A 55,409-nucleotide genomic window follows, 5' to 3' on the forward strand; every position below is an offset into this window, starting at 1 on the left:
TTGCGAATGGCGGTCATGGCTTCATCGAGGCATCCGTTGCCCATGATGTTCACGGCGGGAATGAAAAATGTGCTGGTCATGGCAATTCCTCTTCGATGGGCCGACCGCAGCGGGTCAGCGAATAGCCCCAGCTTCGCCCCATCCCCAGGCGTGCATCTTGATCTGGCTCAATGGCCGGTCGTGATAAAGTCTGCGCCCAGTTCCCACCGGCTTGAGATGAGTGACGCAATGAGCGATTTCCAGGATGTTGATGCCCACCTTGAAGACTGGACCGCGTTGCGCGCCACCACTGACTTCAGCGCCTTGCTGGTGGGCAACGGCGCCAGTCGCGCCGTATGGAACGACTTTGCCTACGACTCCTTGTTCGAAAACGCCCGCACTGTCGAAGAAAAGCCCTTGAGCCCGTCCGAATTGAGTGTGTTCGACGCTCTCGGCACCCGCAGTTTCGAGCAGGTGCTCAGCGCGCTGAAAACCACCAGCCGGGTCAACAAGGCCCTGGCCGTCAGCTCCGCGGCGCCACGCAATCGCTACTACGCGATCAAGGAAGCGCTGATCAACACGGTGCATGCCGTACACATTCCGTGGCGTCTGGTGCAACCCTCGAGTCTGCAGGCCATCAGCGCCGAACTGAGCCGCTACCCGACGGTGTTCACCACCAACTACGACCTGCTCAACTACTGGGCGATCCAGCAGGCCCCGGCGACCGTCGACGACCTGTTCCAGGGCAGCGAGCCGCGTTTCGAGCTAAGCCTTTCAGCCACCGACAAGACGCGCCTGCTGTACCTGCACGGCGGCCTGCACCTGGTGCGCAGCCAGGACGGCACGGCGCGCAAGCTGACCTCGACCGAAGGCACGCTGCTGGGCAACTTTGCGATCAACAATACGATCAAGACCCTGGACGACGTGCCGCTGTTCATCAACGAAACCAGCAGCGAAGACAAGCTCAAGACCATCCGCAGCTCGGACTATCTGTCGTTCTGCTACGACCAGTTGCTGCAACAGCACGACGCGCTGTGCATCTTCGGGCACAACCTCGGCAAGCAGGACGCGCACATCGTCCAGGCGTTGCTCCAGGCCCGACCGAAAACCGTGGCGATCTCGATCTACCCGCGCAGTGCGGCGTTCATCCAGAGCCAGAAGCGTCACTATGGGCAGGTGTTCGCCGAAAGCGGCATCGAGTTGCGCTTCTTCGATTCCAAGACCCATGCCCTGGGCCATCCGCAACTGTCGGTGCCGGTCGAGGTCTGAGCCACCGGCTCACTCCTCGCGGCTGTTGACCACCACCAGCAGCTGCGCCTGTACCTCGCCGACCGAGCGCAGGCGATGGGGTTTCTGGGCGTTGAAATACAGTGCATCGCCGCGCTCGAGAATCACTCGCTCACTCATGAAATCGACTTCGACCCGGCCTTCGTGGACGAATAGAAACTCCTCACCGACGTGCTCCTTGAAGCTCTTGTCGGTGAACTCGGTGGGCGGATAGATGATGAACGGCAACAGGCTGCGCTCGCTGACCTGGTGGGCCAGCACCGCGTAACCGGGAGCCTGGTCGTTGGCTGCCAGCGACTGGCGCTCATGGGCGCGGACCAGGCTGTAGCTGTCCAGATGGACGTTGTCCTCGGAAAACAGCTCCTCGACCTTGACGTTCAATGCCTTGGCCAGCTTCAGCGCCGCAGCGATCGACGGGGTGTTCAGCCCACGCTCGATTTTCGACAAATAGCTCTTGGTCATGCCCGACTTTTCGGCCAGCGCCTCAAGCGTCACGCCCAATTTTTTTCGCAGTAATTTCAAACGGATAGACATGCGCAGCGATTAATCCATCAAGGAGGCAACGATTATCTCTTGCCAATGACACAAAGTGTCATATAGCCTCTTAAGTGTCATGTGTAACCCCAACGACCTTGCGAGCAGCGGGAGAACCACATTCGACGTCCACTGGTTTCTGCATAGGACCGCCGATATGGCCAAGACATTAGCACTACCCAAAGAGCAACTCATCCAGCAGGCGCTGACGCAGATGCAAAGCAGCCTGGCGGATAATACGTGGACCGACCGGCAAAAGCTGGCGCTGACCTGTCGCATCCTCTTCGAAAACGGCCACGACTCCGGCCTCGCCGGACAGATCACCGCCCGTGGCCCACAACCCGGCACCTACTACACCCAGCAATTGGGCCTGGGTTTCGATGAAATCAGCGCGAGCAACCTGCTGCTGGTCAATGAAGACCTGGAAGTGCTGGAGGGTCACGGCATGCCCAACCCGGCCAACCGTTTTCACTCCTGGGTGTACCGCGCCCGTCCGGATGTGAACTGCATCATTCACACCCACCCGACTCACATCGCCGCGCTGTCGATGCTCGAAGTGCCACTGGAAATATCCCACATGGACCTCTGCCCGCTGTACGAGGACTGCGCGTTTCTTCAGGCCTGGCCAGGGGTGCCGGTGGGCAACGAAGAAGGTGAAATCATCGCTGGCGCGCTGGGCGACAAGCGGGCGATTCTGCTGTCCCACCATGGCCAGCTATCGACCGGGCGCACCATCGAGGAAGCCTGCGTGATCGCGCAACTGATCGAGCGCGCAGCCAGACTGCAATTGCTGGCCATGTCAGCCGGCACTGTAAAACCGATCCTCCCGGCCCTGGGGCGGGAAGCCCATGACTGGATCTCCAGACCCAAGCGCCACGGCGCTGCGTTCAACTACTACGCCCGGCAAAATCTGCGTCGACACGCCGATTGCCTGAACTGATCCCACTGACTGGCTTTCTGGAGAGATAACATGTCCACCCCGAACATCCACGGCATCATCGGCTACACCATCACCCCGTTCACCGCGAATGGCGAAGGCATCGACCTGGACGCCCTGGGCCGCTCCATTGATCGCCTGATCGACGGTGGTGTCCACGCCATCGCCCCGCTCGGCAGCACCGGCGAAGGCGCCTACCTGAGCGACGCAGAGTGGGATCTGGTCAGCGAATTCAGCCTGCGCCATGTCGGCAGGCGCGTACCGACCATTGTCAGCGTCTCCGACCTGACCACCGCCAAGGCCGTGCGTCGCGCACGCTTTGCCGAGGCCCATGGCGCCGACGCGGTAATGGTGTTGCCGACGTCCTACTGGAAGCTCAGCGAGGCGGAAATCCTCGCCCACTACCAGACCATCGGCGCCAGCATTGGCGTGCCGATCATGCTCTATAACAACCCGGCCACCAGCGGTACCGACATGTCGGTGGAGCTGATCCTGCGGATTTTCAATGCCGTGGACAACGTAACCATGGTCAAGGAGAGCACCGGCGATATCCAGCGCATGCACAAACTGCAAGTGCTCGGCGAAGGGCGGGTGCCGTTCTACAACGGCTGCAATCCACTGGCGCTGGAAGCCTTTTGCGCCGGTGCCGCCGGCTGGTGCACCGCGGCACCGAACCTGATCCCGCAGCTCAATGGCGATCTGTACCAGGCCGTGCTGGCCAACGACCTGGACGCGGCGCGGGCGCTGTTCTATCGCCAGTTGCCATTGCTGGATTTCATCCTCAAAGGTGGGTTGCCAGCCACCATCAAGGCCGGCTTGCGCATGACCGGCCTGGAGGCCGGTGACCCGCGCCTGCCGGTATTCCCCCTGGGCGAAGCCGGATGCAGCCAGCTGCAAGGCCTGCTCGACAGCCTGCGCTGATCCGGCTTGCCTAGAGGACGGGCAGGGTCTTGTCCTTGACCACCGAAGTCGCGCCATTGCTCTTGACACTGGCAATGCCTTTTTCCAGGGCTGCCTCCGACGAGTAGGCCTCGCTGCTGCCGATGATCTGATGATTGGCGGCCTTGAGGTTGAAGTAGGGATGGCCGTCCTTGGTGGACTTTCTCTCGTAGCGCTCATCGACCGTACAATTGCTGCGCACCGAGGCGATACCGCCCTCGGCCGCAGCCCGGGTGGTGTACAGCTCGCTGTGGAGAATGGTTTCGGCGTTGGCGGCTTTCAGCACGAAGCGAAATTGGCCGTTGCTGCTTTTACTCAACTCGTACCATCCAGACATGGGGGTTGCTCCATTGAATGAAGGAAAACGACGCCCCCTTGTAGGAGCGAGCTTGCTCGCGAAGAACGTCAGAACGTCAGAACGCCGCGATCATTCAGGGTTTCCGCGTCATCGTTGACGTTTTTCGCGAGCAGGCTCGCTCCTACATTGGCAGCATCGCGTGTTCAGTAAAGCCCTCCCCAGCCATTTAGCCACTTCAAACTCATTTGCGCGCCGAATGCACCACCGTCAACTCGGCCGTCGCACCCCGGCGTTGGCTCAGGTAGCGGGTGCAACTGACCCGCAGGAACGAGGCGAAGTTGACCACTTCGCCGCGATAATCCATCACCTCTTCATAGAGTTTGGCAATCAACTGGTTGGTGGTCATGCCATCGACCTCGGCGATTTCGCTGAGGATGTCCCAGAACTGGTTCTCCAGGCGCAGCGTGGTCACCACCCCGCAGATACGCAGCGAGCGCGAGCGTGACTCGTAGAGGATCGGGTCGGCTTTGACATACAGCTCGCACATGCGCAGGTCTCCGTTTACAAGGTGATCTTGGTGCCCAGCAGGCCGAGGAAACCGGCCAGCCAGCTTGGGTGCGCGGGCCAGGCCGGCGCGGTGGCCAGATTGCCCTGAACGTGGCCTTCGGTCACGGGAATATCAATGTAGGTGCCACCCGCCAGGCGCACTTCCGGGGCACAGGCCGGGTAGGCGCTGCATTCACGGCCTTCGAGAATGCCCGCCGCCGCCAGCAGTTGTGCGCCGTGACAGACCGCCGCAATCGGCTTGCCCGCCTTGTCGAAGGCTTGCACCAATTGCAGGACTTTTTCATTCAGGCGCAGGTACTCCGGCGCACGCCCACCTGGCACCAGCAAAGCGTCGTAATCGGCGGCATCGACCTTGGCGAAGTCGAAGTTCAGGGCGAACAGGTGACCGGGCTTTTCGCTGTAGGTCTGATCACCCTCGAAGTCGTGGATGGCGGTGCGTACGGTCTGCCCGGCGGTCTTGTCCGGACACACCGCATGCACGCTGTGACCGACCATCAGCAGGGCCTGGAACGGCACCATCACTTCGTAGTCTTCGACGTAATCGCCAACCAGCATCAGGATCTTTTTCGCGGCCATGGGCAGGACTCCTCTGGGTAGTACATGGGCAGGAAGAGTATTCAAGGTAGTCCGAATCCGCGCGGCAGGGTAACAACCCGCTACTACGCCGATCCGTCGCTCAAACTGTACGGATAACTCTGTGCCTAGCTGTAACAGCGTCTGACCTTGGGTTTGTGGCTAGATGACGACACTTACCGCCCTATTCGACTCGGGTTACCGATATGTCCTCGCGCGAAAACACCGGCATGGCTCTGGGCCTGCTCGGCGTCATCATCTTCAGCCTGACCCTGCCCTTCACCCGCATCGTGGTGCAGGAACTCCACCCCTTGCTCAACGGCCTGGGCCGCGCCTTGTTCGCGGCGATTCCGGCGGCGGTACTGCTGCTGTGGCGTCGCGAGAAATGGCCAAGCTGGCAACAGATCAAGGGCCTGAGCCTGGTGATTGCCGGGGTGATTCTCGGGTTTCCGGTGCTGTCTGCCTGGGCCATGCAAACCTTGCCCGCGTCCCATGGCGCGCTGGTCAATGGCTTGCAACCTTTGTGTGTCGCGCTCTATGCCGCGTGGCTGTCCCATGAACGGCCATCGAAAGCCTTCTGGGCCTGCGCCGCACTGGGCAGTGGGCTGGTCCTGGGTTATGCGCTGATCAGTGGCGCGGGCAGCATCCAGGCTGGCGATCTGCTGATGCTCGGGGCGATTGCCGTCGGCGGCCTGGGGTACGCCGAAGGCGGACGCCTGGCCAAGGAAATGGGCGGCTGGCAGGTGATCTGCTGGGCGCTTGTGCTGTCGACGCCGCTGTTGATCGGCCCGGTGCTGTACCTCGCCGCCCAGCATCAGGGCGCGATCTCGGCCAAGACCTGGTGGGCCTTCGGCTACGTGTCGCTGTTCTCGCAGTTCATCGGCTTCTTTGCCTGGTACGCCGGGCTGGCCATGGGTGGCATCGCCCGGGTCAGTCAGATCCAGTTGCTGCAGATCTTCTTCACCATCGCGTTTTCGGCGGTGTTCTTCGGTGAGCACGTCGAACCGATCACCTGGCTGTTTGCCGCCGGGGTGATCGTCACGGTGATCATGGGGCGCAAGACGGCGGTGCAGCCGGCGCGCCCCGCCACGGCCTAACCCAGCAAACCATCTGCGCGCAGCAGGGTTTCCAGGCAGTGCTCGCTGATCTGGTAGAAGGCCTTGAGTTCCTCGATTTTCAACAGCAGCTGGGCTGGGTCCACCGGCTCGGCACGCTTGACCGCAAGAATCATCTTGTTCTTGTTGGTGTGGTCCAGGGAGATGAATTCGAAGACCTTGGTCTCGTAACCACAGGCTTCGAGGAACAGTGCACGCAGGCTGTCGGTGACCATCTCCGCCTGCTGCCCCAGGTGCAGGCCATATTGCAGCATCGGCTTGAGCAACGCCGGGCTCTGGATCTGCAGGCGAATCTGTTTGTGGCAGCACGGCGAGCACATGATGATCGACGCGCCGGAACGGATGCCGGTGTGGATCGCGTAATCCGTGGCGATGTCGCAGGCATGCAGGGCGATCATCACGTCCAGTTCGCTGGGCGCTACGCTGCGCACGTCCCCGCACTTGAATACCAGGCCCGGGTGTTCGAGGCGTGCGGCGGCGGCGTTGCACAACGTGACCATGTCCTCGCGCAGCTCGACACCGGTCACCACACCCTCGGCCTTCAAGGTATTGCGCAGATAGTCGTGGATGGCAAAGGTCAGGTAGCCCTTGCCGGAGCCGAAGTCTGCCACCTGTACCGGCTTGTCCAGCGCCAGCGGCGAGGACGTCAGGGCGTGGCTGAAGACTTCGATGAACTTGTTGATCTGCTTCCACTTGCGCGACATCGCCGGAATCAGTTCGTGGTGTTTATTGGTCACACCCAGATCGACGAGGAACGGCCGGCTCAAGTCCAGGAAGCGATTCTTCTCGCGGTTGTGCTCGGCAGAGGGCACTTCACGCAGTTGCTGGGGCTTGCTCTTGAACAGCGAACTCTTGCCCTTCTTGCTGTACTCAAGCTGCGCCTCGTCGGTCAACGACAGCAGGTGAGCGTTCTTGAACGCTTGCGGCAACAAGCTGGCAACCGTCGCCACGCCTTCGTCGAGCGGGAAGTTCTTGGTGATGTCGCGGGTCTTGTAGCGATAGACGAAAGACAGACACGCCTGCTCCTTGACCGTCAGTTGCTTGATGATGATGCGCTGCAGGTCTGCTTCGTCGCCGACATACTTGGCCAGCACCAGCTTGATGAACGCATTCTGCGCCAGGCAACTGCGCAACAGATCGATGAATTGACTGTGGTGATCAGGCGTGAGGCGAGTGGAAGTTGCGGTGACGGACATGGAAAAAACGCCTCGGACGGAGCATAACGAAGAATGAACGCTATTTTAGGGGCGATGGCGGATTAGGGCACGGGGTTATTTTTCACCGGGCCCGGGAAGTCCAGCCCAGGGCCTGAGTGAACAGTCGACATGTTCAAGGTTCTACCAGGCGCAGCTTGCGATTGCTCGGCGAGTTGATCACGTATTTGACAATCAGGCCGACGGGGACCGCCCACGTCAGGCCATTGGCCGGATCCGTCACCACGGCCACGGTTTCGGTGCTGGCGGCGATGTCCAGCCGCCGCCGATCATGGCCGCACTTGAGCATCCCGTAGGCATGGCTGACCAGGCGCTCTGCCACATGCATCGGTACATCGAGATTCTGCAAGTGCCGCACTGCGCGACAGAACAGCACCTGATCGCCGGCCAACCCCTCACTCTCGTGACGACGCAGAAAGGCCTGGGCAATGCCCAACAATTCCCGGTCCAGTTCGTGCGGGTCGTCGAACGCCTTCATCCATGATCCTCCAGGGCCTTTTGCGTCATCGGCGCAGGTACAACAGGCCGTGCCGCGCGCCGCAGATCCGGCCCGGCGCAAGGTAGGTGCACGGCCGGATTGGGCATGCCGCTGGGCGACAGTTCATGGGTCATTTCAAATTCCGCGCGCACCGACCAGCCACAGGCTTCCGAGGTGCATTGCAGATAGGCGACCCGCAGGAATATATGACGGCCCTCACTGGTGCGAATGCGCATCCGGCTCAAGCAATGGGGACAAACCATCTTGTAAGTACTCATGCGTGCCTCCCGGCGGTCATTGAGTGGAAATCGACTGGCGTAAACGCAATACTGGCTAGCGCACTTGCAGACCCCGCCCCGACGTTAAAACAGCGACTACCGGACATAAGGATATGGAATGGAAGAACGCACGATAAACACTTGAGAACCCTGTAGGAAATATTCCCAAAGCTTGTAGAAAGTTTCAAATAATCACTCTTCTTCTGCCTCGTTGATGAACGATTAACCATACAAAAAAAGTATTCATTGTGCATAAGCAAGATACTCAAAAAGAGCATATCAAAAGGAAGAGGCTCAAATTGCGTAGCAAAAAACCACAAAATGTTTTGGCCCGTTTAAAACTGATTACTGGCACAACAACTGACGTTTCGTTGTCTTTAGCCCTGCAGATCAGCCCTCAAACCCTCAGCAGCTGGAAAGGTCGGGGCAGCACGCCATACTCCAAATGCGTAGAAATAGCCCAGTCACGGGGGGTCTCCCTGGACTGGCTGCTCCTGGGCGAGGGACCCATCCTGCGGGCTGCGACCGTTCCCTCAGCAGAAAGCAACAGCGACATTACCGCTGAGGAAAACACCCTACTCGGATTATGGCGTCGCCTCGATGAACGTGAGCAAACTGCACTACAAACAGCGTTGGAAGAAAAACAGCGTCTGCGTGAGATGGAACGCCGGCTTTGCGAAATGACCTCTATCCTGTCCAGACTTAAACATCCAGTTGACATATGAGGTCATACTTATCGAATCACATAATTACTTCAAAAAACCTCAAACAAACTCTCCGCAGACATTGCTTCAACCTCGATCTCTGATACGCCGGAGAATCTCTGTGATAGGCGCATTATCAATCCACTGCATAACTTTGATACTTATGGGTATGACCATCAATGCACAGATGAAGGCAGCCACTCCACCTGTCAGAAACGGCACCAGTGGCAAGGTCACCGGGGTGAACAGATACCCCACTCCCGCCGACAGCAGAAATGAACCGATCCTTTGCCAAACCTTGAGGTGACTTCGGGTCGTTGTGACCAACCACGCCCCGAGTACTGCTCCAAACAGGGCTTCACCATTGATCGCGGGCAATGCCGACGACATGCCCAAACCCAACAGCAAGCCACTGATAGTCATATAGGGGGGGTCAGTCATATTCATGGGCGCCTCGCGGTCTTAGCGTTCCAACGGCAATGACGCCTGATTCGATGGCCTTGATCAGCGCAGCGCTGCGCGAGCTGACCGCAAATTTCCGGAGTATGTTCGAAAAGTGGAAATTGATCGTGGACTCCGAGCAATTCTGGATCCTGGCAATCTCCCAGGAGGTTTTTCCCCGGAAGCTCCACAACAGGGCCTGTTTCTCTTTCTCCGTGAGCCGTGCTGACGATGAGTTTTCGCGACCCATCGCCACCGCCTCTGCAGGAGAGTCGCGTAGTTGATGCTTGGACATGGATGAACTCCCTTTACGTCCGAACGCCCGTCACGGGGCCGTTCGCTGGTAGAGAGAGCTTCACAGACGGACGATGGCCCGGACAACGATCAGCGCTTGTAGGACCGCGTCCTACAAGTTTCACTCGCAGCGGTCAGCCCAACACCACCAGCCGATTGGGCAATTCGTTGCGCACATGGGTCACCGGCACATGCACCTTGAGCAGCTCGCCACAGGCCTCGATGCAGCTGACAAAGCCCTGCAACGTCTGCCCCTGGCGCACCTGCCGGGTGAAGGCGGCGACGATAGGCTCCCAGTGTTTGTTGTCCAGGTGCCGGGAAATGCCCTCATCCACCAGGATCTCCACATAGCGCTCGGCCTCGCAGACGAAAATCAGCAAGCCGGTGCTACCGACCGTGTGGTGCAGGTTCTGCTCGAGGAATTGTCGACGCGCCAGGTTCGAAGCCCGCCAGTGACGTACCGAGCGCGGAATCAGCCGCGAGGTCAGTGCCGGTATACGAAACAGCAGGCACAAGACAACGAAACTCAGCCACTGCACCAGCAACAGCGTGTGCATGTTCATCCAGCCGGACAGGTAGTGCACGATGCCGGGCACGATCAACGCCACCAGGCTGGCCCAGAGCAACGGGATATAGGTGTAGTCATCGGCCCGCGCCGCCAGCACGGTGACCAGTTCAGCGTCGGTGTCGCGCTCGACCCGGGCGATCGCCTCGGCGACCTGACGCTGTTCGTACTCGCTCAGTAATGCCATGGTTGTGCTTGCTCACTCATTATTGTCTTCACCAGCCGCCCGACGAACCGCCGCCCCCGAAACTGCCCCCGCCACCGCCAAAGCCACCGCCGGAACCGCCGCCAAAACCACCCCCGCCGAATCCGCCCCCTCCCATGCCACCGCCGCCTCCGCGACCGCCACTGGGCAAGATCCCGAGCATCTGGCAGACAAACACCGTGAGGATGAACAGCCCCACCAGTAACACGAACAATCCCGGATGCTGGCCGACGAAATCGCTGGCATCATCGCCGCCCGCGCCGTACGCGGTGGCGGGCGCATCCAGCGGATTGCCGCCCAGCACCACCAGCATGGCGGCCACACCGTCGCTGATGCCCTTGCTGAAATTGCCGCTCTTGAAAGCCGGGGTGATCACCTGATTGATGATCACCGAGCTTTGCGCATCGGTCAGTCGGTCTTCCAGACCGTAGCCGACTTCGATCCGCAACTTGCGTTCGTCACGTGCAACGATCAACAACGCGCCGTTGTTCTTGTCCTTCTGCCCTATGCCCCAATAGCGGCCCAATTGATAACCGAAGTCTTCAATGCTGGTGCCTTGCAGGTCGGTCAGGGTGACCACCACCAACTGCTCGCCGGTCGCCTGCTCATGGGCCTGCAATTGTTGGGCAAGCTGTTCGCGCACTGCCGGTTCGATCATCTGGGCGTTGTCCACGACCCGCCCGGTCAGTGCCGGAAATTTCAGCTCGGCCTGTGCGGTAATGGCAAACACCCAGAGCAGCAGCACCAGGCTCATTCGAAAGACGCGCATCAGTCACTCATCCCCATTCAATGCAGGTGCAGCCCGGCGTTACCGTCGGGCTCCTGGGCGGTTCAGAACTTCACTTGTGGCGCTTTGTCGGCATCGGGGCTGGTGGCCTCGAAGGTTTCGCGTAATGGCAAGTTGCTGTACATCACCGTGTGCCACAGGCGGCCGGGGAACGTACGAATTTCAGTGTTGTACTTCTGTACCGCCAGGATGAAATCGCGACGCGCCACGGCGATGCGATTTTCAGTGCCTTCAAGCTGTGATTGCAGGGCGAGGAAATTCTGGTTGGCCTTGAGGTCCGGATATCGCTCGGACACCACCATCAAACGGCTGAGTGCACCGCTGAGCTGATCCTGGGCCTGCTGGAACTGCTTGAGCTTTTCCGGGTTGTCGAGAGTATTGGCGTCGACCTGAATCGACGTCGCCTTGGCCCGGGCCTCGATGACTGCAGTCAGGGTATCCTGCTCATGCTTGGCGTAGCCCTTGACCGTTTCCACCAGATTGGGAATCAGGTCGGCGCGCCGCTGATACTGGTTCTGCACCTGCGACCAGGCCGCCTTGGCCTGCTCGTCGAGGGTTGGAATGGTGTTGATGCCGCAGCCGGCCAATACCGAGCCCAGCACCAGCAAAACCGTAAGTTGCCAGGCCGAACGATAGCGCTGTTGTACATTCATGTCCGTGATGCTCCTTGCCCAGTGCATGGGTGATGACTCTGCGCCCCGGTAAATCGGCGACCCGGGACTTAATCTGCCGTCGCCACTGGATTGCATCGAGCCAATCGGCTAAAAGATGCCCAGCGCGAATAAAGAGTTGCAAAGTTTGCTGCATTTACCCGAACAACAATAGTCGCTCCCTAAATTTTGGCTGGCCGATGGGTCTCGATGACCATTGTGTGGGCTTTTGAGAAAACTATTCATGAAGAAGCTGTGTTTGCTGGGCCTTGCCATCGGCCTGGCCAGTCACCCGGTATGGGCCGGCACCACGCCCGCCCCCATCGAGAACAAGGATGCGTTCGTCAGCGACCTGATGAAGCAGATGACCCTGGACGAAAAGATCGGCCAATTGCGCCTGATCAGTATTGGTCCGGAAATGCCTCGCGAGCTGATCCGCAAGGAAATCGCCGCGGGCAACATCGGCGGCACCTTCAACTCGATCACCCGTGCAGAGAACCGTCCGATGCAGGACGCGGCCATGCGCAGCCGGTTGAAGATCCCGATGTTCTTCGCCTATGACGTGATCCACGGCCACCGCACCATTTTCCCGATCCCCCTGGCGCTGGCCTCCAGCTGGGACATGGACGCCATCGGCCTGAGCGGGCGCATTGCCGCGAAGGAAGCCGCCGCCGACAGCCTCGACATCACCTTCGCACCCATGGTCGACATTTCCCGCGATCCACGCTGGGGCCGCACCTCCGAAGGCTTCGGCGAGGACACCTACCTGGTGTCGCGCATTGCCCGGGTGATGGTCAAGGCATATCAGGGCACGGGCCTGATCGGCGCCGACAACATCATGGCCAGCGTCAAGCACTTCGCCTTGTACGGTGCGGTCGAAGGCGGTCGCGACTACAACGTGGTCGACATGAGCCCGGTCAAGATGTACCAGGACTACCTGCCGCCCTACCACGCAGCGATCGAAGCCGGCGCTGGCGGGGTCATGGTGGCGCTGAACTCGATCAACGGCATCCCCGCGACCGCCAACACCTGGTTGATGAAGGACCTGCTGCGCAAGGAGTGGGGCTTCAAGGGCCTGGCCGTCAGCGACCACGGCGCGATCTTCGAGTTGATCAAGCACGGCGTGGCCCGTGATGGTCGTGAAGCCGCGAAGCTGGCGATCAAGGCCGGTATCGCCATGAGCATGAACGACACCCTGTACGGCAAGGAACTGCCAGGCTTGCTCAAATCGGGTGAAATCCAGCAAAGCGACATCGACAACGCGGTGCGTGAAGTGCTCGTCGCCAAGTACGACATGGGCCTGTTCAAGGACCCTTACCTGCGCATCGGCAAGGCCGAGGACGATCCGGCCGACACCTACGCCGAGAGCCGCCTGCATCGTGACGAAGCCCGTGACGTAGCGCGACGCAGCCAGGTGCTGCTGAAAAACAGCAACGACACCCTGCCGCTGAAGAAGAACGCGAAGATCGTGCTGGTCGGCCCGCTGGCCAAGGCGCCGATCGACATGATGGGCAGTTGGGCCGCCGCCGGCAAACCTGCGCAATCGGTCACCCTGTTCGACGGCATGACTCGCGCCCTGGGCGATCAAGCCAAGCTCGGCTATGCCCGTGGCGCCAACATCACCTCGGACAAGAAAGTCGTCGACTACCTGAACTTCCTCAACTTCGATGCGCCGGAAGTGGTCGACGACCCGCGCCCGGCGCAGGTGATGATCGACGAAGCGGTGAAAGCCGCGCAGCAGGCCGACGTGATCGTGGCAGCGGTCGGCGAATCGCGGGGCATGTCCCACGAGTCGTCGAGCCGCACCGACCTCAACCTTCCCGCCAACCAGCGCGAACTGATCAAGGCGCTCAAGGCCACCGGCAAGCCGCTGGTATTGGTGCTGATGAACGGCCGGCCGCTGACGATCCTCGAAGAAAGCCAACAGGCGGACGCCATCCTCGAAACCTGGTTCACCGGCACCGAAGGCGGCAACGCGATTGCTGACGTGCTGTTCGGCGACTACAACCCGTCCGGCAAGCTGCCGATCAGCTTCCCGCGTTCGGTAGGGCAGATTCCGACCTACTACAACCACCTGACCATCGGCCGCCCGTTCACCCCGGGCAAGCCAGGCAACTACACCTCGCAATACTTCGATGACACCACCGGCCCACTGTATCCATTTGGCTACGGCCTGAGTTACACCCAGTTCGCCCTGTCGGACATGGCCCTGTCGTCGACCACCTTGAACAAGAGCGGCAAGATCGACGCCAGCGTGACCCTGAAAAACACCGGCAAGCGTGACGGCGAAACCGTGGTTCAGTTGTATATCCAGGACGAGACCGGCTCGATGATCCGCCCGATCAAGGAGCTGAAGAACTTCCAGAAGGTGTCGCTCAAGGCCGGCGAACAGAAAGTCATCCACTTCAGCATCAGCGAGGACGACCTGAAGTTCTATAACAGCCAGCTCAAGTACGCTGCCGAGCCTGGCAAGTTCAACGTGCAGATCGGTCTCGATTCAGAGGACGTGACGCAGCAGAGTTTTGAATTGCTCTAAGGGATGAAGAGATGCGGTGCGGCTGATGGCCACATCGCGAGCAGGCTCGCTCCTACAGTGGTCTGCTGGATTGGCGCGCTACCCGCGCCGATCCAGCAGATTCACCACCACCCGATCCACCCATCCCCATATTCGTTGCTGGACCCGCCGCCACAATGGCCGGTGGCGCCAGGCCTCGAGGCTGACCTGCTGGCTCAAGGCGAAATCGCGCTCGAAGCTGCTGGCCACTGCGAGGGTCAGGCCGCTGTCGATGGCTTCCAGGTTCGCCTCTAGGTTGAAGCGCAGGTTCCAGTGATCGAAATTGCACGAGCCGATGCTGACCCAGTCATCCACCAACACCATTTTCAGGTGCAGGAAACACGGCTGGTATTCGAAAATCTTCACCCCGGCCTTGAGCAGCCTGGGGTAATAGCGATGCCCGGCATAGCGCACCGAAGGATGATCGGTGCGCGGGCCGGTCAGCAGCAGGCGCACGTCTATCCCCCGTGCTGCGGCCTTGCGCAGTGAGCGGCGGATCTTCCAGGTCGGCAGGAAATACGGCGTGGCCAGCCAGATGCGGCGCTGGCCGCTGTTGAGGGCGCGGAACAACGACTGCAGGATGTCCCGGTGTTGCGCGGCGTCGGCATAGGCCACTCGCCCCATCCCCTCACCTGTCGCCGGAACCCGTGGCAGACGGGGCAAACCGAAATGCGCGGCGGGTTTCCAGGCTCGGCGATAGCGATTGGCAATCCATTGGCGATCGAACAGCAATTGCCAGTCGAGCACCAGCGGGCCGCTGACTTGCACCATCACCTCGTGCCACTCGCTGACCTCCTCGCCCGGCGTCCAGAACTCATCGGTGACACCGGTACCGCCGACCACCGCCAGCGTTTGGTCGACCAGCAGCAACTTGCGGTGATCGCGGTAGAAATTGCGCACCCAGCGCCGCCAGCTCAGGCGATTGTAGAAGCGCAACTCGACCCCGGCGTCGGTCAACCGGCGCCGCAGGCCCAGGGTAAACGCCAGGCTGCCGTAGTCATCGAACAGGCAACGCACCCGTACGCCACGTTCGGCTGCCTCGACCAACGCTTGCACCATGGTTTCGGCGCAGGCGCCCGCCTCCACCAGATACAGTTCCAGTTCGACCTGCTCCCGGGCCTGCGCTATTTCTGCGAGCATTCGCGGGAAGAACTGCGGACCGTCGATCAGCAACTCGAAATGATTGCCGTCACGCCAGGGGAATACGGCGCCCTTCATGTCAGCGCGCCGTGAAAATCAGCACCGCACCCACCGGCACCGACAGGCTGATCGCCGACAAATCGGCGAGTTTGCGCAGGCGTTCGAGGCCCGGCGCCAGGTCGAAATCCTCAGCGTTGATCACCAGCGGCTCCAGGGTCACCACCTGGAAACGGCGGTCATCGAGACGGGTCGCCAGCAACTCGGCGTTGTAGGTGTGCTGCTTGCCGTGCAGGTCGACGGTCAGCGGCAGGCGCAATTCGAGTTGCGCGCCCGGAGCGAGGTCGTTGATCGGTCGCAGGTCGATTTGCGTGGTGATCAGCGCTTCAGGGAAGGCCTGAATCTCGAACAGCTCCTTGCGCATGCGCTCATCGCGCAGCGGCACCCCACTGTTGACCGAATCCAACTCGACCTGCACTTGCGCCAGGCCCTTCGGATCGACCTTGCCGTGCAGCACCAGAAAGCGCTGAACTTCGGAGATATTGGCGTTCTTGGTCGAGATAAACGATAGACGCGAGGATTCGCCGTCCAGGTACCAATTGGCCTGGGCCGACGCGGCGGGACCCGCCAGCAGCAGGAACGCGACTGCTTTACAGAGAGAGCGATTGAACATGGAAACTCATGGGGCCGATAAACCTGAACGAACCTTAACCGGCCCCGTGCCGATTGCAAACCGCAAGATCACGGCAGCAGGCGACAACCCTGGCGAGCGCCGGCCCATACCGCTGTATTGCTGCGCCCCAGGCCGCTGGCAGTGACACGCTTTTGCCCGGCATCATCTTGCAGCTCGCTGAGCGGCAGGTACTGCTTTACGTAGCCCCGGCAGTACTGGTCCGACTGTCCGGCAACGTAGCGGCACGAGCAATATTCCTTGGCCGTGTAGGCGCTGAGAATGTCCGGGAAAGCCGCCAGGGCAACCCGTTCCTGCCAGCCCCAGCCCAGCAACAGAACCATCAGCAGCAACAGCAGCGTCACCAGCGGGTGACGTCGAACAAAATTGCGCTTCATGGCTGCACCTGCGGGGCGAAGGCTGCCAGTGCACGCTTGAGCAATTCGTTGTGGCGGTAACTGCCGTCGCGGTCATCGCCATAGCGCACGATCACCAGGTTTGCGCCGGGCAGCACATACAACGCCTGCCCCCAGTGGCCGAGGGCGGCGAAGCTGTCTGCCGGCGCATCCGGCCAGGGACTTGGCGCGCCATCCACTGGACGATTGAGCCACCAATGCGCGCCCGGCACCGCGGCGTCCTGATTCGCCCGGAAGCGGTCGAAGGGCTGCAGATTGAAGGCGACCCAATCCACCGGCAACAACTGGCGCTCGTGCCAGCGACCGTTGCGCTGCATCAACAGGCCGACACGGGCCAGGTCGCGGGCAGTCATATAGGCATACGAGGAGGCAACGAAGGTGCCGCTGGCGTCGGTTTCCCACACGGCACTGCGTATCCCCAGGGGATCGAACAAGGCGCGCGACGGGTAATCCGCATATCGCTGCGGACCGAGCATGGTTTTCAGCGCGGCCGCCAACAGGTTGCTGTCGCCGCTGGAATAACGAAACTGCTCACCGGCGGGCGCATAGCGACCGTGTCCGGCAGCGAACCCGGCCATGTCGGCACGACCACGGGTGTACAGCATGGCGACCACCGAAGAGTTCAGCGGTGCGTATTCATAGTCTTCTTGCCAGTCCAGGCCCGAGGCCCAGTGCAGCAGGTCGGCAATGCGGATGTCGGGATGGCGCTGCAGCGGCGTGTAGAACTTCGCGGCGGGATCTTCCAGGCTGAACCGGCCTTCGCCATAGGCCACCCCCAATACCGCGGCCATCAGGCTCTTGCTCACCGACCAGGTCAGGTGCGGAGTGTCGGCAGTGGTGCCACCGGCGTAGCGTTCATAGATCAACTGGCCGTCGCGGATCACCAGCAAGGCATCGGTGCGAATGCCTTTGCGGTGTACCTCATCACGGGGGACAAAGGCGTAGTCCTCCAGTGCCTGCAGCGCGGGACCGCTGATAGCTGGAGTCGACGCCCAGTGTTCGCCGGGCCAGTTCTCGGCATGGACGCCAGCTCCGATCAGCAACAAGACCAACAGCGACAAACCTTTGAGCATGGCAGAGACTCGTATGAATCAACCTGCTGAGCCTAGTCGAGATCGATGACAGTTCTAGCGCGACGTCAACGCCTTGGCCAGGCGCTTGGCCCGCGCCCCGGCCGCCAGTTGCAGCACCGCCTGGTCACGCTGCCACAGCGCCGCCCACTCCGGCGAGCCATTGGCAAAGGCTTGATCGATCGCCGCCTTCAAGCTGTCGAACTGGGCGAACAAGCCTGCCAGCAGCACATGCCCGGCACTGCTATTGGGCGGCTGGCGACTGACTTCAGCGCAACCGGCCAACAGCGCCAGCAACTGCAATTGCAGCCCCTGCGGCCAGCCATTGTCCTGGCCAACCCCATACAACCAGGCGCTCATGGCGCTGAGTACATAGATGTCTTCCAGGGTTCGGAACGGTTTGACGTAGGCATCCCAGCCGTCGCCGGCGAGCCGCTCACACAGTGCGCCCTCGAGGAACACCCGCCCGTGACTGATGTCCGGCATCAACGGCAGCGGCGCCAGCTTTTCCAGGCGCACACCGGGTTCTCCGGGATACACCACGGCCAGACTCAGGCGCGGCGACTCGCCTTCTTCCTCGCTACGCGCGGCAATCAACAGCCAGTCGGCCGCATCGCCGGCGGTGACGAAATCCTTGCGCCCGCTCAAGCGCAGATCGACCAGCCGGGTCTGCATGTCCGCCGGCCGCAGGCTGCGCTGTTCGGTCGCACATAAAGCGCCCAGGCTCAGCGGAGCACTCGGCCACAACATGCGCAATGCCGCCTGATAACCCACCAGGAATGCCCAGCCCGGCGTGGCCATCATGCGCCCGCCGCGCACCGCCAACTCGAAAGGCGTCACCGCGCCCAATTGCTCCAGCAAAATCGCGTAACCCTCCGCCAGGTCGGGGGTTGCGGCCAATCGCGTGTTGCAGTTCAACAGGGCTTGCCAGGGCATAAACCACTCCTCAAGGGCTGTCATACAAGCATCACCCAAACGTCATGGTGATGACACCGGGGCTCCATAGCCTGACTTTGCACAACAAAGTCGATCGACTGCAACCCGCGTGGGGTGAGCAGCGCGTACGGAGATTCGTCATGACCCAGATCGCCCGCATCCGTGACACCGGCCCTGAACGCCGTCTGCAAGCCGAACGCCTGATCGGCGCAAAGGCCCTGCAAGAAGCCCAGGCCCTGCGGTTCAACGTCTTCAGCGCGGAGTTCGATGCCAAGCTCAAAGGCGCGGAACTGGGTCTGGACATGGATGACTACGACGTTCACTGCAGCCACATCGGCGTGCGTGACCTGAACAGCGGTCGCCTGGTGGCCACCACTCGCCTGCTCGACCACACGGCGGCCAGCAGCCTGGGGCGCTTCTACAGCGAAGAGGAATTCAGTCTGCACGGCCTCAAGCACTTGCAGGGCCCGATCCTCGAGCTTGGCCGCACCTGCGTCGATCCGGCCTACCGCAACGGCGGCACCATCGCCGTGCTCTGGGGCGAGTTGGCGGAAGTCCTCAATGAGGGCGGCTACAGCTACCTGATGGGCTGCGCCAGCATCCCGATGCACGACGGCGGAATCCAGGCCCACGCCATCATGCAGCGCCTGCGTGAACGCTACCTGTGCACCGAACACCTGCGGGCCGAACCGAAAAAGCCGCTGCCCAACCTCGACATCCCCTCCAACGTGATCGCGGAAATGCCGCCGCTGCTCAAGGCCTACATGCGCCTGGGCGCGAAGATCTGCGGCGAGCCGTGCTGGGATGAAGATTTCCAGGTGGCCGACGTGTTCATCCTGCTCAAGCGCGATGAGCTCTGCCCGCGTTACGCCAAGCACTTCAAGGCGGCCATGTAATGCGCCGGCTGCGGGTGTACGGGCGCATTGCGCGGGTGCTGCTGGTGGTGGCGCTGGGCTTGAGCATGGCCTGCCTGTTCGGCCTGTTCGAGCGCCTGGGCCTGGCCAACTCGATGGTCCGCCGGCAACGCTGGTCGCGGTTTTTCATGGGCCGCTTGAGCAATGCCCTGCCCTTTCGCGTAACCGTTCATGGCGAACTGCCGCGCCAGCCGATGCTGTGGGTCAGCAATCATGTGTCTTGGACCGACATTCCCTTGCTCGGCATGCTGGCCCCGATGTCCTTCCTGTCCAAGGCCGAAGTGCGCACCTGGCCGGTCGCTGGCTGGCTGGCGGCGAAGGCGGGAAGCCTGTTCATCCGTCGCGGTGCGGGCGACAGCCAACTGATTCGCAAACAGATGGGTCGGCATCTGCAACAGCAGCACCCGCTGTTGATGTTCCCCGAAGGCACCACCACCGATGGCCGTTCCCTGCGCACCTTCCATGGGCGCCTGCTGTCGGCGGCGATCGATGCGGACGTCGCCCTGCAACCGGTGGCAATCCGTTACCTGCGTGATGGTCAGATCGATACGCTGGCACCGTTCATCGGCGACGACGACCTGCTGTCACACCTGATGCGCCTGTTCGCCAACGACCAGGGCGATGTGCATATCCACCTGCTCAAACCTATCGCCTGTCAGGGTCAGGAGCGGGCCGCGCTGGCATTCGCCGCGCAACAGGCGGTGCATCAGGCGTTGTTCGGCGACGTCGCGCAACCGGCGCAACCACGTCGTGGCGGCGAGTTGATTGCCGCCTGATCAGAGGCGTAGACGCTGTCCGGCAAACGCCTGGAGCTGCGGATAGAACAGGCGGAAGTCCTCGCTCAGCGGCTCGTACAAACGCTCCAGCTCCTGCATCGCGGCGGCCAGCTCCTGGGGCTGTGACAGCCGCCGCGATATCCCCCGCAGCACCTGCTCCAGCACCGCGAACTGGCGATACGAACCCAACCAGTCATCCGCCGCCATGTACGGCGCAATCTGCGCCAGCCGTCCTGGCAACTGCGGTTCGGCGGCCAGCACCCGGTATACGTCCGCGGTGAAATGCGCCAGCGAAGAGTCGGCGTACTGTGCCCAATCCCGGGCCAGGCAATGATCGAAAAACACATCGAGGACGATGCCGGCGTAGCGCCGTCGGGTCTGGGTGAAGCGAGACAACGCCACATCGACCACGGCATGACGGTCGGTGAAGACATCGATTTGTCGGTGCAGGGCGATGGCGCTCTCGATCTCTGCAGAAAACTGCCCTTGCAGGCGACCCTTGACGAAATCGCCATACAAACTGCCGAGCAATTGACCGGGACGCTGGCCACCGAGGTGAAGATGTGCGAGATAGTTCATGGCGCACAGCTTAGCACTGCGCCCATCATATCGTTATAACCCGATATACCGATTTATGCTGATATCAGATCAAAATCATATTGGTATATCGCGAAATACCGATTTAAAGTTCGCCTCATCGCGATATAACGTTTTACCCAACCCGAGCACTGCCATGTCCAGCATCGACCTCGACGAAATAATAAAAGCCCTGGCACACCCAGTACGGCGAGACATCCTCAACTGGTTGAAAGACCCGGCCACCGAGTTTCCCGATCAGGAACACAGCACCGACTTCGGTGTGTGCTGCGGGCAGATTGATCAACGCTGCGGCCTGTCGCAGTCGACCGTTTCCGCCCACCTGGCGACCCTGCACCGCGCAGGTCTGATCCGCAGCCAGAAAGTCGGCCAATGGCATTTCTACAAACGTAACGAGGAAACCATCCAGGCCTTCCTCGACACCCTAGGCAAAGAGCTCTAAAGAGCTCACAAAGGACTCCCAGCATGCCCCTCTCGCTTCTCATCCTGGCCTTGAGCGCTTTCGCCATCGGCACCACCGAGTTCGTCATCATGGGCCTGCTGCCCGATGTGGCGGCCGACCTCGGCGTGTCGATCCCCGGCGCCGGCTGGCTGGTCACCGGTTATGCCCTGGGCGTGGCCATCGGTGCGCCGTTCATGGCACTGGCCACCGCCAAATTGCCACGCAAGGCGGCGCTGGTAGCGTTGATGGGCATCTTCATTGTCGGCAACCTGCTCTGCGCCCTGGCCAGCGACTACAACGTGCTGATGTTTGCCCGGGTGGTTACCGCCCTCTGCCACGGTGCGTTCTTCGGCATCGGTTCGGTGGTGGCTGCGGGCCTGGTACCGGCCAACAAGCGTGCCTCGGCCGTGGCCCTGATGTTCACTGGCCTGACCCTGGCCAACGTGCTGGGGGTGCCGCTGGGCACCGCGCTCGGCCAGGAAGCTGGCTGGCGCTCGACCTTCTGGGCGGTGACGGTGATTGGTGTGGTTGCGCTGATCGGCCTGATTCGCTTCCTGCCGGCCAAGCGCGACGAAGAAAAACTCGACATGCGCGCCGAACTGCGTGCGCTGAAGGGCGCCGGGATCTGGCTGTCGCTGAGCATGACCGCACTGTTCGCCGCGTCGATGTTTACCCTCTTTACCTACGTCGCACCGCTGCTCGGTGATGTGACCGGCGTCTCGCCCAAAGGCGTGACCTGGACCCTGCTGCTCATCGGCCTGGGCCTGACCCTGGGCAATATCATCGGCGGCAAGCTGGCGGACAAACGCCTGAGCGCGACCTTGATCGGCGTGTTCATTTCCATGGCGGTGGTCTCCACCGTGCTGACCTGGACCAGCGTCGCGCTGATCCCCACCGAAATCACCCTGTTCCTCTGGGCCACCGCATCGTTCGCCGCCGTACCGGCGCTGCAAATCAACGTGGTGACCTACGGCAAGGCGGCGCCAAACCTGGTGTCGACCCTGAATATCGGCGCCTTCAACGTCGGTAACGCCCTTGGCGCCTGGGTTGGCGGCAGCGTCATCGCCCACGGCTTCGGCCTGACCAGCGTGCCCCTCGCGGCGGCGGCACTGGCAGTACTGGCCTTGCTGGTCACCCTGATTACCTTTCGCCAGAGCGGTGACCCCGAACTGGCTCCTGCGACTAACTGATCCCACTACGAGCGCTATTTCATGACGACTATTTTCGATCCGATCAAACTGGGCGACGTCGAGTTGGCCAACCGCATCATCATGGCTCCCCTGACCCGCTGCCGCGCCGACGAAGGCCGCGTACCCAACGCGTTGATGGCCGAGTACTACGTGCAGCGCGCGTCCGCCGGCCTGATCCTCAGCGAGGCCACTTCGGTGACGCCGATGGGCGTGGGCTACCCGGACACCCCGGGCATCTGGTCCAACGACCAGGTGCGCGGCTGGGCCAACGTGACCAAGGCGATCCACGGCGCCGGCGGCAAAATCTTCCTGCAACTGTGGCACGTAGGCCGGATCTCCCATCCTTCGTACCTCAACGGTGAAGCCCCGGTCGCACCGAGTGCCATCCAGCCGAAAGGCCACGTCAGCCTGGTTCGCCCCATGGCCGACTACCCGACCCCACGCGCCCTGGAGACCGCTGAAATCGCCGACATCGTCGACGCCTACCGCACTGGCGCCGAAAACGCCAAGGCCGCCGGCTTTGACGGCGTGGAAATCCACGGCGCCAACGGCTACCTGCTCGACCAGTTCCTGCAAAGCAGCACCAACCAGCGCACCGACAACTACGGTGGCTCCCTGGAAAACCGTGCGCGCCTGTTGCTGGAAGTGACCGATGCCGCCATCGAAGTCTGGGGTGCTGGCCGCGTTGGCGTGCACCTGGCTCCGCGCGCCGACTCCCATGACATGGGCGATGACAACCTCGCCGAAACGTTCACCTACGTCGCTCGTGAACTGGGCAAACGCGGTATCGCCTTCATCTGCTCCCGCGAGAAAGAAGGTGCCGACAGCCTCGGTCCGCAACTCAAGGAAGCCTTTGGCGGCCCCTACATCGCCAACGAACGCTTCACCAAGGACAGCGCCAACGCCTGGCTGGCCAGCGGCAAGGCCGACGCCGTGGCGTTCGGCGTGCCCTTCATCGCCAACCCGGATCTGCCGGCGCGCCTGAAAGCCGATGCCGCGCTGAATGAGCCACGCCCGGAACTGTTCTACGGCAAGGGCCCGGTCGGTTACATCGACTACCCAACGTTGTAATCCGCCGCGCTTGAAACAACAAAGCCCCGACTCGAAAGAGCCGGGGCTTTTTTTCATGGCCAACCGATTGATATTCAGCGCGATCAGATGCCTGCAGGATTCGCCGCGCAATGAATCCAAACACAGTTGATCAACCTTCCAGTGAAACCGAATCAGGTGATTGTTAGTGTGATCGGACACTCACAAGGAGCTTGCCTCATGGAAGAAAACAACGATATTGAAATCAATCCGGCCGATTATCAGGACTTTGAAGCCTACGAGATCATTAACGAAGTTGAACTGGCGTCCCTCAACCCGGTCCTGGTGCCCATCCTTCAATATATGAACCCGATCCTGGCAGCCACATTACAAGCCATGATAAACGGCCTCAGCACCGAAGAAGTACTCGAGCGTGGCGAGCAACTCGACATCGACGAGGCCTATCTGAACTACATCAGGCAGGCGAAACAGGATGAGGAGGATGAGTGGAAGTCGATTTCCCGGATCAACGCTTATACCAGCATCCTGGTTACGATTTTCAACAGTTCGAGCGAAGTCTTCTCGTTACGCCATGCGGACTGGGACTACAGCAGCCATTCAAGGTCAGAGTTTGATATTCAGCCCCTGGAGCACCTGTGCTTCACCCTGCGTAATGAAACGCCAGTACGTAAATCGGCGAAAACCCGACGCCCTACCAGTATCCATCACAACTTCTCCTTCGCCAGCCCTTCACACGGCTTCGAGTTCTCGACATTGATCAAGTTACAGGGCAAGTATTCGACCTTTTCCTTTTCGCCACCCACTATTGCCTATAGGCAACACAACGTCCGTTCAATTGGGAGCAAGCCGCTGAAATGCACTTCACACATCTCCCGATCCCTCGCGAAAAGTCCTTATAGCTACGCGGTCGCCATTACCCTCGGTTGAGGTGCAACCCTACGTCAGAAAAGCGCCCTGCAATGGGGCGTTTTTCGAATGCGACTACAATCATTGTCCGAGCAAGCTTGGCGCCTTCTCATCAGCGCGCAACAAATTCCCTACAAAATAAGCATCGATCCGGCTGTCATCACGGAAAGTGACCGTATATAAATGCACCCTCGTTCAGCCACAGGCCTCCAATGCGACATGCCTGCCCATGGTCAGACCCGCGTGAAGTTTGTTTCATTTGCGCAGGCTGGGACTCAATCGCAGCATCTCCAGCCCGGTATCGACCCAGCGCTCGGCTTCGGTGTGCAACTCGAAACTGTCGGGAGCCAGCAACCACTGGTACAGAATGCCATCAATGTACGCGTGGAGAGTGATCGCGGCGCGGGCGGTATCAAGGTGCTCTGGCAACTGCCCGCGCTTGACCGCATTACGCAGTGCCAGGCCGATGCGCACGTTGCAATCCAGACTCACCGTGCGCCGCTGCTCGCGCAGATCACACATTTCATCCGTGAATTCACACTTGTGAAACAGAATCTCATTGATGCGGCGGGTCTTCGGGTCCAGGGCAACTTGATGAAACAAATGAATCAGCAGCTTGCGCATGCAGCCCAGCGGGTCTTCCTCATCTTCACTTTCGCTGGCGCGCGCCATCTCATCCAGCGGCTCGCGCAGGCTGTCGAGCATGGCCTGGACCAGGTCGGCCTTATTGCTGAAATGCCAATAGATGGCACCGCGCGTCACCCCCGCGAGGGTCGCGATGTCGGCCAGCGTGGTCCGCGCCACGCCCCGTTCGTAAAAGGCTTTCTCTGCGGCTTCGAGAATCTGGCTGCGGGTTTCCTGAGCTTCCTCTTTGGTACGACGAACCATGGCAGTACAACCTCAATCAGGGATGCTTCGGCGATGCCTGAACAGCATCTGAACAAATGTGGGGGCGCCTCTTTCGGGCCTGCTCCCCGGCCTACAATTCACACCTTGAAACAGCCCTGCTGAAAGGTTTGCGCAGCCGCCAAGGTATTTACAAACAACCATGAACGTAAGTATATTCCTTAGCAAGCTACTTATCCACTCAGCGCTGATTTTTCACCTTTCCACTTTTCTAGTGCGCATCGAGCGCGCCTGACCCGAGGATCTTCATGCAATTCAAGCCAGCTGTTACCGCTCTGGTCACTGCCGTCGCCCTGGCATCGCTGCTCAGCGGATGTAAAAAGGAAGAGGCGGCTCCCGTCGCACAAGCCCCTCAGGTCGGCGTCGTTACCCTCCAGCCACAAGCCTTTACCCTGACTTCCGAACTGCCAGGTCGCACCACGGCCTATCGCATTGCCGAAGTTCGCCCACAGGTCAATGGCATCATTCTCAAGCGCCTGTTCAAGGAAGGCGGCGACGTCAAGGAAGGCCAGCAGCTCTACCAGATCGATCCTTCGGTGTATCAGGCCACGCTCAGCAGCGCCCAGGCCAACCTGCAATCGACCAAGTCGATCTCCGATCGCTACAAGCAACTGGTCGATGAACAGGCTGTCAGCCGCCAGGAATACGACACGGCAGTGGCCAATCGCTTGCAGTCGGAAGCGGCCCTGCAAACCGCCCAGATCAACCTGCGCTACACCAAGGTGCTGGCCCCGCTGAGCGGGCGCATCGGTCGCTCCAACGTCACCGAAGGTGCACTGGTGAACAATGGCCAGACCGAAGCGATGGCGGTTATCCAGCAACTGGACCCAATCTACGTCGACGTTACCCAGTCTTCGGTCGAGCTGCTCGAGCTGCGCCGCGAGCTGGAAAGCGGGCGCCTGCAAAAGGCCGGCGACAACGCGGCGATGGTCAAGCTGACCCTCGAAGACGGCAGCCAGTACAAGCAACAGGGCAAGCTGGAGTTCTCCGAAGTCTCGGTTGACCAGACCACCGGTTCGGTGACCCTGCGCGCCGTGTTCCCCAACCCTGACCACACCCTGTTGCCAGGCATGTTCGTGCACGCCCAGCTGCAGGCAGGCGTAAACAGCGCCGCGATCCTCGCGCCACAACAAGGCGTGACCCGTGACCTCAAGGGCAGTCCGACGGCGCTGGTGGTAGGCCCGGACAACAAGGTCGAGCTGCGCCAGCTCAAGGCCAGCCGCACCGTCGGCAACCAATGGCTGATCGAAGACGGTCTCAAGGCCGGCGATCGCCTGATTACCGAAGGCCTGCAGTACGTTAAACCCGGCGTTGAAGTAAAAGTCAGCGACGCGACCAACGTATCCGTGAAAAACCCGGCCCCTGCACAGGCAACAGACAAAGCTGCGGGCGGCAAAGGGGAGTAAACCATGTCGAAATTCTTTATCGACCGTCCGATTTTCGCCTGGGTAATTGCCCTGGTGATCATGCTGGTCGGGGCTCTATCGATCCTCAAGTTGCCGATCAACCAATACCCGAGCATCGCCCCGCCGGCGATCGCCATCTCCGTGACCTACCCAGGCGCCTCTGCACAGACCGTGCAGGACACCGTGGTACAAGTGATCGAGCAGCAGCTCAACGGGATCGACAACCTGCGTTATGTGTCCTCGGAAAGTAACTCCGACGGCACCATGACCATCACCGCGACCTTCGAGCAAGGCACCAACTCCGACACCGCGCAGGTCCAGGTCCAGAACAAGCTGAACCTGGCCACCCCGCTGTTGCCGCAGGAAGTGCAGCAACAGGGCATCCGCGTGACCAAGGCAGTGAAGAACTTCCTGCTGGTGATCGGCGTGGTGTCGCGTGACGGCAGCATGACCAAGGACGACCTGTCCAACTACATCGTGTCCAACATGCAGGACCCGATCTCGCGGACCGCCGGTGTCGGTGACTTCCAGGTCTTCGGTGCGCAGTACGCCATGCGTATCTGGCTCGACCCGGCCAAGCTGAACAACTACAACCTGACCCCGGTCGACGTGAAGACCGCCGTGGCGGCGCAGAACGTCCAGGTCTCGTCGGGCCAGCTCGGCGGCTTGCCTGCCCTGCCCGGCACCCAGCTCAACGCCACCATCATCGGCAAGACCCGTCTGCAGACCGCCGAGCAGTTCAACGAAATCCTGCTCAAGGTCAACAAGGACGGCTCCCAGGTTCGCCTGAAAGACGTCGCCGATGTTGCCCTCGGGGGCGAGAACTACAGCATCAACGCCCAGTTCAACGGTGCCCCGGCCTCCGGCCTGGCCGTGAAGCTGGCCACCGGTGCCAACGCCCTCGATACTGCCAAGGCCCTGCGCAACACCATCGACAGCCTCAAGCCATTCTTCCCGGAAGGCATGGAAGTGGTGTTCCCGTACGACACCACCCCGGTGGTGACCGAGTCGATCAAGGGTGTGGTTGAAACCCTGGTCGAAGCAATCGTGCTGGTGTTCCTGGTGATGTTCCTGTTCCTGCAGAACTTCCGCGCCACCGTCATCACCACCATGACCGTGCCCGTGGTACTGCTGGGTACCTTCGGCATCCTGGCCGCGTTCGGTTTCAGCATCAACACCCTGACCATGTTCGGTATGGTCCTGGCCATCGGCTTGCTGGTGGACGACGCCATCGTCGTGGTGGAAAACGTCGAACGGGTGATGAGCGAAGAAGGCCTGTCACCCAAGGAAGCGACCAAGAAGTCCATGGGCCAGATCCAGGGCGCGCTGGTCGGTATTGCCCTGGTGTTGTCCGCCGTACTGTTGCCGATGGCGTTCTTCAGCGGCTCCACCGGTGTGATCTACAAGCAGTTCTCGATCACCATCGTCTCGGCCATGGCCCTGTCGGTATTGGTCGCCCTGATCTTCACCCCGGCGCTCTGCGCCACCATGCTCAAGGCCATTCCCCATGGCGAGCACGGCGTGCCGAAACGCGGTTTCTTCGGCTGGTTCAACCGTAACTTCGACAACGGCGTGCGCAGCTACGAGCGCGGCGTCGGCAGCATCCTCAAGCACAAGGCGCCTTATCTGCTGGCCTACCTGATCATCGTCGTCGGCATGATCTGGCTGTTCACCCGCATCCCAACCGCGTTCCTGCCGGAAGAAGACCAGGGCGTGCTGTTTGCCCAGGTGCAGACGCCAGCCGGCTCCAGCGCCGCGCGGACCCAAGTGGTAGTGGACGAAATGCGCGAGTTCCTGCTGCGTCCGGGCAAGGATGGCGGTGAAGGCGATGCGGTTGCCTCGGTGTTTACGGTCAACGGCTTCAACTTTGCCGGTCGTGGCCAGAGCTCGGGTATGGCATTCATCATGCTCAAGCCGTGGGACGAGCGTAACGCCGACAACAGCGTGTTCAAGGTCGCGGCCCGTGCCCAACAGCACTTCTTCTCTTTCCGCGACGCCATGGTGTTTGCATTCGCCCCGCCGGCCGTATTGGAGTTGGGTAACGCCACCGGTTTCGACGTGTTCCTGCAGGACCGCGCCGGTATCGGTCACGACAAGCTGATGGCAGCGCGCAACCAGTTCCTCGGCATGGCCGCGCAGAGCAAGGTGCTGTCGCAGGTGCGTCCGAACGGCCTGAACGACGAGCCGCAATACCAATTGGAAATCGATGACGAGAAAGCCAGCGCCCTGGGCGTGACGCTGACCGAAATCAACAACACCCTGTCGATTGCCCTGGGCAGTAGCTACGTCAACGACTTCATCGACCGTGGTCGGGTGAAAAAGGTCTATATCCAGGGCCAGCCTGGCTCGCGGATGACCCCGGAAGACCTGAAGAAGTGGTACGTGCGCAACAGCCAGGGAACCATGGTGCCGTTCTCGGCCTTCGCCAAGGGCACCTGGATCTACGGCTCGCCGAAACTGGCGCGTTACAACGGCGTGGAAGCGATGGAAATCCTCGGCGCCCCGGCCCCGGGCTACTCCACCGGTGAGGCCATGGCCGAAGTCGAGGCGCTGGCGAAGAAGCTGCCGGCCGGTGTCGGCATCTCCTGGACCGGTCTGTCCTACGAGGAACGTCTGTCCGGTTCCCAGGCGCCTGCGCTGTACGCCTTGTCGCTGCTGATGGTGTTCCTGTGTCTGGCAGCGCTGTACGAAAGTTGGTCGATCCCAATCGCGGTGATGTTGGTAGTACCGCTGGGGATCATCGGTGCATTGCTGGCGACCAGCTTGCGCGGCTTGTCCAACGACGTGTACTTCCAGGTAGGTTTGTTGACAACCATCGGGTTGGCGGCGAAAAACGCCATTCTGATTGTCGAATTTGCCAAGGAGTTGCATGAACAGGGACGCAGTCTCACGGATGCGGCCATCGAAGCCTGCCGGATGCGTTTGCGCCCGATCATCATGACCTCGCTGGCGTTCGTCCTCGGTGTGGTTCCGTTGGCCATTTCCACCGGCGCAGGTTCGGGCAGCCAGCATGCCATCGGTACCGGGGTGATCGGCGGTATGATCACGGCCACGGTGTTGGCGATCTTCTGGGTCCCACTGTTCTTTGTCACCGTGTCGTCCATGGGGCAGCGCAAAAAAGCTGACCAGGATGACGCAACTGAAACTCCTAAAGAGGCTGGCCAATGAGCAAGTCGCTACTCTCCCTAGCCATCGCCGCGTTCGTGCTCGGTGGCTGCTCGCTGATCCCCGAGTATCAGCAGCCCGAAACCCCGGTGGCCGGGCAGTACCCGCAAGGTCCGGCCTACACGCCGGCCGAGGCGGCCAGCCAGGCCGCGGCGGAACAGGGCTGGAAGCAGTTTTTCCATGACCCGGCGCTGCAACAGCTGATTCAGGTCGCGCTGGAAAACAACCGTGACCTGCGTGTCGCCGCCCTGAACATCGACGCCTATGCGGCCCAATACCGCATTTCCCGCGCCGACCTGTTCCCGGCAGTGTCGGCCAACGGCAGCGGCAGCCGCCAACGCCTGCCGGCCGATGCCTCGCAGACCGGCGAGTCGAGCATCAGCAGCTCGTACTCGGCGACCCTGGGCGTCAGCGCCTACGAACTCGACCTCTTCGGTCGCGTTCGCAGCCTGAACGAACAGGCGTTGCAGACCTACTTCGCCTCCGAAGAAGCCCGCCGCAGCACGCAGATCAGCCTGGTGGCCAACGTCGCCAATGCTTACCTGACCTGGCAGGCCGACAAGGAACTGCTGAAGGTCACCCAGGACACCCTCGCCACCTTCGAAGAAAGCTACCGCCTCACCGCGCGCAGCAACGAAGTCGGCGTGGCCTCGGCACTGGACCTGAGCCAGTCGCGCACTTCGGTGGAGAACGCCAAGGTGCAACTGGCCAAGTACACCCGCCAGGTGGCCCAGGACGAAAACGGCCTGACGCTGCTGCTCGGTACCGGTGTGCCGAGCAATCTGACCGCTGCACGGCCGCTGGCCGACGACCTGCTCAGCGAAGTTCCGGCTGGCCTGCCGTCTGACCTGCTGCAACGGCGTCCGGATATCCTCGCTGCCGAACACAACCTCAAGGCCGCCAATGCCAACATCGGCGCCGCCCGGGCTGCGTTCTTCCCGAGCATCAGCCTGACCGCCAATGCCGGCACCCTGAGCCCGGACCTGTCGGGTCTGTTCAAGGGCGGTTCGGGGACCTGGCTGTTCCAGCCGCAGATCAATCTGCCGATCTTCAACGCCGGTGCGTTGAGTGCCAGCCTGGATTACTCGAAAATCCAGAAAGACATCACGGTCGCGCAGTACGAGAAGTCGATTCAGACCGCCTTCCAGGAAGTCTCCGACGGCCTCGCGGCACGCCAGACCTTCAACCAGCAGTTGCAGGCCCAGCGTGACTTGGTAGACGCCAACCAGACTTACTACCGTCTGGCAGAACGTCGCTACCGCATCGGGGTCGACAGCAACCTGACCTTCCTCGACGCCCAGCGTCAGCTGTTCAGCTCGCAACAATCGCTGATCACTGATCGCCTGTCGCAACTGGTCAGCGAAGTGAACCTGTACAAGGCCCTGGGTGGCGGCTGGAATGCGCAAACAGCGCAGAACGAGCCGGTGAGCAAAGAAGCACCGAAGCTCAAGATGTTCTGATCGTCAGCCCCTTGAGTCGCCTGAAAACCGGAATCCGCCATGGATTCCGGTTTTTTTATGCCTACCGGAAACTGCCTGTCAGATCTGCGCCAACGCCTGGGCCAGGTCGGCGCGCAGGTCTTCGACGCCTTCCACCCCTACCGACAGGCGCACCAGTGCATCACCAATGCCGATTTGTGCGCGGGTGGCCGCCGGGATGCTGGCGTGGGTCATGATCGCCGGATGTTCAATCAGGCTTTCCACCCCGCCCAGGCTTTCGGCCAGGGCAAAGATCTGCACCGCTTCGAGGAAGCGCCGGGCGCCCGCCAGGTCGCTGTTCAGGTCCAGGGAAATCATCCCGCCGAATCCACGCATCTGCCGTTGTGCCAAAGCGTGCTGCGGGTGCGAGGGCAAGCCTGGGTAATAGACCCGCGCCACTTGCGGCTGGCGCTCCAGCCACTGCGCCAGGTCCAGTGCATTGCTGCAGTGGCGTTCCATACGCAAGGCCAGAGTCTTGACCCCACGCAGGGTCAGAAACGCATCGAACGGCCCGGCAATTGCGCCCACGGCGTTCTGCAGGAAACCCAGGCGCTCCGCCAGTTCGGGGTTTTGCCCGACCACGGCGATACCGCCAATCACGTCGGAGTGGCCGTTGAGGTACTTGGTAGTGGAATGCAGGACGATGTCGAAACCCAGCTCCAACGGCCGCTGCACCCAGGGGCTGGCGAAGGTGTTGTCGGCGACACAGAGGATGCCGCGCTGACGGCAGATACGGGCGATGGCACTCAAGTCGGTAAGACGTAACAGTGGATTGCTCGGGGTTTCCACCATGACCATCCGCGTGTCGTCCTGCAGCGCCGCTTCGAAAGCCGACAGGTCGGTCAGGTCGACGAAGCTGAAGCGATGCCCGGCGCTGCGCTGGCGGACCTTGTCGAACAGGCGGAAGGTGCCGCCATACAGGTCGTTGCCCGAGACAATGTGCGCACCGCTGTCGAGCAGCTCGAGCACGGTGGAAATGGTCGCCAGCCCGGAGGCAAAGGCAAAGGCCCGGGTGCCACCTTCAAGGTCGGCCACGCAGCGCTCCAGCGCAAAGCGCGTCGGGTTGTGGGAGCGCCCGTAATCCAGGCCTTGGTGCACCCCGGGGCTTTGTTGCAGGTAGGTTGAGTTGGCGTAGATCGGCGGCATCAGCGCTCCAGTGGATGGATCCGGGACCTGCCCGGCGTGAATCACCCGGGTGGCAAAGTCCTGTGGCACCGGGGGTTTGTCGTGGTCACTCATGTCAGGGATCTCCGTAGATGATTGAGCAGATCGACGCGGGTAATCAGGCCATGGAACACCGGGCCATCGGCGATGATCGCCACCAGGCCGCGGTCGAGTTCTGCCTGCAATTCGGCCAACGAGGTGCTGGCCGGCAGGGTGTGCAATTGGCCGGTCATGGCCGAGGCAACGGTCATGCGCAGGTGCGCGGCGTCCTGATGCACGCCGAGCAAAATGTCGGATTCGTCGATGACGCCGACCAGGCGCTGGCCATCCACCAGCACCGGCAACTGCGAGACATCAGCCAGGCGCATGCGCTGGAAGGCGGTCAGCAAGGTGTCGTCCGGCCCGACGCTGATCACCCGGCCGTCCTCGAAACGCCGGGCGATCAGATCCCGCAAGTCGCCGTAGCTCTTGCGTTGCAGCAGGCCCTGATCGGTCATCCACTGGTCGTTGTAGACCTTGGACAAATAGCGCGTGCCGGTGTCGCAGACAAAGCTGACCACCCGCTTCGGCTCGGTTTGCTCGCGGCAATAGCGCAAGGCCGCCGCCAGCAATGTCCCCGTCGATGAACCGCCGAGAATGCCTTCGGCACGCAGCAACTGGCGGGCGTGATCGAAGCTTTCTTCGTCGCTGATCGAATAGGCCTGGCGCACGCTGGAGAGATCGGCAATTGACGGAATGAAGTCTTCGCCTATGCCCTCCACCGCCCAGGAACCCGGGGTACCCAGGGTGCCGCTGCGGCTGTATTCGGCCATCACCGAACCGAGCGGATCGGCCAGCACCATCGCCAGGTTCGGCTGCACCCGGCGGAAGAACCGGGTCAGTCCGGTCAGGGTGCCGGCCGAGCCGACGCCGACGACGATGGCGTCCAGGTCATGTTGGGTCTGCGCCCAGATTTCCGGGGCAGTGCTGCATTCGTGGGCCAGCGGGTTGGCGGGGTTGTTGAACTGATCGGCGAAGAACGCCTGGGGAATCTCCTGCGCCAGGCGCGCGGCGACATCCTGGTAGTACTCGGGATGCCCCTTGCCGACATCGGAGCGGGTGATGTGCACCTCGGCGCCCATCGCCTTGAGGTGCAGGACTTTCTCGGTGGACATCTTGTCCGGCACCACCAGCACCACCCGGTAGCCTTTCGCCCGGCCGACCAGCGCCAGGCCCAGGCCGGTGTTGCCGGCCGTCGCTTCGATAATGGTCCCGCCGGGACGCAGGCGCCCGTCGCGTTCGGCGGCGTCGATCATGGCCAGGCCGATTCGATCCTTGATCGAGCCCCCGGGATTCTGCGATTCAAGCTTGAGAAACAGCGTGCAGGGCCCGGTATCGAAGCGGCTGACCTGCACCAGTGGTGTGTTGCCGATCAGTTCGAGTACGGCAGGACGGGAGTTGTTCGGCATGTCGGCACCTCGCTGGGTGAATCAGCACAGGAAGGACTGCAACCTCGCATCGACCATAGGCCGCGAACGCAGGACCTGCAACCGCGCCCGGCTCATCGGTAGCAGCGGTATTACCGTTCGATCATCGCCCAAAACCCGCTTTCGCAGATTGAACCATTTAGTACATTCGGCCCACCATTCGCCAAACAACACCAATAACAACAGGTTCCACGCCATGTCCCCGCGCCCTGCCCCGTCCGGCTGATCCAGATCGTTTTGCCCTCTTGAACACCCTTTGTCCGCAACTTTTACGTCGCGGCGCTAGCCCGCTTCATCCCCAACAATTAGAGAGTCCCCAGCCCATGACGCCTTCCCCTGCGCAGTATTTCGCTCCCAGCCTGATCGCCGCCGCCCTGTTCGCCGCCGCCCTGCCCGCCCACGCTGAAGAGGCGGGGTTTATCGACGGTGCCAGCGCCAACCTGAACCTGCGCAACTTCTACATCAACCGCAATTTCACCAACCCGGATAAACCCCAGGGCAAGGCTGAGGAATGGACACAGAGTTTCATTCTCGACGCCAAATCCGGCTTCACCCAAGGCACCGTCGGCTTTGGCATGGACGTATTGGGCCTGTACTCGGTGAAGCTCGACGGCGGCAAGGGCACCGGCGGCACCCAACTGTTGCCGCTGGATCATGACGGCCGGCCGGCGGACAACTTCGGGCGCACCAACGTCGCGTTCAAAGCGCGGTTGTCGCAGACCGAGTTGAAGGTCGGCGAGTGGATGCCGGTGCTGCCGATCCTGCGTTCCGACGACGGCCGCTCGCTGCCGCAGACGTTCCGCGGCGGGCAGATCACTTCTCGGGAAATCAGCGGCCTGACGCTCTACGGCGGTCAAATGCGCGCCAACAGCCCGCGTGACGACAGCAGCATGAGCGACCTGTCGATGACCGGCAGAGCCACCATCACCTCCGACCGCTTCAACTTCCAGGGCGCCGAATACAGCTTCAACGACAAACGCACCCAGGTCGCGCTGTGGAATGCCGAACTCAAGGACATCTACAGCCAGCAATTCGTCAATCTGACCCACAGTCAGCCACTGGGCGACTGGACCCTGGGCGCCAACCTCGGATTCTTCTACGGCAAGGATGACGGCAGCGCCCGCGCCGGCGAGCTGGACAACAAGACCTGGTCAGGCTTGTTCTCGGCCAGGTACGGCGGCAACACCTTCTACGTCGGCCTGCAGAAACTCACCGGCGACAACGCCTGGATGCGCGTCAACGGCACCAGCGGCGGGACCCTGGCCAACGACAGCTATAACTCCAGCTATGACAACGCCCGGGAAAAATCCTGGCAATTGCGTCACGACTACAATTTCGCCGCGCTCGGCGTGCCCGGCCTGACCCTGATGAACCGCTACATCAGCGGCGACAACGTGCACACCGCCACCGTCAGCGACGGCAAGGAATGGGGGCGCGAAAGCGAACTGGGCTACACCGTGCAGAGCGGCGCCCTTAAAAACCTCAACCTGAAATGGCGCAACTCGACCATCCGCCGCGACTACAGCAGCAACGAGTTCGACGAAAACCGTTTGATCGTCAGCTATCCGCTCAACCTGCTCTGAGCCGATATAATCGCCGCGACCTGCTGAACCCTTCAGCGGCTTGACGTTCCTATGGGCATTCCCCGGAACACTGGCCTTGGCGTGCGGAACATCTCCGCACGCCAACAGGTGTCATTCCCGCTGATTGATCGCCGGTCGCCCCACTACCATGAAGCCGATTCTCGCCGTTTTCGCTGTGCTCGCCTTGTCCCTGGGACTGGGCGGTTGCATCGGCCCACCGATTGCCCTGACCCCGCAGACTGAGCAAGCCCTGCAGGCCTCGCCGCCGATCCGTTTCCTGCTGACTTTCGACGACGGCCCCAGCGCTTCTGGCTGGGCCAATCCGAGTCGGGCGGTGATGGAGGCGCTGGCGAACAACCCGATCCAGCCGGGGATCAAGGCGGTGTTCTTCGTGCAGACCCGCGCCCCCCGGGCCGGCGGCAGTGAGCGCGGACGCAAGACCATGATTCGTGAGCACGCGGCCGGGCACATTCTGGCGTTTCACACCGCCACCCCGTGGCACACCAATCATCGTTCGCTGGACCCGCAGGAACTGGAGCAGTCCCTCTCTTGGGGAACCGCCGATATCCAGGCGATCACCGGCACTGCACCGACTCTGGTACGACCACCGTTCTGGAGTTACGACAAACGCACCTTCGCCGCCTATCAACGGCATGGTCTGCATGTGTTATTGACGGACTTGAGTGCCAATGACGGCAAGGTCTGGGGGATTACCGCCAGTCCGCGGCGGCGGGCCAATCTGCTCAGGCAGTTGTCGGAAACCCGCGAGCGCATCGCCAAAGGCGAACTGCCCACGGTCGATGGGGTGATTCCGGTGGTGGTGACCTTCCACGATCTGAATCGCTACACCGCCCGGCATATGCAGGAATACCTGCAGATTCTCCTCGACAGCGCTCACGAAACCCACGTGCCGCTGGCGCCCCAGCCGTTCTACCAGGACTCGGCGGCGCTGCAGCGTGCGGCCATGGCGCGCACGCTGCATGAAGCCGGTGACCCAGTGCGCTTACCGGGGCTGTGGAACTGGATCTGGGGCCACAAGGACTAGGCCCTACTCGCGGGACTCGACGCCCAACTCATCCCACACCGACGCGGCCAGGTGGAAGGTCGCGTTGGCGGCGGGAATGCCGCAATAGATCGCGCTCTGCATCAGCACTTCCTTGATCTCGGCCCGGGTCACGCCATTGTTCGCCGCGGCCCGCAGGTGCAGTTTCAACTCTTCATTGCGGTTCATGCCGATCAGCATGGCGATGGTGATCAGGCTGCGGGTGTGACGCGGCAAGCCCGGGCGAGTCCAGATATCGCCCCAGGCGTGACGGGTAATCATCTCCTGAAACTCCGAGTTGAACTCGGTCAGGCTGTCCAGGCTGCGGTCGACATGGGCATCGCCGAGCACCGCACGACGGACCTGCATGCCTTCGTCATAACGTTGTTTCTCGTCCATGGGTCGCTCCTCAGTGGGCCAACAGGAAGGTCAGCACACGCTGGCTGAACGCATCGCCGGCTTGCACGTTGGACAGGTGCGCGGCGTAGAACTCGGCATACTTGGCGCCTGCAACCCGCTCCTGGATGAATTGGCTGCCGGACGGTGGCGTCACGGCGTCGTTGCTGCCGGCGATGACCAGGGTCGGCACCTTGATTGCGCCCAGCTGCTCACGGTAATCGGCATCGCGCACCGCTGCGCAGTTGGCGGCATAGCCCTCGGGCGAGGTAGCGGCAAGCATGTCGGTGATCTGTTTCGCGGTCGCCGGATTGGCTTCGGCAAAATCGGCGGTGAACCAGCGGGCAATCGAGGCGTCGCGCAGGGCAACCATGGCCGCCGCGCCATCGCGCAGAACTGTTTCAATACGCGGATCCCAGATGGAGGGGTCACCGATCTTCGCCGCAGTGTTGCACACCACCAGCGAGTGCAACCGCTCACCGGCATTGATGCCCAGCCACTGGCCGATCAGGCCGCCCATGGACAGCCCGCAAAAATGCGCGCGTTCAATGTGCAGGGCATCCAGCAGCGCCAGCACGTCGCGGCCCAGTTGCTCGATGCTGTAGGGGCCCTGAGTGACCAGCGAACGACCGTGCCCACGGGTATCGAAACGCAACACCCGGAAGTGTTCGCTGAACGCCGGGATCTGTGCGTCCCACATGTGCAGATCGGTGCCCAGGGAGTTGGACAGCACCAGCACCGGAGCGTCTTGCGGACCATCAATTTGGTAGTGCAGTTCGCCGTCGGCGAGTTGTACGAATGCCACAGAAATTCTCCTTCAGACAGTCAGGGTCAGGTGTTCGGCCAGCGCGCGCTCGACCCAGGTCTGGGCCTGGCCGAGGTAGTGCGCGGGGTCCATCAGTTGATCAAGTTCAGTTGCGGACAACTCGCCGGTGACCTGCGGCTCATCGCCAAGGACGGCGCGCAGATGCCGCTGTTCGGCCACCGCGCGCTTGCAGCAGGTTTCCAGCAGGTGATGGGCGCGGTCGCGACCGATGCGCTGGGCCAGTACGATGCTCACCGCTTCGGCGAGCACCAGGCCCTGGGTCAGGTCGAGATTGCGTGCCATACGTTCGGCGTCGACCTCCAGCCCCTCGGCAATCGCCAGCGCCTGTTGCAAGGCACCGGACACCAGGCAGCAAATCTCCGGCAAGGTCTCCCACTCGGCGTGCCACAGCCCGAGGCTGCGTTCGTGCTCCTGAGGCATGGCGCTGAACAGGGTCGACAGCAGGCCCGGCACCCGAGTCGCCGCGCTGATCAGCACGGCGGCGCCAACCGGATTGCGTTTGTGCGGCATGGTCGAAGAGCCGCCCTTGCCCGGCGCCGACGGTTCGAAAACTTCCGCCGCTTCGGTCTGCATCAACAGGCTGACATCCCGTCCCAGTTTGCCCAGGCTGCCGGCCAGCAGGCCCAGCACCGCGCCGAATTCCACCAGGCGATCACGCTGGGTGTGCCAGGGTTGATCCGGCAAGCCCAAATCCAGCTCCTGCGCCAAAGCCTCGGCGATCGGCATGGCCTGCTCGCCCAATGCCGCCAGGGTGCCACTGGCACCGCCGAACTGCAGGACCAGCAAGCGTGGTTTGAGGGCCTGCAAGCGCTGGCGAGTGCGGGTCAACGCGCCCAGCCATCCGGCGATCTTCATACCCAGAGTGACCGGCGTCGCGTGCTGCAGCCAGGTGCGCCCGGCCAGTGGCGTGGCGACATGCCGTTGCGCTTGTTGCGCCAGGGCATCGGCCAGGCGGGCCAGGTCAGCTTCGATCAAATCGAGTGCAGCGCGCAGTTGCAGGACCAGGCCACTGTCCATTGCGTCCTGGCTGGTAGCACCCAGGTGCACATAGCGCTCGGCCTCAGGGGCTTGCAGTGCAATCTGCTTGCCCAGGGCCTTGACCAACGGAATCGCGGAATTTCCGGCAGTGGCAATCGCCTCGCCGAGGGCGGCAAAGTCGTAGTGCCCGGCCTGGCAGGCGGCGGCAATCGGCGCCACGGCTGTGGTCGGGATCAGCCCGATGCTCGCCTCGGCCCGCGCCAGCGCGGCCTCGAAGTCGAGCATGGCCTGGACCCGGCCCTGGTCGCTGAACACATCACGCATGGTCCGCGCAGTGAAATAAGCATCGAACAATTGGTTGCTCGGACGTTGCATAAGGCTTCCTTGGATGACGCGCGCCCGAAGCAGGCGCGCGCCGCAGGGTCAAAGGTCGTGATGCAGATACGCCGCTTGCTTGGGCAAACGCAAGCTGAACAGGAAGGCGACCGCCATCATCACCGTCACGTACCAGTAGAAGGAGTTTTCCATCCCCACCGATTTCAGGCTCAGCGCCACATATTCTGCCGAGCCGCCGAACACCGCGTTGGCCACCGCGTAAGCCAGGCCAACACCCAGGGCCCGCACCTGCGGCGGGAACATTTCGGCTTTCACCAGGCCGCTGATGGAGGTGTAGAAACTCACGATCGCCAGCGCCAGGGTAATCAGCACAAAGGCCAGGAACGGGCTGGTGACCGATTTCAGGCTCAGCAGGATAGGCACCGTGCACAGCGTACCGAGGGCACCGAACCAGAGCATCGAGTTACGCCGCCCGATCTTGTCGGCCAGCATGCCAAAGAACGGTTGCATGCACATATACAGAAACAACGCGCCGGTCATGATGTAACTGGCGGTCTTGGCTGGCATCCCGGCGGTGTTCACCAGGTACTTCTGCATGTAGGTGGTGAAGGTGTAGAAAATCAACGAGCCGCCGGCGGTGTAGCCGAGCACGGTAATGAATGCCGCCTTGTGATCACGAAACAGCGCACGAACGCTGCCGGCGTCCTTGTCTTCACGCATTTCCTTGCTGGTGGTTTCTTTCAACGAGCGACGCAGCAACAGCGAAATCACCGCCGCAATCGCGCCGACCACAAACGGAATCCGCCAGCCCCAGGCACGCAGTTCATCTTCGGAGAGGAACTGTTGCAGGATCACCACCAGCAACACCGCCAGCAGTTGCCCGCCGATCAACGTCACGTACTGGAACGAGGCGAAGAAGCCACGCTGGCCCTTGAGCGCAACTTCACTCATGTAGGTCGCGGTGGTGCCGTACTCGCCGCCCACTGAAAGGCCCTGGAACAAGCGGGCCACCAGCAGCAGGATCGGCGCCCAGACGCCAATGTCCTTGTAAGTGGGCAGGCAGGCGATGAGCAACGAACCGGCGCACATCATCAGCACCGAGATCATCATCGAATTCTTGCGCCCGTGCTTGTCGGCCACCCGGCCGAACAGCCAGCCACCGATGGGTCGCATCAGAAATCCGGCGGCAAACACACCTGCGGTGTTGACCAATTGCACCGTCGGATCGTCGGAGGGAAAGAACGCCGGGGCGAAGTAGATCGCGCAGAAGGCGTAGACGTAGAAGTCGAACCATTCGACGAGATTGCCGGAGGATGCGCCGACAATCGCGAAAATCCTCTTGCCACGCTCTTCAGCGGTGTAATGGCTGGTGGTTGATGTCATGGTTATTCACTCGATGGGGACAGTGAGAGTCTAGACATACTTTGCAACAGTCCCGTTCCGCAGAAACCTGTAGGCGACGCTGCTCACTGTGGAGGTGAGCCTTGTGGGAGCGGGCTTGCCCGCGAAGGACGTCAACGATTTCGCGAACATCCTGGATGTACGCGGCGCTCTGGCATTCTTCGTCGGAACGCCGCCCGGAGCAAGCTCGCTCCTACAGGTGATGGAGGGTGTCGGTCACACCCTTTCGATGGCCAGTGCCAAGCCTTGGCCTACACCTACACACATGGTCGCCAGGCCTTTGCGGCCACCGGTTTTCTCCAGTTGATGCAAGGCCGTCAGCACCAGGCGTGCACCGCTCATGCCCAGCGGGTGCCCGAGGGCAATGGCGCCGCCATTCGGGTTGACCTGTGGCGCGTCGTCCGCCAGGCCGAGTTCGCGCAATACCGCGAGGCCTTGGCTGGCGAAGGCTTCATTGAGTTCGATCACGTCGAAATCATTGACCGACACACCCAGGCGTTCCACCAGCTTGCGCACCGCCGGCACCGGGCCAATGCCCATCACCCGTGGGGCAACGCCGGCGCTGGCCATGCCCAGCACTTTGGCGCGAGCGGTCAGGCCGTGTTTCTTCACCGCCTCGGCGGAGGCCAGGATCAAAGCCGCAGCACCGTCGTTGACGCCCGAGGCGTTGCCGGCGGTGACGGTCTTGTCCGGGCCATTGACCGGCTTGAGTTTGCTCAGGGTTTCCAGGCTGGTGTCGGCACGCGGGTGCTCGTCCTGCTCGACCACGCTTTCGCCTTTCTTGTGGGCGATGCGCACCGGGACGATTTCCTCGGCGAAGAACCCGGCCGCTTGCGCCGCCGCGGTGCGTTGCTGGCTGCGCAGGGCAAAGGCGTCCTGGTCAGCGCGCGATACCGCGTAATCATCGGCGACGTTGTCGGCAGTCTGCGGCATGGCATCGACACCGTACTGGGCCTTCATCAGCGGGTTGATGAAACGCCAGCCAATGGTGGTGTCTTCCAGCTTCATGTTGCGCGAAAACGCCGCATCGGCCTTGCCCATCACAAACGGAGCGCGAGACATCGACTCGACGCCGCCGGCAATTGCCAATTCCATCTCACCGCTGGCAATGGCGCGGAACGCCGTGCCAATCGCATCCATGCCGGAAGCGCACAGGCGGTTGAGGGTCACCCCGGGAATGCTCTCCGGCAGACCAGCCAACAGCAGTGCCATGCGCGCCACGTTACGGTTGTCTTCGCCAGCCTGGTTGGCGCAGCCGAGAAACACTTCGTCCACGGCAGTCCAGTCAACACTCGGGTTGCGCTCGATCAAGGCCTTGATCGGCACTGCCGCCAGGTCGTCGGCACGCACCGCCGACAGACCACCGCCAAAGCGGCCGATGGGGGTACGAATGGCATCGCAGATATAAACGTCACGCATCATGCTTCTCCCGGTGCCTGACCGTGGGCGGCAGCGGTGCGCGCTTCCAGATCGCGCAAGGCAAGCAGCTCGGCCTCGGTCGGCTCGGCGGTGAACTCGACTTGATCGGCGAAGCGCACTGGCCAGCCTGTAGCAGCCACCACTTGCTCACGGGTCACGCCCGGGTGCAAGGCGGTGACCACGAATTCGTGGGTGCCGGCTTCCGGCTCCATGATGCACAGGTCGGTGATGATCCCCACAGGGCCAGCACCTGGCAGCCCCAGGCGTTTGCGCGAGTCGCCGCCTTCGCCGTGGCCAACCGAAGTAATGAAGTCCAGCTTGTCGACGAACGAGCGCGCCGACTGCTTGAGGATGATCAGCACGCTTTTCGCCGAACCGGCGATCTCCGGTGCCCCACCCGCGCCTGGCAGACGGACTTTTGGCTGGTGATAGTCACCGACTACGGTGGTGTTGATGTTGCCGAAACGGTCAACCTGCGCGGCGCCGAGGAAACCAACGTCGATGCGCCCGCCCTGCAGCCAGTAGCGGAAGATCTCGCCAGTCGGCACCACGGTGTCAGCAGTTTCCGCCAACTCGCCGTCACCGATGGACAGCGGCAGGACGCTTGGCTTGGCGCCGATCGGGCCCGACTCGTAGATCAGTACGACGTCTGGCGAAGAGGTCAGTCGCGCCAGGTTGGCCGCTTTCGATGGCAAGCCGATGCCGACAAAGCACACCGAACCGTTTTTCAGGCGGCGGGCAGCGGCAACGGTCATCATTTCATTGGTGGAGTACGTCATTATTTGGCCTCCGAAGCACGAGCCAGCTTGGCCTGGAATTCACTGAAGTCGGCAGTGCCGTGGATGTATTCGTTGATCCACGCGGTGAAGGTCTCACGGTCGCGGGCAATCGGATCCCACGCCTGGTAGAAACGGTTATCGCGCTCGGTGTAGCCGTGGGCGTAGGACGGGTGCGCGCCGCCTGGCACGTGACACACCGCACTCAGGGCCCAGGTCGGCAGCACGCAGGCGTTCATCGGTGCGTTGAGGTCGTCGACAATCTCTTCCACCGTGACGATGCAGCGCTTGGCTGCCAGGGCCGCTTCCTTCTGCACACCGAGGATCCCCCAGAGCAGCACGTTGCCCTTGCGGTCGGCTTTCTGTGCGTGGATCACGGTCACGTCCGGACGCACCGACGGTACGGCCGCCAGTACTTCACCGGTGAACGGGCAGGTCACGCTCTTGATCAGCGGGTTGACCTTGGGCAGGTCGGAACCGGCGTAGGCACGCAACACCGCGAACGGCAGACCGGAGGCGCCGGCCACGTAGGCGTTGGCCAGGTCGGCGTGGCTGTGTTCTTCGATCTCCAGGGCGTGCGGCCATTGCTTCTCGACCGCGTCGCGCAGGCGGTGCAGCGAGCCCACGCCCGGGTTACCGCCCCAGGAGAAAATCAATTTGCGCGCGCAACCGGCGCCGATCAACTGGTCGTAGACCAGGTCGGGCGTCATCCGTACCAGGGTCAGGTCTTTTTTGCCCTGACGGATGATTTCATGACCCGCAGCGGTCGGAATCAAATGAGTGAAGCCTTCGAGGGCGATGGTGTCGCCGTCATTCACGAATTGCTTCACTGCAGCGTGCAGCGAAAGGATTTCTGCCATGGGGTTGGACTCCCGATTCTCAGTAAACCGATGTGGAGGACAAGGCGCGATAAGCAGCGCCGGATTGCCTGAAGATTAAGCCGCGCCAAATCGTCAAACAATCCGATAATCGACTAAGTGTTCGTTTATCGAACAGATTGTTGTTACCCTAACGATCCGCTCGGAGCACTCAGGTCGCGTCCGCGTGACTGACCAGACCCTTGATAATCACCGCCGTGGTGGCCAGCGCCGCAGGAATGACCAGCGCCGTCAGCACCTGCTCGAAGTTCCAGCCAAGGCCCAACAGGGTCGCGCCCATCCAGGCGCCGAGGATCGCGCCAAAGCGACCAATCCCGAGCATCCAGGAAACGCCCGTTGCGCGCCCCTGGGTGGGGTAGAAACGTGCCGCCAGCGAAGGCATGGCCGATTGCGCGCCGTTCACACACATCCCCGCCACCAGCACCAGGGTCGCCAGCAAGGTGATGTTGCCCAGGCTCTGCCCTACCGCGTAGGCAAATACCCCGGCCAGCAGGTAAAAAGTGCCGATCACCTTGTGCGGGTTGAATCGATCCATCGCCCAGCCCACGGCAACCGCACTCAGCACCCCGCCCAACTGGAACAGCGCGCCGATGAACGCTGCCTGTTCCATGCTGGCACCGCTGTCGCGCATCAGGGTCGGGAGCCAGCTGGTCAGCAGGTAGACGATCACCAGGCCCATGAAATAGGTCAGCCACAGCAACAAGGTGCCGGTGCTGTAGGTGCCGGAGAAAATCACCGCGAACACGTTGCGCGCCTTGACGCTCTTTTGCTCGGGCACGCTGAAGCTTGCCGCCTGGGCGACCGTGACCGGATCGATCGGCGCCAGCGCCTTGCGCACCTTGTCAGTGCCACGATTGCGCACCACCAGGTAACGCGCCGATTCCGGCAACCAGAACACCAGCACTACCACCAGCAATAACGGCAGGATGCCTCCGATCAGCAACAGGCTGTGCCAGCCAAACATCGGGATCAGTTTGGCGGAAATGAAACCGCCACCGGCCATGCCCAGGTTGAAGCCGCAGAACATGCTGGTCACCAGCAGCGACTTCTTGCGCTCCGGGGTGTATTCCGACAGCAGCGTGGTCGCGTTCGGCATCCCGGCACCCAGGCCGAGACCGGTGAGGAAGCGCAACACCAGCAATTGCTCGACGTTGGTGCTGTAGGCCGATGCCAGGCTGAAGGCGCCGAACAACAGCACCGCCCCCACCAGCACCACCTTGCGCCCGAAGCGGTCAGCCAACGGTCCGGAACCCAGGGCGCCGAAGACCATGCCGATCAGCGCGGCACTCATTACCGGGCCCAGGCTGGCGCGGTCGATGCCCCAGCCCTGGGACAGGGCCGGGGCGATAAAGCCCATGGCCGCAGTATCCAGGCCATCAAGGAAGACAATCAGAAAACACAGGATGACGACACGCCATTGGTAGCGCGAGATCGGTTGGGCATTGATGAAGGACTGCACGTCAAGGCAGTTACCGACAGCGGATTGAGGCTGGTTCATTATTTTTATTCCACGCAGGAAACGCAGGCGAACGCTGGCCGGCAACTGCCAGCCAGTCAAACAGGAATCATTGGAGGATCAGGCGCGGTGCAGCGCTTTGCAACGACAGGCCAGGGACAGGCGCATGATGGGATGCCTCTTCATTATTATGGAGTGCTCGACCGGTGTCGGGCCCAAGGCCAAGGACACCGGTAAACGCTGCCGCGACAATAATGAGGCAAGGGAAAGAGCGTCAATTGTGCAAACGTGAGTCTGTGCGTTTATCGAACAGGTTAGGCGAACAACTGCGCGCTAAGCTCGCGACTGGCGTTGAGCAAGCCCGGCAGGAAGCGCTGTTCCAACTCATTGCGACTGACTCGCCCGGCGTGGGTGCTGACATTCAGCGCCGCCAACACCTGGCCGGAGGCATCGTATACCGGCACGGCGATCGAGCGCAGGCCCTGCTCCAGTTCCTGGTCGACGATGCACCAGCCCTGTTGACGAACCTCCTGCAAGCATTCGAGCAGCGCTTCGGGAGTATGCAGGGTGCGGCTGGTCTTGGCCTGCAGGTCGGCACTGTCGAGGTATTCGCGCAGCGAGGCATCGTCCAGTGCTGCCAGAAGGATTCGTCCCATGGAGGTGCAATAGGCCGGCAGGCGTCCGCCCACCGACAGGTCGACCGAAATCAGGCGCTGGGTGGTTGCCGAGCGGGCGATATAAAGAATGTCATTGCCTTCAAGGGTGGCCATGTTGCAGGCCTCGTGCAACTGCTCGCTCATGCGGTCCAGATAGGGCTGCGCCGAGACCGCCAAGGGGGTGGACGACAGGTAGGCATGGCCGAGTGTCAGCACTTTGGGTAACAACGAGTAGGTGCGTCCGTCGGTGGTGGCGTAGCCCAGCTTGATCAGCGTGTGCAGGCAACGACGGACCGCCGCACGGGGAATTTCCGTGCGATGGCTGATCTGCGCGATGGTCAGGTGGCGCTTGCGCTCCTGAAACGCCTGGACCACGGCGAGGCCGCGGGCCAGGGAGGTCATGAAATCGGGGTCACCGGTCAACGCCTGGATCCGCTTGGCCGGCGAAGCAACGATGGGCGGCGCTGCCGAGGCGAAGGAGTTGCGCAGTTGATCGTTCATTACAGGTCGGTCCCCCAAAGTTCATCGGCTATTACAAGCCGCCCTCTATCTTGCACACAAGCCACGCACAGCGACTTCGGGCGATTATCGAACGCTTAACCGATAATCGCAATCTACCTGGCCGTACAGGCCTTGCGCTCAACTGGGATAGAACACTCGCCTGCAAAACAACCGACTACTTAATGACGTCAATCTTCCATTGATGCCACGTGAAGTCCATGTACTTGAAAATGTGTAAACCGGCATCCATTTTCATCAGCAGCCGATACTTTTGATTTGCGAGGTGATAGTCATCATCAAATTGAACGCTATAATACCTACAGTGATATCTCCACTTTCCTACAACATAGGTAAGCGATCACTATAAGGCGGCGCGGTACTTCGCTACCCGCTACCTATCCGCAAGCGCTGACGCGCATCCCCAATGCCCGCCCCGTGCGCTTGCCGGAAACAAGAAGACTGATGCTACATCGGTGATTCTTCTCTGGTGCTGTGGCCGCCTGCAATCGGACTGCTGTCAGCATGACACCTTCATCCACCCAGGCTTCTTCGCAAGACTGGCATGAGCGTGCATGCACACGACAAAACCCGAGTTGCGCGTTTCACCAGAGTTTATTTCAATTTCAATAAGGTAATACTGTGACGAAAGACGAACTGCGCGCCGAACTTGAGCGCCAGGAACAACGTTACAAGGAAGTGTACGGCGGCGAAGTCACCACTTATGCCGCGCAGCCGGAACCGGAACGCAAGCCTTGGCGTAAACGCGCCACTGTCCAGGATCAGGCATTCAGCCAGGAATTGCAGAAGATGGAAAAAGAACTCAAGGCCGACGAGCCCTAGTGCCGAGGCCTGGTTTTTTGCTGCCTGAAAACTCGAGGTTTCCTGCACCTGCATGGCAACGCCTGACAGCGAGCGAGCTTCCGCTTGACGGTCGGCAATCAAGCGTCAGGGCCTGTGCCAGTGCTGATTTCAGAAATTTCATACAGCATTGTTCGCATCTCTGCGCGGCCATGGCATTTTCGCCATTCTGGATATTTTTCTGCAAAATCAAAGACTTGAAAACCCTACACAAACGCTGGGACTTAGGGTCTTGTTACAAACTAAATGACCAAATCGCCATGCCGGCGACAACCGAGTGCATCGATTAACCATCTTTTCTGGCATAATCGCGCCCCCTTATGACCGGGTCAGAAAACCTTCATGATCGATTTATTCAGCGGACTGGATGCTTGGGTGCTTGTGAGCCTCTTGCTCGCCCTGGCCTTTGTCCTCGCCTTCGAGTTCATCAACGGCTTTCATGACACCGCTAACGCGGTTGCCACCGTTATCTACACCAAAGCCATGCCGCCCCACCTGGCGGTGTTCTTTTCCGGTGTATTCAACTTCCTTGGCGTGTTGCTCGGCGGCGTCGGCGTGGCCTATGCCATCGTGCACTTGCTGCCGGTAGAACTGTTGATCAACGTGAACACCGGCCACGGGTTGGCCATGGTGTTCTCGCTCCTGGCTGCGGCTATCACCTGGAACCTGGGGACCTGGTACTTCGGTATTCCGGCTTCCAGCTCCCATACCCTGATCGGCTCGATCCTCGGTGTGGGCCTGGCGAACGCCCTGATCAACGACATTCCACTGGTTGACGGGGTCAACTGGCAGAAAGCGATCGACATCGGCGCTTCGCTGGTGGTCTCGCCAATGGCCGGCTTCGCCGTTGCCGCACTGGTACTGATCGGCCTGAAATGGTGGCGCCCACTGTCGAAGATGCACAAGACGCCGGACCAGCGCCGCAAGATCGACGACAAGAAGCACCCGCCGTTCTGGAACCGCCTGGTCCTGGTGATCTCGGCGATGGCCGTGAGCTTTGTCCACGGCTCCAACGACGGCCAGAAAGGCATCGGCCTGATCATGCTGGTGTTGATCGGTATCGTGCCGGCGCAGTTCGTACTCGACCTGAACAGCACGACCTACCAGATCGAGCGCACCCGCGATGCAACCCTGCACTTGAACCAGTTCTACCAGCGCAATGAAGCCACCCTGGGCGAGTTCCTGGCGCTGGGCAAAAGTGTGAAGGACGATCTGCCGGAGAAGTTCCGTTGCAACCCGCAACAGACCGAACCGACCATTGCTGCACTGCTGGGCACCCTCAAAGGGGTTGCCGACTACCATTCGCTGCCGCATGAAAGCCGCATCGAAGTGCGTCGCTACCTGCTCTGCCTGGACGACACCGCGAAGAAAGTCGGCAAGCTGCCGGGCCTGGACGCCCGGGAAAAGGCTGACCTCGACAAGCTGCGCAAAGACCTGACCGCCACCACCGAGTACGCACCTTTCTGGGTGATCCTGGCGGTTGCCCTGGCACTCGGCCTGGGCACCATGGTGGGTTGGAAGCGTGTGGTCCTGACCATCGGCGAGAAGATCGGCAAGCAAGGCATGACCTACGCCCAGGGCATGTCGGCGCAGATCACCGCCGCGACCATGATCGGCCTGGCCAACGTCTTCAGCCTGCCGGTATCGACCACTCACGTGTTGTCCTCGGGTGTTGCCGGGACCATGGTTGCCAACAAGAGCGGCCTGCAAGGCGGCACGGTGAAAACCATCCTGATGGCCTGGGTCCTGACCCTGCCAGCGACCGTGGCCCTGTCGGCCGGCCTGTTCTGGCTGGCGTCCAAGGCCCTGGGCAGCTGATTCCCGGCTGAACAAAAAAGGCGCGCCCTGATTGCAGGTCGCGCCTTTTTTTTGCGTCGGTGTTACCAATCTCGAATCGCAGGCAAAAAAAAAGGGCAACCGAAGTTGCCCAAAATGCCTTGCGTGCTCGTGCTTCCGGAAAGACCCGCGCTTACTTGCGCTTGTGCGAGTCTCTCCAGATAAAGAATCCAAACCCAGCGAAAAACAGAATCATGAGGCTGACAGTCAGCACTCCGGCGAACACCACATTGTCGAAAAACATGACTGGCCTCCCCTGCTTGCTCAGTTGCGATGGGTCTAAGTTAACCAATCGAGCACAGGAGAAAATTGACCGGGATCAATAGCGCCCAAGACAGGCCGTAAAGGAGGGGGAATAACTGACGTATATCAACAAATACCGGCTGTTCAACGCTTCTTCGGTTTGTTCTTCGGCTTTTTCTTCGTCTTGCCCAGGGGCATGGCCTGCTCGAATGCCTGGCGCACTTCGTTCAGGCGCTTTTCATTAAGGTCATGCACGCGCTTGGCGCGCTCGGCATTGAGGTCGATCAGCTTGTCGTCTTGGCTCATGGCGGGGTTGGTTCTTCCAGGTTCGGTACGGGCGTGGCACGGCGACTGGTGTCAGCCGGGGTTTGCCAATAATGCGGGCTGTGGCAGGCAATGACCAGCCTGCTCGGCAGCCGTGAGCATTACAAAAGCTGTGCGCCACTCAGACTTCGATGTCTACCCACAGCCCCTGGCGCGGTTGCTCATCCATCAGCGGCGCCACCGGCACCGTGTGGTCGGCATTCAGTTCGTCACCGGGAATCGCCAGGTACGCCTCGGGGTCGCTGTCGGCTTCGCGCCGGCGCTTGTCTTGTTCCTGACGGCGGCGCTGCTCGTCGCGCAACGCCATGGCCGCTTCTTCCGGGTCGCGCTTTTGCAGGTCTATCGTGCTTTCGCTGGAACTCGGTTGCACTGGCACCACCGGCGGCATGTCCGGGCGCGGGCGAACCGGATCCTGTTGCGAGGTAATCGGCACGGCACTCAAGGGCAGCATCGGTGGCAGCATGGTAAGTCTCCTCTGGGCAGGCTGTCGGCGGAATGCCAGGCGACTTGAGCCATCGGTCGCAAACTTGTGACCGAGTTGACACTAAAAAGCTCCGATCGACACGATGCGCTACCGTAAGACTAGTAGTTTTTATGAGAGTCCTTTGGCTCTGAAGGCAGCGATCCGTTAAGATAGTCGGCTTTTTCAAGGCGGGAGTCAGGCAGCATGGCGCAGCAGTATCAACCGGGGCAACGCTGGATCAGTGACAGCGAAGCGGAGCTAGGGTTAGGCACCGTTCTGGCACAGGACGGTCGCTTGTTGACCGTGCTCTACCCGGCCACTGGCGAAACCCGCCAGTATGCGCTACGAAGTGCCCCCCTGACCCGCGTGCGGTTTTCGCCGGGCGACACCATCACCCACTTCGAAGGCTGGAAAATGACCGTGCGCGAAGTCGACGATGTCGACGGGCTACTGGTCTATCACGGACTCAACGGTCAGAACGAGCCTGTCACCCTGCCGGAAACCCAGCTGTCGAACTTTATCCAGTTCCGCCTGGCCAGCGACCGTCTGTTCGCCGGCCAGATCGACCCACTGGCCTGGTTCGCCCTGCGCTACCACACCCTGGAACACACCAGCCGCCAGCTGCAGTCCTCGCTGTGGGGCCTGGGTGGCGTGCGGGCGCAACCGATCGCCCACCAGTTGCACATTGCCCGTGAAGTCGCTGACCGAATCGCGCCGCGGGTATTGCTGGCGGACGAAGTGGGCCTGGGTAAAACCATCGAAGCCGGCCTGGTGATCCATCGCCAACTGCTCTCCGGACGCGCCAACCGGGTGCTGATCCTGGTCCCGGAAAACCTCCAGCATCAGTGGCTGGTGGAGATGCGCCGTCGTTTCAACCTGCAGGTCGCGCTGTTCGATGAAGAACGCTTCATCGAAAGCGATGCCAGCAACCCGTTTGAAGACACCCAACTGGCGCTCGTTGCGCTGGAGTGGCTGGTGGACGACGAGAAGGCCCAGGACGCACTGTTCGCCGCCGGCTGGGATCTGATGGTGGTCGACGAAGCGCACCACCTGGTGTGGCACGAAGATCAGGTCAGCCCTGAGTACTCGCTGGTCGAACAACTCGCCGAAACCATTCCTGGCGTACTGCTGCTGACCGCGACCCCGGAACAACTGGGCCAGGACAGCCACTTCGCGCGTCTGCGCCTGCTCGACCCGAACCGCTTCCATGACCTGCAGGCCTTCCGCGCCGAAAGCGAAAACTATCGCCCGGTGGCAGAAGCCGTTCAGGAACTGATGGACCAGGGTCGCCTGTCGCCTGCGGCACACCAGACCATCCACGGTTTCCTCGGCAACGAAGGCGAAGCGTTGCTGGCTGCGGTCAACGATGGCGATGTCGAGGCCAGTGCGCGCCTGGTGCGCGAACTGCTCGATCGCCACGGCACTGGCCGCGTGCTGTTCCGTAATACCCGTGCCGCGGTCCAGGGTTTCCCGGAACGCAAGCTGCACCCGTATCCGCTGCCGTGCCCGGACGAATACCTCGAGCTGCCGCTGGGCGAACATGCCGAGCTGTACCCGGAAGTCAGCTTCCAGGCCCAGCCGGACGCCAGCGAAGAAGAACGCTGGTGGAAATTCGACCCGCGCGTCGAGTGGCTGATCGACCAGCTGAAGATGCTCAAGCGCACCAAGGTCCTGGTGATCTGTGCCCACGCCGAAACCGCGATGGACCTGGAAGACGCCCTGCGCGTGCGTTCCGGGATCCCGGCCACGGTGTTCCACGAAGGCATGAACATCCTCGAGCGTGACCGTGCGGCGGCCTATTTTGCCGACGAGGAATTCGGCGCCCAGGTGCTGATCTGCTCGGAAATCGGCAGTGAGGGTCGCAACTTCCAGTTCGCCCATCACCTGGTGTTGTTTGACCTGCCGTCGCACCCGGACCTGCTGGAGCAGCGGATCGGCCGTCTGGACCGGATCGGCCAGAAGCACACCATCGAGCTGCACGTGCCGTACCTGGAAACCAGCCCGCAAGAGCGCCTGTTCCAGTGGTACCACGAAGCACTGAACGCCTTCCTCAATACCTGCCCGACCGGCAACGCCCTGCAGCATCAGTTTGGCCCGCGCCTGCTGCCGCTGCTCGAAGAAGCCGACGACGGCGAGTGGCAAGCCCTGATCGACGAAGCCCGTGGCACCCGCGAAGCGCTGGAAGCCGAGCTGCACAGCGGCCGCGACCGCCTGCTGGAACTCAACTCCGGTGGCGCCGGCGAAGGTGAGGCACTGGTTGAAGCGATTCTGGAACAGGACGATCAATTCGCCCTGCCGATCTACATGGAAACCCTGTTCGACGCGTTCGGCATCGACAGCGAAGACCACTCGGAAAACGCCCTGATCCTCAAGCCGAGCGAAAAAATGCTCGACGCCAGCTTCCCGCTGGGCGACGACGAAGGCGTGACCATCACCTACGACCGCAACCAGGCGCTGTCTCGCGAAGACATGCAGTTCATCACCTGGGAACACCCGATGGTGCAAGGCGGGATGGACCTGGTGCTGTCCGGCTCGATGGGCAACACCGCCGTTGCGCTGATCAAGAACAAGGCGCTCAAGCCCGGCACCGTGTTGCTGGAGCTGCTCTACGTCAGTGAAGTGGTTGCCCCGCGCTCGCTGCAACTGGGCCGCTACCTGCCACCGGCAGCCTTGCGCTGCCTGCTGGACACCAACGGTAACGACCTGTCGGGCCGGGTCTCGTTCGAAACCCTCAACGATCAACTCGAAAGCGTGCCACGTGCCAGCGCCAACAAGTTCATCCAGGCCCAGCGCGACCAACTGACCCCGCGAATCAACGCCGGCGAAGCGAAGATCACCCCGCGCCACGCCGAACGCGTTGCCGAGGCGCAACGCCGTCTGGCCGCCGATACCGATGAAGAGCTGGCACGCCTGACAGCCCTGCAAGCCGTCAACCCGACCGTGCGCGACAGTGAGCTGGTAGCCCTGCGTCGCCAGCGCGAGCAAGGCCTGGCCATGCTCGAAAAAGCAGCATTGCGCCTGGAAGCGATTCGGGTGCTGGTAGCCGGCTAACCCTTTGTGGGAGCGGGCTTGCCTGCGATGAAAGCGCCGCGTTATTTCAGATAACGCGCGTTATCGTTCATCGCAGGCAAGCCCGCTCCTACAAAATCCAGCCCAAAATGCGCATCATCAAGCAGCAGCGTCCTGCTGCTGACCTCACGCCGTCGCCACAACCACCCCAGGCTCAGCCACCGGCACCAGCCCCTCCTTCATGCGCCGGGCATCACGCACAAAGCAGCGCGCCGCCAGGAACAGGAACACCGTGGTCAGCAACAGCGCCACCGGAATCAGGTACATGGCATCGTGCAAGCCGACCGCCTTGAACGCCTCGGTCATCTGCTCGGCCCCCGCCGCCAACATCGCACTCTGGGCAAAATGATCGGACAGCCCGCCCACTACCACCGGCCCCAACCCTCCCCCCAGCAGATAAAGACCTGCAAAGAACAACGCCATCGCCGTGGCCCGCAAGCGCGGTTCGACCACGTCCTGAATGGCCGTGTAGACGCAGGTGTAAAAGTTATAGGCAAACAGCCAGCCCAGGCTGAACACGCCAACGAACACTCCAATTTCGATCCGCCCGGCATGTAGCGCCCAGGCGGTGCACAGGGTCGAAATGATCAGGCTGAAGGCGGCAAACAACAGCCGGCCATTGGCAATTCGCTGGTGGATCTTGTCGGCCACCCAGCCGCCCAGCGTCAGACCGAACAGTCCCGTCACCCCGACGATCACTCCAGTTGCCACCGCCGCCTCCTGCAGCGGTAAGCCGAAATAGCGCTGCAACATCGGCACCAGGAACGAGTTGCAGGCGTAAGTGGCGAAGTTGAAGCACAGCCCCGCCATCACCAGCCAGAGGAAAGTCGGGATCGCCAGCACCCGACGGATCGGCCGGTCCACGCGCTCTTGGGAGACCGCCACGGTTTCCGCCGCGCCGCGCTTGGGTTCCTTGATGAAAAACATGAAGACCGCAAGGATCAGCCCTGGCACCGCGGCAATGAAGAACGGCGCACGCCAGCTGTCGAACGCCTTGACCATGGCGCCGATGGTGAAAAACGCCAGCAACAGCCCCAACGGCAGGCCCAGCATGAAGATACCCATGGCCCGCGCCCGGCGATGGGCGGGAAACAGATCACCGATCAGCGAATTGGCGGCCGGCGCATAGCTCGCCTCACCGATGCCCACGCCCATGCGCACGATCAGGAAACTCCAGAAACTGCCCACCAGCCCGTTGACCGCCGTCAGCCCACTCCACACGGCGAGCCCCCAACCCATCAATTTGCTGCGAGATCCGGTATCAGCCATCCGCCCCAGCGGCAGGCCGGCGATCGCATACACCAGGGTGAACGCCGTACCGATGATCCCCAACTGGAAATCGCTCAGGTGCCATTCCATGCGGATCGGTTCAATGATGATTGCCGGAATCGTGCGGTCGAAGAAGTTGAACAGGTTGGCCAGGAACAGCAGGAACAGAATGCGCCAGGCATTCGCCGCTTGGGTCGAGTTCTGCATGGATCCGCCTCGTCTATTTATTGTTATGAGGGCTCCGCCACCACGCGCATCCGAGCCCGGAAACCGCAATCTAGTCAGGCCGGTCGCGGCTGTCTGTGATCATTCGCAAGGCTGATATGCGCTTATGGCGACAGAAAAGCGCCTTTTCCCGTCTTATTCCAAACAGCTATTGAATCAATTCGAAAAAAGTAACAGGCAATACGCCATCACTGCATTGTGATTTCAAAGGGCTTTCTATACTCCAGGCATCCGCCCGTTTTCGTGGCGCCCATCGAGACTGATTCAGCGACAAGGAGTGCTATGGAGTGGCATTGGATCAGTGAACTGTCGCAGAACAGTGGTCAACTCGTACTCAACTGCAGCCATAACCCGGTCATGGTGCTGCTGGCTTATCTGGTTGCCTGTGCCGCCAGCTTCGTCACGCTGGTCATGGCCGAACGCGCGAACCACGCCGACCATCCAGCATCACGCCGGCGCTGGCGTTGGGTCGGCGCCGGATGCCTGGCCGGCGGTATCTGGGCCATGCACTTCATCGGCATGCTGGCGTTCCTCGCGCCCATCAACCTGCACTACGACCTCTCGATCACCCTGCTTTCGCTGCTGATCGCCCTGGTTGCCGGCTTCCTGGCCATGAATACCCTGAGTGATCCGCAACCCAGTGCCTGGCGCTATGGCCTGGCCGCGATCGGTGTCGGCCTGGGCATCGCCGCCATGCATTACGTGGGCATGGCGGCCATGCATTCCGACGCCAGCCAGTATTTCCAACCCGGGCTGCTGGCCCTGTCGATTATCATCGCCATCGCC

The 55,409-nt window shown here is 61.5% G+C and carries 56 protein-coding genes (2 of these 56 running past the window's edge); 21 read left to right on the forward strand and 35 right to left on the reverse strand.

Going from position 1 to position 55,409, the window contains the following annotated elements; genetic code table 11:
- Window positions 1–80 carry the 5' end (the start) of an L-threonine dehydrogenase gene (gene yiaY, locus ACZYR5_RS15635; RefSeq protein WP_489090022.1) on the reverse strand. It extends 1,069 nt beyond the left edge of the window, so 80 of the gene's 1,149 nt are visible here — the first part of the coding sequence; the start codon lies at window positions 78–80; its stop codon lies beyond the left edge, outside the window.
- Window positions 81–228: 148 nt separating this feature from the next.
- Between yiaY and ACZYR5_RS15640 the strand changes: the two genes are divergently transcribed.
- Window positions 229–1,248 (forward strand): DUF4917 family protein, encoded by a 1,020-nt coding sequence (locus tag ACZYR5_RS15640; protein WP_489090023.1) that lies wholly within the window; start codon window positions 229–231, stop codon window positions 1,246–1,248.
- Between the two features lie 9 nt (window positions 1,249–1,257).
- Here ACZYR5_RS15640 and ACZYR5_RS15645 read toward each other — a convergent pair whose 3' ends face one another.
- Window positions 1,258–1,800 carry a helix-turn-helix domain-containing protein gene (locus ACZYR5_RS15645; protein WP_489090024.1) on the reverse strand — a complete coding sequence of 181 codons (543 nt, stop codon included), beginning with the start codon at window positions 1,798–1,800 and terminating at the stop codon, window positions 1,258–1,260.
- A gap of 157 nt (window positions 1,801–1,957) precedes the next feature.
- Between ACZYR5_RS15645 and ACZYR5_RS15650 the strand changes: the two genes are divergently transcribed.
- Window positions 1,958–2,740 (forward strand): aldolase, encoded by a 783-nt coding sequence (locus ACZYR5_RS15650; RefSeq protein ID WP_489090025.1) that lies wholly within the window; start codon window positions 1,958–1,960, stop codon window positions 2,738–2,740.
- Between the two features lie 30 nt (window positions 2,741–2,770).
- Window positions 2,771–3,658 (forward strand): dihydrodipicolinate synthase family protein, encoded by an 888-nt coding sequence (locus ACZYR5_RS15655; protein WP_489090026.1) that lies wholly within the window; start codon window positions 2,771–2,773, stop codon window positions 3,656–3,658.
- A gap of 10 nt (window positions 3,659–3,668) precedes the next feature.
- Here the strand turns inward: ACZYR5_RS15655 and ACZYR5_RS15660 are convergent, their stop codons facing one another.
- The 3 genes from ACZYR5_RS15660 to ACZYR5_RS15670 form a co-directional block, all read right to left on the reverse strand.
- On the reverse strand, window positions 3,669–4,013 hold the full coding sequence (locus tag ACZYR5_RS15660; protein ID WP_489090027.1) for a YegP family protein: 345 nt from the start codon (window positions 4,011–4,013) through the stop codon (window positions 3,669–3,671).
- 202 nt (window positions 4,014–4,215) lie between these two features.
- Window positions 4,216–4,521, reverse strand: a complete 306-nt coding sequence (locus ACZYR5_RS15665; protein ID WP_489090028.1) for a ribbon-helix-helix domain-containing protein — start codon at window positions 4,519–4,521, stop codon at window positions 4,216–4,218.
- Window positions 4,522–4,535: 14 nt separating this feature from the next.
- Complete coding sequence (locus ACZYR5_RS15670; protein ID WP_489090029.1) at window positions 4,536–5,117, reverse strand: DJ-1/PfpI family protein; 582 nt, start codon at window positions 5,115–5,117, stop codon at window positions 4,536–4,538.
- A gap of 203 nt (window positions 5,118–5,320) precedes the next feature.
- On the opposite strand from ACZYR5_RS15670, the gene ACZYR5_RS15675 reads away from it, so the two are divergent.
- Entirely contained in the window at window positions 5,321–6,211 is an 891-nt protein-coding gene (locus tag ACZYR5_RS15675) for a DMT family transporter (RefSeq protein ID WP_489090030.1), read from the forward strand.
- Here ACZYR5_RS15675 and ACZYR5_RS15680 read toward each other — a convergent pair.
- The 3 genes from ACZYR5_RS15680 to ACZYR5_RS15690 all read right to left on the reverse strand — a co-directional run bounded on the left by ACZYR5_RS15680 (window position 6,208) and on the right by ACZYR5_RS15690 (window position 8,199).
- Window positions 6,208–7,425, reverse strand: a complete 1,218-nt coding sequence (locus ACZYR5_RS15680) for a class I SAM-dependent methyltransferase (protein ID WP_489090031.1) — start codon at window positions 7,423–7,425, stop codon at window positions 6,208–6,210. The genes ACZYR5_RS15675 and ACZYR5_RS15680 overlap by 4 nt on opposite strands.
- A 133-nt stretch (window positions 7,426–7,558) precedes the next feature.
- Complete coding sequence (locus tag ACZYR5_RS15685) at window positions 7,559–7,921, reverse strand: hypothetical protein (RefSeq protein ID WP_489090032.1); 363 nt, start codon at window positions 7,919–7,921, stop codon at window positions 7,559–7,561.
- Window positions 7,918–8,199 (reverse strand): Ogr/Delta-like zinc finger protein, encoded by a 282-nt coding sequence (locus ACZYR5_RS15690; protein ID WP_489090033.1) that lies wholly within the window; start codon window positions 8,197–8,199, stop codon window positions 7,918–7,920. The genes ACZYR5_RS15685 and ACZYR5_RS15690 overlap by 4 nt, the downstream gene beginning before the upstream one ends.
- Before the next feature lie 248 nt (window positions 8,200–8,447).
- Here ACZYR5_RS15690 and ACZYR5_RS15695 point away from each other — a divergent pair, with 248 nt between their 5' ends.
- Window positions 8,448–8,924 (forward strand): helix-turn-helix domain-containing protein, encoded by a 477-nt coding sequence (locus tag ACZYR5_RS15695; protein WP_489090034.1) that lies wholly within the window; start codon window positions 8,448–8,450, stop codon window positions 8,922–8,924.
- A 66-nt stretch (window positions 8,925–8,990) separates the two neighbouring features.
- Here the strand turns inward: ACZYR5_RS15695 and ACZYR5_RS15700 are convergent, their stop codons facing one another.
- From ACZYR5_RS15700 to ACZYR5_RS15720, 5 genes are all read right to left on the reverse strand, one after another.
- Window positions 8,991–9,350, reverse strand: coding sequence for a putative holin (locus ACZYR5_RS15700; RefSeq protein WP_489090035.1), 360 nt, complete (start codon window positions 9,348–9,350; stop codon window positions 8,991–8,993).
- On the reverse strand, window positions 9,337–9,594 hold the full coding sequence (locus ACZYR5_RS15705; RefSeq protein ID WP_489090386.1) for a response regulator transcription factor: 258 nt from the start codon (window positions 9,592–9,594) through the stop codon (window positions 9,337–9,339). Before ACZYR5_RS15705 ends, ACZYR5_RS15700 begins: the two co-directional genes overlap by 14 nt.
- Window positions 9,595–9,772: 178 nt before the next feature.
- Window positions 9,773–10,390 carry a TPM domain-containing protein gene (locus ACZYR5_RS15710; protein ID WP_489090036.1) on the reverse strand — a complete coding sequence of 206 codons (618 nt, stop codon included), beginning with the start codon at window positions 10,388–10,390 and terminating at the stop codon, window positions 9,773–9,775.
- Window positions 10,391–10,418: 28 nt separating this feature from the next.
- Entirely contained in the window at window positions 10,419–11,177 is a 759-nt protein-coding gene (locus tag ACZYR5_RS15715; RefSeq protein WP_489090037.1) for a TPM domain-containing protein, read from the reverse strand.
- Window positions 11,178–11,239: 62 nt separating this feature from the next.
- Window positions 11,240–11,848, reverse strand: coding sequence for a LemA family protein (locus ACZYR5_RS15720; protein ID WP_489090038.1), 609 nt, complete (start codon window positions 11,846–11,848; stop codon window positions 11,240–11,242).
- A 241-nt stretch (window positions 11,849–12,089) separates the two neighbouring features.
- Between ACZYR5_RS15720 and bglX the strand changes: the two genes are divergently transcribed.
- Window positions 12,090–14,381, forward strand: coding sequence for a beta-glucosidase BglX (bglX, locus tag ACZYR5_RS15725; protein ID WP_489090039.1), 2,292 nt, complete (start codon window positions 12,090–12,092; stop codon window positions 14,379–14,381).
- A gap of 78 nt (window positions 14,382–14,459) precedes the next feature.
- Here the strand turns inward: bglX and ACZYR5_RS15730 are convergent, their stop codons facing one another.
- From ACZYR5_RS15730 to ACZYR5_RS15750, 5 genes are all read right to left on the reverse strand, one after another.
- On the reverse strand, window positions 14,460–15,617 hold the full coding sequence (locus tag ACZYR5_RS15730; protein ID WP_489090040.1) for a phospholipase D-like domain-containing protein: 1,158 nt from the start codon (window positions 15,615–15,617) through the stop codon (window positions 14,460–14,462).
- A 1-nt stretch (window position 15,618) separates the two neighbouring features.
- The gene (locus tag ACZYR5_RS15735; protein WP_489090041.1) at window positions 15,619–16,209 is read right to left on the reverse strand and encodes a YceI family protein; all 591 of its coding nucleotides are present in this window, start codon (window positions 16,207–16,209) and stop codon (window positions 15,619–15,621) included.
- A gap of 68 nt (window positions 16,210–16,277) precedes the next feature.
- Entirely contained in the window at window positions 16,278–16,604 is a 327-nt protein-coding gene (locus tag ACZYR5_RS15740; RefSeq protein WP_489090042.1) for an amidase, read from the reverse strand.
- Window positions 16,601–17,695, reverse strand: coding sequence for a serine hydrolase domain-containing protein (locus ACZYR5_RS15745; RefSeq protein WP_489090043.1), 1,095 nt, complete (start codon window positions 17,693–17,695; stop codon window positions 16,601–16,603). Before ACZYR5_RS15745 ends, ACZYR5_RS15740 begins: the two co-directional genes overlap by 4 nt.
- 54 nt (window positions 17,696–17,749) lie before the next feature.
- Window positions 17,750–18,628 carry an acyl-CoA dehydrogenase middle domain-containing protein gene (locus ACZYR5_RS15750; RefSeq protein ID WP_489090044.1) on the reverse strand — a complete coding sequence of 293 codons (879 nt, stop codon included), beginning with the start codon at window positions 18,626–18,628 and terminating at the stop codon, window positions 17,750–17,752.
- Between the two features lie 140 nt (window positions 18,629–18,768).
- On the opposite strand from ACZYR5_RS15750, the gene olsB reads away from it, so the two are divergent.
- Window positions 18,769–19,524, forward strand: coding sequence for an L-ornithine N(alpha)-acyltransferase (gene olsB, locus ACZYR5_RS15755; RefSeq protein ID WP_489090045.1), 756 nt, complete (start codon window positions 18,769–18,771; stop codon window positions 19,522–19,524).
- Complete coding sequence (locus tag ACZYR5_RS15760) at window positions 19,524–20,318, forward strand: lysophospholipid acyltransferase family protein (protein ID WP_489090046.1); 795 nt, start codon at window positions 19,524–19,526, stop codon at window positions 20,316–20,318. The genes olsB and ACZYR5_RS15760 overlap by 1 nt, the downstream gene beginning before the upstream one ends.
- Here ACZYR5_RS15760 and ACZYR5_RS15765 read toward each other — a convergent pair whose 3' ends face one another.
- A complete protein-coding gene (locus tag ACZYR5_RS15765; protein ID WP_489090047.1) occupies window positions 20,319–20,897 on the reverse strand; it encodes an acyl carrier protein phosphodiesterase in 579 nt (192 codons plus the stop codon). It lies immediately after the preceding gene.
- A 154-nt stretch (window positions 20,898–21,051) separates the two neighbouring features.
- Here ACZYR5_RS15765 and ACZYR5_RS15770 point away from each other — a divergent pair, with 154 nt between their 5' ends.
- The 4 genes from ACZYR5_RS15770 (at window position 21,052) to ACZYR5_RS15785 (ending at window position 24,524) form a co-directional block, all read left to right on the forward strand.
- Complete coding sequence (locus tag ACZYR5_RS15770; RefSeq protein ID WP_105755650.1) at window positions 21,052–21,357, forward strand: ArsR/SmtB family transcription factor; 306 nt, start codon at window positions 21,052–21,054, stop codon at window positions 21,355–21,357.
- Window positions 21,358–21,380: 23 nt separating this feature from the next.
- Window positions 21,381–22,547, forward strand: coding sequence for an MFS transporter (locus ACZYR5_RS15775; RefSeq protein WP_489090048.1), 1,167 nt, complete (start codon window positions 21,381–21,383; stop codon window positions 22,545–22,547).
- Window positions 22,548–22,568: 21 nt separating this feature from the next.
- Window positions 22,569–23,618, forward strand: a complete 1,050-nt coding sequence (locus tag ACZYR5_RS15780; RefSeq protein ID WP_256830928.1) for an alkene reductase — start codon at window positions 22,569–22,571, stop codon at window positions 23,616–23,618.
- A 198-nt stretch (window positions 23,619–23,816) separates the two neighbouring features.
- Entirely contained in the window at window positions 23,817–24,524 is a 708-nt protein-coding gene (locus ACZYR5_RS15785) for a hypothetical protein (protein WP_489090049.1), read from the forward strand.
- A gap of 234 nt (window positions 24,525–24,758) precedes the next feature.
- Here ACZYR5_RS15785 and emhR read toward each other — a convergent pair whose 3' ends face one another.
- On the reverse strand, window positions 24,759–25,391 hold the full coding sequence (gene emhR / locus ACZYR5_RS15790) for an efflux system transcriptional repressor EmhR (RefSeq protein WP_489090050.1): 633 nt from the start codon (window positions 25,389–25,391) through the stop codon (window positions 24,759–24,761).
- Between the two features lie 266 nt (window positions 25,392–25,657).
- On the opposite strand from emhR, the gene emhA reads away from it, so the two are divergent.
- Genes emhA through adeC form a run of 3 tightly spaced genes read left to right on the forward strand, consistent with a single transcriptional unit; the run spans window position 25,658 to window position 31,440 of the window.
- Window positions 25,658–26,815 (forward strand): efflux RND transporter periplasmic adaptor subunit EmhA, encoded by a 1,158-nt coding sequence (gene emhA / locus ACZYR5_RS15795; RefSeq protein ID WP_489090051.1) that lies wholly within the window; start codon window positions 25,658–25,660, stop codon window positions 26,813–26,815.
- A gap of 3 nt (window positions 26,816–26,818) precedes the next feature.
- Entirely contained in the window at window positions 26,819–29,983 is a 3,165-nt protein-coding gene (gene emhB, locus ACZYR5_RS15800) for an efflux RND transporter permease subunit EmhB (protein WP_489090052.1), read from the forward strand.
- Entirely contained in the window at window positions 29,980–31,440 is a 1,461-nt protein-coding gene (gene adeC / locus ACZYR5_RS15805) for an AdeC/AdeK/OprM family multidrug efflux complex outer membrane factor (protein ID WP_489090053.1), read from the forward strand. The genes emhB and adeC overlap by 4 nt, the downstream gene beginning before the upstream one ends.
- Window positions 31,441–31,518: 78 nt before the next feature.
- On the opposite strand, the gene ACZYR5_RS15810 is transcribed toward adeC, so the two are convergent.
- The gene (locus tag ACZYR5_RS15810) at window positions 31,519–32,697 is read right to left on the reverse strand and encodes a trans-sulfuration enzyme family protein (protein ID WP_489090054.1); all 1,179 of its coding nucleotides are present in this window, start codon (window positions 32,695–32,697) and stop codon (window positions 31,519–31,521) included.
- A complete protein-coding gene (locus ACZYR5_RS15815; RefSeq protein ID WP_489090055.1) occupies window positions 32,694–34,070 on the reverse strand; it encodes a pyridoxal-phosphate dependent enzyme in 1,377 nt (458 codons plus the stop codon). Before ACZYR5_RS15815 ends, ACZYR5_RS15810 begins: the two co-directional genes overlap by 4 nt.
- A 341-nt stretch (window positions 34,071–34,411) precedes the next feature.
- Here ACZYR5_RS15815 and ACZYR5_RS15820 point away from each other — a divergent pair, with 341 nt between their 5' ends.
- On the forward strand, window positions 34,412–35,671 hold the full coding sequence (locus ACZYR5_RS15820) for an OprD family porin (RefSeq protein ID WP_489090056.1): 1,260 nt from the start codon (window positions 34,412–34,414) through the stop codon (window positions 35,669–35,671).
- Window positions 35,672–35,819: 148 nt separating this feature from the next.
- Entirely contained in the window at window positions 35,820–36,716 is an 897-nt protein-coding gene (locus tag ACZYR5_RS15825; protein ID WP_489090057.1) for a polysaccharide deacetylase family protein, read from the forward strand.
- 3 nt (window positions 36,717–36,719) lie between these two features.
- Here ACZYR5_RS15825 and pcaC read toward each other — a convergent pair whose 3' ends face one another.
- From pcaC to pcaR, 9 genes are all read right to left on the reverse strand, one after another.
- Window positions 36,720–37,112, reverse strand: coding sequence for a 4-carboxymuconolactone decarboxylase (gene pcaC, locus ACZYR5_RS15830; protein WP_027621170.1), 393 nt, complete (start codon window positions 37,110–37,112; stop codon window positions 36,720–36,722).
- A 10-nt stretch (window positions 37,113–37,122) separates the two neighbouring features.
- Window positions 37,123–37,914 carry a 3-oxoadipate enol-lactonase gene (gene pcaD / locus ACZYR5_RS15835; protein ID WP_489090058.1) on the reverse strand — a complete coding sequence of 264 codons (792 nt, stop codon included), beginning with the start codon at window positions 37,912–37,914 and terminating at the stop codon, window positions 37,123–37,125.
- Window positions 37,915–37,926: 12 nt separating this feature from the next.
- Window positions 37,927–39,288 (reverse strand): 3-carboxy-cis,cis-muconate cycloisomerase, encoded by a 1,362-nt coding sequence (locus tag ACZYR5_RS15840; RefSeq protein WP_489090059.1) that lies wholly within the window; start codon window positions 39,286–39,288, stop codon window positions 37,927–37,929.
- 48 nt (window positions 39,289–39,336) lie between these two features.
- Window positions 39,337–40,632: an MFS family transporter gene (locus tag ACZYR5_RS15845; RefSeq protein ID WP_489090060.1), complete on the reverse strand. Its 1,296-nt coding sequence runs from the start codon at window positions 40,630–40,632 to the stop codon at window positions 39,337–39,339.
- 234 nt (window positions 40,633–40,866) lie between these two features.
- On the reverse strand, window positions 40,867–42,072 hold the full coding sequence (pcaF, locus tag ACZYR5_RS15850; RefSeq protein WP_489090061.1) for a 3-oxoadipyl-CoA thiolase: 1,206 nt from the start codon (window positions 42,070–42,072) through the stop codon (window positions 40,867–40,869).
- Window positions 42,069–42,851 carry a CoA-transferase subunit beta gene (locus ACZYR5_RS15855; protein ID WP_177327298.1) on the reverse strand — a complete coding sequence of 261 codons (783 nt, stop codon included), beginning with the start codon at window positions 42,849–42,851 and terminating at the stop codon, window positions 42,069–42,071. The genes pcaF and ACZYR5_RS15855 overlap by 4 nt, the downstream gene beginning before the upstream one ends.
- On the reverse strand, window positions 42,848–43,705 hold the full coding sequence (locus ACZYR5_RS15860) for a CoA transferase subunit A (protein ID WP_489090062.1): 858 nt from the start codon (window positions 43,703–43,705) through the stop codon (window positions 42,848–42,850). The genes ACZYR5_RS15855 and ACZYR5_RS15860 overlap by 4 nt, the downstream gene beginning before the upstream one ends.
- Window positions 43,706–43,874: 169 nt before the next feature.
- The gene (gene pcaK / locus ACZYR5_RS15865; protein WP_489090063.1) at window positions 43,875–45,221 is read right to left on the reverse strand and encodes a 4-hydroxybenzoate transporter PcaK; all 1,347 of its coding nucleotides are present in this window, start codon (window positions 45,219–45,221) and stop codon (window positions 43,875–43,877) included.
- 272 nt (window positions 45,222–45,493) lie between these two features.
- The gene (pcaR, locus tag ACZYR5_RS15870; RefSeq protein ID WP_489090064.1) at window positions 45,494–46,336 is read right to left on the reverse strand and encodes a pca regulon transcriptional regulator PcaR; all 843 of its coding nucleotides are present in this window, start codon (window positions 46,334–46,336) and stop codon (window positions 45,494–45,496) included.
- A gap of 639 nt (window positions 46,337–46,975) precedes the next feature.
- Between pcaR and ACZYR5_RS15875 the strand changes: the two genes are divergently transcribed.
- Both ACZYR5_RS15875 and ACZYR5_RS15880 read left to right on the forward strand, forming a co-directional pair.
- Window positions 46,976–47,176, forward strand: a complete 201-nt coding sequence (locus ACZYR5_RS15875) for a hypothetical protein (RefSeq protein WP_489090065.1) — start codon at window positions 46,976–46,978, stop codon at window positions 47,174–47,176.
- 360 nt (window positions 47,177–47,536) lie between these two features.
- Complete coding sequence (locus ACZYR5_RS15880) at window positions 47,537–49,012, forward strand: inorganic phosphate transporter (RefSeq protein ID WP_489090066.1); 1,476 nt, start codon at window positions 47,537–47,539, stop codon at window positions 49,010–49,012.
- Window positions 49,013–49,163: 151 nt separating this feature from the next.
- On the opposite strand, the gene ccoM is transcribed toward ACZYR5_RS15880, so the two are convergent.
- The 3 genes from ccoM to ACZYR5_RS15895 form a co-directional block, all read right to left on the reverse strand.
- Entirely contained in the window at window positions 49,164–49,274 is a 111-nt protein-coding gene (gene ccoM / locus ACZYR5_RS15885) for a cytochrome c oxidase subunit CcoM (protein ID WP_489090067.1), read from the reverse strand.
- 143 nt (window positions 49,275–49,417) lie between these two features.
- Window positions 49,418–49,579, reverse strand: a complete 162-nt coding sequence (locus ACZYR5_RS15890; protein ID WP_489090068.1) for a hypothetical protein — start codon at window positions 49,577–49,579, stop codon at window positions 49,418–49,420.
- 139 nt (window positions 49,580–49,718) lie between these two features.
- Window positions 49,719–50,060, reverse strand: coding sequence for an aspartate-semialdehyde dehydrogenase (locus tag ACZYR5_RS15895; protein ID WP_489090069.1), 342 nt, complete (start codon window positions 50,058–50,060; stop codon window positions 49,719–49,721).
- Window positions 50,061–50,264: 204 nt separating this feature from the next.
- Between ACZYR5_RS15895 and rapA the strand changes: the two genes are divergently transcribed.
- Window positions 50,265–53,111, forward strand: a complete 2,847-nt coding sequence (gene rapA, locus ACZYR5_RS15900) for an RNA polymerase-associated protein RapA (RefSeq protein ID WP_489090070.1) — start codon at window positions 50,265–50,267, stop codon at window positions 53,109–53,111.
- A gap of 144 nt (window positions 53,112–53,255) precedes the next feature.
- Here the strand turns inward: rapA and ACZYR5_RS15905 are convergent, their stop codons facing one another.
- Window positions 53,256–54,605, reverse strand: a complete 1,350-nt coding sequence (locus ACZYR5_RS15905) for a spinster family MFS transporter (RefSeq protein WP_489090071.1) — start codon at window positions 54,603–54,605, stop codon at window positions 53,256–53,258.
- 300 nt (window positions 54,606–54,905) lie between these two features.
- Here ACZYR5_RS15905 and ACZYR5_RS15910 point away from each other — a divergent pair, with 300 nt between their 5' ends.
- Window positions 54,906–55,409, forward strand: the beginning of a protein-coding gene (locus ACZYR5_RS15910; RefSeq protein WP_489090072.1) for a putative bifunctional diguanylate cyclase/phosphodiesterase. The gene runs 1,692 nt beyond the window's last position; 504 of the gene's 2,196 nt are visible here — the first part of the coding sequence; the start codon lies at window positions 54,906–54,908; its stop codon lies beyond the right edge, outside the window.

The sequence above is a fragment of the Pseudomonas sp. F007 genome (genome assembly GCF_057814275.1).

What these genes read in the sequence shown, in the direction of transcription:
- ACZYR5_RS15640 (WP_489090023.1), top strand. Translation starts at nt 229, where the DNA reads ATGAGCGATTTCCAGGATGTTGATGCCCACCTTGAAGACTGGACCGCG.
- ACZYR5_RS15645 (WP_489090024.1), bottom strand. Translation starts at nt 1,800, where the DNA reads ATGTCTATCCGTTTGAAATTACTGCGAAAAAAATTGGGCGTGACGCTT.
- ACZYR5_RS15650 (WP_489090025.1), top strand. Translation starts at nt 1,958, where the DNA reads ATGGCCAAGACATTAGCACTACCCAAAGAGCAACTCATCCAGCAGGCG.
- ACZYR5_RS15655 (WP_489090026.1), top strand. Translation starts at nt 2,771, where the DNA reads ATGTCCACCCCGAACATCCACGGCATCATCGGCTACACCATCACCCCG.
- ACZYR5_RS15660 (WP_489090027.1), bottom strand. Translation starts at nt 4,013, where the DNA reads ATGTCTGGATGGTACGAGTTGAGTAAAAGCAGCAACGGCCAATTTCGC.
- ACZYR5_RS15665 (WP_489090028.1), bottom strand. Translation starts at nt 4,521, where the DNA reads ATGTGCGAGCTGTATGTCAAAGCCGACCCGATCCTCTACGAGTCACGC.
- ACZYR5_RS15670 (WP_489090029.1), bottom strand. Translation starts at nt 5,117, where the DNA reads ATGGCCGCGAAAAAGATCCTGATGCTGGTTGGCGATTACGTCGAAGAC.
- ACZYR5_RS15675 (WP_489090030.1), top strand. Translation starts at nt 5,321, where the DNA reads ATGTCCTCGCGCGAAAACACCGGCATGGCTCTGGGCCTGCTCGGCGTC.
- ACZYR5_RS15680 (WP_489090031.1), bottom strand. Translation starts at nt 7,425, where the DNA reads ATGTCCGTCACCGCAACTTCCACTCGCCTCACGCCTGATCACCACAGT.
- ACZYR5_RS15685 (WP_489090032.1), bottom strand. Translation starts at nt 7,921, where the DNA reads ATGAAGGCGTTCGACGACCCGCACGAACTGGACCGGGAATTGTTGGGC.
- ACZYR5_RS15690 (WP_489090033.1), bottom strand. Translation starts at nt 8,199, where the DNA reads ATGAGTACTTACAAGATGGTTTGTCCCCATTGCTTGAGCCGGATGCGC.
- ACZYR5_RS15700 (WP_489090035.1), bottom strand. Translation starts at nt 9,350, where the DNA reads ATGAATATGACTGACCCCCCCTATATGACTATCAGTGGCTTGCTGTTG.
- ACZYR5_RS15705 (WP_489090386.1), bottom strand. Translation starts at nt 9,594, where the DNA reads ATGGGTCGCGAAAACTCATCGTCAGCACGGCTCACGGAGAAAGAGAAA.
- ACZYR5_RS15710 (WP_489090036.1), bottom strand. Translation starts at nt 10,390, where the DNA reads ATGGCATTACTGAGCGAGTACGAACAGCGTCAGGTCGCCGAGGCGATC.
- ACZYR5_RS15715 (WP_489090037.1), bottom strand. Translation starts at nt 11,177, where the DNA reads ATGCGCGTCTTTCGAATGAGCCTGGTGCTGCTGCTCTGGGTGTTTGCC.
- ACZYR5_RS15720 (WP_489090038.1), bottom strand. Translation starts at nt 11,848, where the DNA reads ATGAATGTACAACAGCGCTATCGTTCGGCCTGGCAACTTACGGTTTTG.
- bglX (WP_489090039.1), top strand. Translation starts at nt 12,090, where the DNA reads ATGAAGAAGCTGTGTTTGCTGGGCCTTGCCATCGGCCTGGCCAGTCAC.
- ACZYR5_RS15730 (WP_489090040.1), bottom strand. Translation starts at nt 15,617, where the DNA reads ATGAAGGGCGCCGTATTCCCCTGGCGTGACGGCAATCATTTCGAGTTG.
- ACZYR5_RS15735 (WP_489090041.1), bottom strand. Translation starts at nt 16,209, where the DNA reads ATGTTCAATCGCTCTCTCTGTAAAGCAGTCGCGTTCCTGCTGCTGGCG.
- ACZYR5_RS15740 (WP_489090042.1), bottom strand. Translation starts at nt 16,604, where the DNA reads ATGAAGCGCAATTTTGTTCGACGTCACCCGCTGGTGACGCTGCTGTTG.
- ACZYR5_RS15745 (WP_489090043.1), bottom strand. Translation starts at nt 17,695, where the DNA reads ATGCTCAAAGGTTTGTCGCTGTTGGTCTTGTTGCTGATCGGAGCTGGC.
- ACZYR5_RS15750 (WP_489090044.1), bottom strand. Translation starts at nt 18,628, where the DNA reads ATGCCCTGGCAAGCCCTGTTGAACTGCAACACGCGATTGGCCGCAACC.
- olsB (WP_489090045.1), top strand. Translation starts at nt 18,769, where the DNA reads ATGACCCAGATCGCCCGCATCCGTGACACCGGCCCTGAACGCCGTCTG.
- ACZYR5_RS15760 (WP_489090046.1), top strand. Translation starts at nt 19,524, where the DNA reads ATGCGCCGGCTGCGGGTGTACGGGCGCATTGCGCGGGTGCTGCTGGTG.
- ACZYR5_RS15765 (WP_489090047.1), bottom strand. Translation starts at nt 20,897, where the DNA reads ATGAACTATCTCGCACATCTTCACCTCGGTGGCCAGCGTCCCGGTCAA.
- ACZYR5_RS15770 (WP_105755650.1), top strand. Translation starts at nt 21,052, where the DNA reads ATGTCCAGCATCGACCTCGACGAAATAATAAAAGCCCTGGCACACCCA.
- ACZYR5_RS15775 (WP_489090048.1), top strand. Translation starts at nt 21,381, where the DNA reads ATGCCCCTCTCGCTTCTCATCCTGGCCTTGAGCGCTTTCGCCATCGGC.
- ACZYR5_RS15780 (WP_256830928.1), top strand. Translation starts at nt 22,569, where the DNA reads ATGACGACTATTTTCGATCCGATCAAACTGGGCGACGTCGAGTTGGCC.
- ACZYR5_RS15785 (WP_489090049.1), top strand. Translation starts at nt 23,817, where the DNA reads ATGGAAGAAAACAACGATATTGAAATCAATCCGGCCGATTATCAGGAC.
- emhR (WP_489090050.1), bottom strand. Translation starts at nt 25,391, where the DNA reads ATGGTTCGTCGTACCAAAGAGGAAGCTCAGGAAACCCGCAGCCAGATT.
- emhA (WP_489090051.1), top strand. Translation starts at nt 25,658, where the DNA reads ATGCAATTCAAGCCAGCTGTTACCGCTCTGGTCACTGCCGTCGCCCTG.
- emhB (WP_489090052.1), top strand. Translation starts at nt 26,819, where the DNA reads ATGTCGAAATTCTTTATCGACCGTCCGATTTTCGCCTGGGTAATTGCC.
- adeC (WP_489090053.1), top strand. Translation starts at nt 29,980, where the DNA reads ATGAGCAAGTCGCTACTCTCCCTAGCCATCGCCGCGTTCGTGCTCGGT.
- ACZYR5_RS15810 (WP_489090054.1), bottom strand. Translation starts at nt 32,697, where the DNA reads ATGAGTGACCACGACAAACCCCCGGTGCCACAGGACTTTGCCACCCGG.
- ACZYR5_RS15815 (WP_489090055.1), bottom strand. Translation starts at nt 34,070, where the DNA reads ATGCCGAACAACTCCCGTCCTGCCGTACTCGAACTGATCGGCAACACA.
- ACZYR5_RS15820 (WP_489090056.1), top strand. Translation starts at nt 34,412, where the DNA reads ATGACGCCTTCCCCTGCGCAGTATTTCGCTCCCAGCCTGATCGCCGCC.
- ACZYR5_RS15825 (WP_489090057.1), top strand. Translation starts at nt 35,820, where the DNA reads ATGAAGCCGATTCTCGCCGTTTTCGCTGTGCTCGCCTTGTCCCTGGGA.
- pcaC (WP_027621170.1), bottom strand. Translation starts at nt 37,112, where the DNA reads ATGGACGAGAAACAACGTTATGACGAAGGCATGCAGGTCCGTCGTGCG.
- ACZYR5_RS15840 (WP_489090059.1), bottom strand. Translation starts at nt 39,288, where the DNA reads ATGCAACGTCCGAGCAACCAATTGTTCGATGCTTATTTCACTGCGCGG.
- ACZYR5_RS15845 (WP_489090060.1), bottom strand. Translation starts at nt 40,632, where the DNA reads ATGACATCAACCACCAGCCATTACACCGCTGAAGAGCGTGGCAAGAGG.
- pcaF (WP_489090061.1), bottom strand. Translation starts at nt 42,072, where the DNA reads ATGATGCGTGACGTTTATATCTGCGATGCCATTCGTACCCCCATCGGC.
- ACZYR5_RS15860 (WP_489090062.1), bottom strand. Translation starts at nt 43,705, where the DNA reads ATGGCAGAAATCCTTTCGCTGCACGCTGCAGTGAAGCAATTCGTGAAT.
- pcaK (WP_489090063.1), bottom strand. Translation starts at nt 45,221, where the DNA reads ATGAACCAGCCTCAATCCGCTGTCGGTAACTGCCTTGACGTGCAGTCC.
- pcaR (WP_489090064.1), bottom strand. Translation starts at nt 46,336, where the DNA reads ATGAACGATCAACTGCGCAACTCCTTCGCCTCGGCAGCGCCGCCCATC.
- ACZYR5_RS15880 (WP_489090066.1), top strand. Translation starts at nt 47,537, where the DNA reads ATGATCGATTTATTCAGCGGACTGGATGCTTGGGTGCTTGTGAGCCTC.
- ccoM (WP_489090067.1), bottom strand. Translation starts at nt 49,274, where the DNA reads ATGTTTTTCGACAATGTGGTGTTCGCCGGAGTGCTGACTGTCAGCCTC.
- ACZYR5_RS15890 (WP_489090068.1), bottom strand. Translation starts at nt 49,579, where the DNA reads ATGAGCCAAGACGACAAGCTGATCGACCTCAATGCCGAGCGCGCCAAG.
- ACZYR5_RS15895 (WP_489090069.1), bottom strand. Translation starts at nt 50,060, where the DNA reads ATGCTGCCACCGATGCTGCCCTTGAGTGCCGTGCCGATTACCTCGCAA.
- rapA (WP_489090070.1), top strand. Translation starts at nt 50,265, where the DNA reads ATGGCGCAGCAGTATCAACCGGGGCAACGCTGGATCAGTGACAGCGAA.
- ACZYR5_RS15905 (WP_489090071.1), bottom strand. Translation starts at nt 54,605, where the DNA reads ATGCAGAACTCGACCCAAGCGGCGAATGCCTGGCGCATTCTGTTCCTG.